This window comes from Allobosea sp. CRIB-10, from assembly GCF_900112185.1.
Taxonomy (GTDB): Bacteria; Pseudomonadota; Alphaproteobacteria; order Rhizobiales; family Beijerinckiaceae; genus Allobosea.
In genome coordinates, this window is record NZ_FOKP01000021.1 from 56515 (window position 1) to 111357 (window position 54843).

The window sequence follows — 54843 nt, forward strand, 5'->3', positions numbered from 1 at the left end:
ACCAGGCCGCGCAGATTGATCACGCCCAGCACATAGGGCGGGGTGTGCGGCATCCGCGTGGTCTGGGTCCATCCGCGAATCTCGCGGACGGAGCGGATGTCGATGCAGAATTCCTGGTCGGCGATCTCGAAGGAGATCAGCTCGATCAGCCCGTCAGATGGCGCGTCAAGCTCAGTCATGCTCAGAACTCCTCCCAACCGCCGTCGGAGGAGGCCGCCGCCGCGCGACCACCGCCCATGGCGGCGGCGACCTTGGCCCGCTGCTTCGCGACAGGATTGCGTGCGGGGGCATGCCGCCCCGGCTGCGCCAGTTCCGGGCGTGCGGCACGCGCGCCGCTGCTGCCCGTCTGGAACTGAGCCACCAGTTGCGCGAGCTCCTGCGACTCGGCTTTCAGATTGCTCGCCGCCGCCGTGGCTTGTTCCACCATGGCCGCGTTCTGCTGGGTCACCTGGTCCATCTGGTTGACGGCGGTGTTCACTTGGGCAAGGCCGGTGGCTTGTTCCTGCGAAGACAGGGCGATTTCAGAGATCAGCCCGTCGATCTCGGCGACCTTGCTGACGATGCCCACGAGCGCCTCACCGGTCTCGCCGACCAGCTTCACCCCGCGTTCGACCTGGGCGCTGGAGGTTGCGATCAGGGTCTTGATCTCCTTGGCCGCTTCCGCCGAGCGCTGGGCCAGGGCCCGGACTTCCGAGGCCACGACGGCGAAGCCCCTGCCGGCGTCGCCGGCCCGCGCGGCCTCCACGCCGGCGTTCAGGGCCAGCAGATTGGTCTGGAAGGCGATCTCGTCGATCACCCCGATGATCTGGGTGATCTGCTTCGATGAGCTCTCGATCTCACCCATGGCGGAGACCGCCTCGCGGACCACCTCGCCAGATTTCTGGGCGTCCGTCCGGGCGGTCGAAGCCGCGCCGGAGGCCTGCTTGGCCCCCTCGGCGCTACGCTTCACCGTGGCGGTGATCTCGTCCAGCGCCGCGGCGGTCTCCTCCAGACTCGCGGCCTGTTGTTCTGTGCGTCGTGACAGGTCGTCGGACGCCGTGGCGATCTCCTCGGCCCCGCCGCCGACGCTGTTGGTCGAGTTGGAGACCGCCGAGATGGTTTCGTCCATCATGCTCATGGCGGCGTTGAAGTCGTTGCGAACCTTCTCAAAGGTCGCGTCGATCGGCCCCTCGAGCCGATAGGTCAGATTGTTCTTCGCCAGTTGCTCCAGGCCACCCGCGACCTGCTCCACCGCATTGACGCGGCCGGTGACGTCGGTGGCGAACTTCACCACCTTGATGACGCGCTTCTTGTCGTCGAAAATCGGATTGTAGGAGGCCTGGATCCAGACCTCGCGGCCCCCTTTGCCGAGGCGTTTGAACTCCGCAGCCGCGAACTCGCCGCCATTCAACTTGCGCCAGAAGTCCTGGTACTCCCCGGAGCGGGCGTAGGTGGGCTCCACGAACATGCGGTGGTGCTGGCCCTTCACCTCGGCGAGGCTGTAGCCCAGGGTTTTCAGGAAATTCTCGTTGGCGGTCAGGATCTCGCCATCGGGCGTGAACTCGATCACCGCCTGGGACCGCGAGATGGCGTCCAGTTTGCCTGTGGAGTCGGCATTACGGAGCTTATCGGCGGTGGTCACCGTGGCGACCTTCACCACGCGGGTCACCACGCCCTTGGCGTTTCGCACCGGGTTATAGGAGGCCTGGATCCAGACCTCGACGCCGCCCTTGCCGATCCGCAGATATTCCTGGGTGTCGAACTCGCCGCGTCCAAGCTTGGCCCAAAAGGCGGCGTATTCGGGACTGCGGGCATAGGCCGGCTCCACGAACATGCTGTGATGCTGGCCTTTGATCTCAGCCAGGCTGTAGCCGATGGCGGCGCAGAAGTTCTCATTCGCCCCCAGGATCTTGCCGCTCTTATCGAACTCGATGATCGCCAGGGCCTGGCCAATCGCGGCGAGCGTGCATGACGCCTCCGATCCCGAGTTAAGTTGGATGCCGAACATCGCACGCTCCTGAGGTTGCGTAATCAATCTACCCAATTTGAGCTGTTCGCGAACCCTAAGCCACGAACACAGAACACTCGGGCAAAGCTATAATATATGGAAGGTGTTAACCAAGTATGCACTCGCCGGACACCTCAGAGTGCTAGACTTGCAACTAGGAATAGTCATCTCACGCCTTCAGTTCACTGCATCATAGACGCCAGCGACACGCCCTAATCGGCGAGCGCCAGCTCCGCGCAACCTATGGTACAACTTGATTCCGGGCTCCGAGATCGGCGCACCCTAAAGCTCTGACGGCGGCGCCACATAGCATCAAACCTACGCCTAACGGGGGAAACGACGCAGTGCGAAGGTGCTTGATCGTAGTGGTCAAATCCAAGCCGAACAGCCCACGGCAGCCGATGTGACGCTATTTTGAGACGACGAACTGAATTTGACGTCTTGCCGACCCCTGGCCAGCTGGGTCCTCAAACGACGCAGACCGCTTTGGCGCAGTTCCAGGGCATGAGCTCATCAATCCGGCTCTGCGGGTGGCCGCCGACGATGCGGGTCATGACGTCGTTGATGTAGGCCTGGGGATCGACGTCGTTGAGCTTGGCAGTCTCGATGAGCGAGGCGAGGGTGGCCCAGTGCTCGGCGCCGCCGTCGGAACCGGCGAACAGGGCGTTCTTGCGGGTGAGCGCCAGGGGCCGGATGGAGCGCTCGACGGTGTTGTTGTCGATCTCGACGCGGCCGTCGTCGAGGAAGAGGGTCAAGCCTTGCCAGCGCGAGAGCGCGTAGCGGATGGCTTCGGCTAGCTTGGTCTTCTGGCTTATGATCTCGAGCTTGGCGCGGAGCCAGGGTTCAAGGTCCTCGACGACCGGACTGCTTCGCTCCTGGCGGGCCGCAAGGCGGGCCTCGGGATCCTGCCCGCGGATCTCGGCCTCGATGGCGTAGAGTGCCTTGATCCGGTCCAGGGCTTCGTTGGCGATCGGAGCGGGGCCGACCGCGGCAAGTTCATAGAAGCGACGGCGCACATGGGCCCAGCAGAAGGCCAGACGTACGCCGGTCTTGTCGGCCAGCACCCGGTAGCCGCCATAGCCATCGACCTGCAGCACGCCGGCGAAGCCTTGCAGGTGGGCCATCGGCCGCTCAGCCTTGCGGTCGGGGGCATAGACATAGGCCACGCCCGGTGGGTCCAATCCGCCACAGGGTCGGTCGTCCCGAGCATAGGCCCAGAGCTGGCCGGTCTTGGTGCGGCCACGTCCGGGATCGAGCACCGGCGCCGTCGTCTCGTCGGCGAACAGCTTCCCCGATCGCTTCAACGTCTCCAGCAACCGCTCGTGGACCGGTCGGAGCAGAAAGGCCGCGCGGCCCACCCAGTCGGCCAAGGTCGAGCGATCGAGCCTGATCCCCTGGCGGGCGTAGATCTGGGCCTGGCGGTAGAGCGGCAGGTGATCGGCATACTTGCCCACCACCACATGGGCGACGGTGGCCTCGGTGGGGATGCCGCCCTCGATCAGCCGGGCTGGCGCCGGGGCCTGGACCACCACGTCCTCGCAGGCTCGGCAGGCGTACTTCGGCCGGCGCACCACCAGAACCCGAAGCTGGGCCGGCACGATGTCCAGCCGCTCGGCGCGGTCCTCGCCGATCAGGTGCAGAGCGCCCGAGCAGCAGGGGCAGGTCTTGTCCTCAATATCGACCAGCGTCTCAATCCTGGGCAGGTGATCCGGCAGCGAACCGCGGTTCGCCCGACGCCGGGTTGTCGTGGCGGCGAGACGTTCGGGATCGCCCTTCTCGACCTTGGCGGCTTCGTCCGCCTCAACCTGCTGGACGTCTTCCAGCCCCAACTCCAGCTGGTCCTGCGGCAGAGTCTCCGCCCGGCGGCCGAACCGATGGCGCTGCATCTCCTTGAGGATCTGGGCCAGCCGATCGGCCCGCGCCCGCTCGGCCAGGACCATCGCCTTCAGCGTGGCCAGGTCGTCCGGGAGGGTGTCGGCGAGCGACGTCATGGCCAGGATTACAGCACATCGAACGCCGCTTGAGGCGCCTCCGCGTGGCCCCTGAGTCACCTCGTCGCAGGGGTTCCGATCAGGCGATCGCCACCGGCGTCCGGGTCCGCCGGACCTCGTGGACGCGCCGCCAGTCGAGACCTTCCAGCAGGGCTCCGAGCTGGGCCGCGGTCAGCCGCATCACCCCGTCCTGGACCTTCGGCCAGCGGAACTCACCGTCCTCCAGCCGCTTGGCGTAGAGGACCAGCCCCGTGCCGTCCCAGAAGATCAGCTTGATCCGATCGGCCCGCTTGGCCCGGAACACATAGACCACCCCTGAAAACGGATCGGTGTGCATCTGCTCCCTGACCAGGGCCGCCAGGCCCTCGGCGCCCTTGCGGAAGTCCACCGGCCGGGTCGCAACCATCACCCGGACCGCGCCCGTCGGCCCGATCACCGGGTGGCCTTCAACGCCTTGATCACCGCCGCCACGGTCTTGGCCTCCGCGCCGCGGCGCACGCGCACCACCACGCCCTGAAACTCCAGTTCGATATCGCCGCGGCCCGTTCGGGCCGACCTCGGCCGTGACCGCTCGACCTTCTCAGAATTAACCGCCTCGACCAGCGCCGGCACGAAGCTCACCGCAGGTCCGGGATCCACGATCCGCATCTCGCGGCGCCAGCCGAACAGTTGCTGCGGGCGGATATCGTGTCGCCGCGCCACCTCCGACACCGTCGCGCCCGGCGCCAAGGTCTCCTCGACGATCCGCGCCTTGTCGTCCGCCGACCATCGCCGACGCCCACCCACGCCGGTCAGCACCTCCAGCCGGCGAACCACAACCGGCTTAGGGTCAAGCGTAGGGTCAAAACTAGACATGAAACGATCCGCCCAGAGGGATCGCCACCATCACCGCCAGCCTGGCTAAGGAGAAGGTGGGGTCGGGGCGACGCTTACTTTTCTCCTGAGTAGCGAGGGTGAAGAGGACCACGGTATGACTTGCTGTCTATGCTCCGCGCACATATAGATGTGTCAATGGATGAACCTCGAGATAGAAACATTTTTGGGGCGTTCGCACTTATGATCAGCGACGACATCGTTCGCGCTAGTTCATCGCGGGCGCCGGAAGCTGGACCCGCCGCATCAGCGCTAGCGTTGCTCGCGCACGAGCCCGGGCTCTCAATCCGTATGCTTGCTGTCGGGGTGAGCCTTTCACATGCAGGGACCGTTCGCCTGGTGGATCGACTGGTTACCGAGGGATTGATCGAGCGTAGGGAACATTCGACAGACGGGCGCACTCGTTCCCTGTATCTTACTCCAGCCGGGAAGGTCGCGAGCGACGAGGTCCTGGCCTCGCGCGATCAGGTCATTTCAGAGGGGCTATCGATCCTCAATCCTGACGAACTGAAAATCTTATCGGACATCGCTGAACGCGTTCTCCGAAATCGCTTGGAAAACCTCGAGCAGTCATACCGCATCTGCCGCCTGTGCTGCTACGAGGGTTGCACGAACTGCCCCATCGAAGACGAATTGCATGAACGAGGTTTAGACCGCTAGAAGAGCGAGTACGCGTAGGAGCCTCGCAGTCGCCGCCTGTAGCGACGTGTCGCGCTTTCGACTCCATCCGTCAGGTATTAAGACAGCATCGCCGACTTGCTCATTGACGTGATCTGTCCAAGCGCCAGGTCGGGCGCGCGAAGTGACAGCTAGCTGATCGGCTCACAGTCCGTTCGCCTTTCTCTTTATGCGCCAAGGTCAAGCGAGCCTCGTGGGATTCGTAGCCTGACTGGTGCATGAGAGCTCGGTCTGAACGTCCGAACCCCGGACAAGAGTTAAATCAACCGGACACCGATCGGCGATCTCGAGGATCCGAGCGTGCTGCTCATCACTCAGCGGGCCATCGAGGACGATGGTGCGGGTGAATCGGTCGGGCGGCGTCATGTCTGGCACCTTCTCGTGCTGCACGGTCGTGCTCGCCCGTTCCAGCGGAAAGCCCTTCCGGTTTGCATAGAGACGCATCGTCATCACCGTGCAGGCTGCCAGGCCGGCGGATACCAGTTCGTAAGGAGATAGTCCGGTTCCGAGACCACCGACCGATGCTGGCTCATCGGCGAACAGAGCGTGCTCGCCGCTGCGGACCTTGAGTTGGAACTTCCCCGCAAGAGTTTCGGTGGCGACGACGCCCTTGGCAACCTCGACCTGCGGAAGATCCGTCGTGAGCGGTGGGAGAAAGCGGCTCGCCCACGCAGCTACCATAGCCGAGGCGTAGTTCGCGTCTGCAACGTCGGTGAGGAGGTGATCCGCCGTGTCGAGCGAGATGAAGCTTTTAGGATGCCTGGACGCGACGAAGATGCGCGACGCGTGGTCGATGCCGACCACTTGATCCAGAGGAGAGTGCATGACCAGCACCGGACGTCGCATAGAGGCAATGGACTTCTCGACGTCGATCCCCTCGACCGCCTCAAGGAAGCTACGGCGAATGAGGAAGGGTCTGCCGGCGATCTCTACCGACGCCTCACCGGCGCTTGCGATGGTGTCCAAATCATTCGGTCCGAAGAGGCGTAAAATATGCTGAAGGTCGGCCGGCGCACCAATCGTCACGACCGCCGCAACGTCAGGCAAGTCGGCGGCGGCTACGATCGCAGCGGTGCCACCCAGGCTGTGCCCGACGACGAGGGAGGGTGACATACCCGCCGCCGCCATCGCCTTGGCGGCAGCACGGAGGTCCTCGACGTCTGACGCGAAGCTTACAGCCTCCCCCATCCCACCCCCGATCCCGGTTCCGGCGAAATCGAACCTCAAGACCCCGATGCCCGCACGCGAGAGCGCACGCGAGATGTAAACGGCGGCGCGACTGTCTTTCCCGCAGGTGAAGCAGTGGGCGAAGATCGCCCAGCCCCGCGGTGTCCCCTCTGGTCGTTCGAGGTGCCCGGAAAGCTGAGAGCCAGCCCCACTAGCAAACGCGAATGTCTTTTCTGCCATGTCTATCAAACCTCCAGCACGCCGGCTTGGCGATTACGCTCTCAGCACTTTCGACGGAGCTGGGCGGAGCGCGCCGCCCACCAGTAGTCGTCATCTCAGGGTATCATTTATATGCTTGGCGCATATAGACAAGCCCCTAGTCCATGATTATATGCGCCAAGCATACTTCTGCGGCCTGCTTCCCTAAGGCGGTCCTACGGAAGGGGCATCTGTCAGGCGTACGGGCCAAAGGACTATGGAACTCAATCAAGTCAGCTATTTCATCAACTTGGCCGAGACGCTGAATTTCACAGCAGCTGCTCGCTTGAGCGGTGTGTCACAGCCAAGTCTGACCCGCGCGATCCGCCGCTTGGAGGATGAGCTTGGTGGGCCACTGATCTATCGCGACGGGAAGAACAGCCGCCTGACTGGCCTTGGCCAAGACGTCGAGGCAGAATTCCGGCGCATGGTGGTCGCGATTAAGAGCGTCCGCAATCACTCCGAGAACTGGGCGATGGGGGGGCACCGCGTGCTGGATGTCGCCGTCGCGCTAACCGTCGGACCGAAGCAATTTACGGCCTTTTTCGAGAGCGCATTGGCGGAGATGCCATCTATCGAAATCAAGCTGCACTCGCTCCAGTCGAACGAGGACACATCGGAGGTCCTTTCAGGAAAATACCACGCGTGCATCCTGCCGCGAGAAACAAGAACGGAACGCAAGCTGGATGTGCGTCCTCTATTTTGGGAGCGCTTCGTGCTCGGCTGTTCTGCAAGCCATCCCTTGGCTGCCAGTGAGATCGTGCGCGGCGAAGACTTGCTCGAATTTCCCTTCGTCGATCGCCTGCAATGCGAGTTTCGCGATCGGATCCTCGATCACTTCGCGCGACGAGACTTGCTCATGCAACCCCGCTTTCGATCAGATCGCGAGGACTGGGTGCAACGGGTCGTCGCTGACGGCCACGCCATATGCATTCTTCCGGAGCGATCGACCACGGCGCACGGCCTCGTCACTCGACCGATCGACGGATTCGTCTTGGAGCGCGAAGTCGTGATCGCGACGGTATCCGGCTCCACGGCACCGGTCGAGATACGGAAGATCGCGCAGCTGGCAGCCCGGTACGAGTGGGACTGAATTACAACGTGAGGAGCTTCGGCGCTATGGAAACTATACGCACAGTGTATTGGATAAATCTAAGCCGCACTGCGATAGTTGAAGCAATGACCGACAAATTAACCGGTAGTTTGCATGGCCCTCTATATAATTATTGGAGACTATCATGAAGTTTGAAAAATCACAGACAGCAGTCGACCGCCTGACCCCCGAACAACGCCGGATTACCCAGGAGTCGGGCACCGAAAGGCCCTTCACGGGCAAGTATAACGACAACAAGGAGCCGGGCATCTACGTCGACATTGTGTCGGGAGAGCCGCTGTTCGCTTCGACGGACAAATTCGATTCGGGTTCTGGCTGGCCGAGCTTCACCAAACCGATCGTGCTAGCAAACGTGAACGAGGTTAGGGACAGCGCGCACGGCATGGTCCGGACGGAGGTCAGGTCGGTGCACGCCGACAGCCATCTCGGCCACGTGTTTCCCGACGGTCCTCCCGACCGCGGCGGTCTGCGCTACTGCATCAACTCAGCGTCCCTTCGCTTCATTCCTCGCGATGAGATGGAGGCCGAGGGATACGGCGAATATCTCAACCAGGTAGAGGAGGCCTAACATGCACCAGCGCGCAATTCTCGCAGGCGGATGTTTCTGGGGCATGCAGGATCTGATCCGCAAGCGACCCGGCATCGTCTCGACCCGTGTCGGCTACACCGGCGGGGATGTTCCGGACGCCACTTATCGCAATCACGGCACGCATGCCGAGGGGATTGAGATCGTCTTCGACCCGGCAGTGACGAGCTACCGGAACATCCTGGAGTATTTTTTCCAGATCCACGATCCTACGACGAAGGACCGCCAGGGCAATGATCGTGGGCTCTCCTACCGGTCGGGTATCTATTACGTCGACGAGGAGCAGAAGCGCGTCGCAGAGGACACGATCGCCGACGTGGATGCCTCCGGGCTGTGGGATGGCAAGGTCGTCACCGAGGTCGAGCCGGTCGGCGATTTCTGGGAGGCCGAACCGGAACATCAAGACTATCTGGAGAAGCGGCCCGGCGGCTATACCTGTCACTTCCCCCGTCCCGGCTGGGTGCTTCCACAGCGCCAAAAGGCTGGCGATGTGCAGCCTGCGGCCGACACCGCAGCGGAATAGTCTTCACTGACGTTGCCGCTGCGCCGCTCGGGTTCGCACTCTTCTTGACCGTGTCGTCAAACGACGCGGTCATCGGACCCCGCATTGATGAGGTGGTCATTTGAGTCAGCCGCCGTCGTAGCAACAGGATCGCAGAATTATGCCAGACCTCTCATCATTTCCGGTCACGCAGCGCTGGCCGGCCTCTCATACCGACCGCCTGCAACTGTACGCCGCGCCAACGCCCAATGGCGTCAAAGCCTCGATCATGCTGGAGGAGACTGGCCTAGCGTACGAGCCCCACCTGATCGACATCTCGAACAACGAGTCGAAGGACCCAGCGTTCGTCTCGTTAAACCCGAACGGCCGCATACCGGCGATCATCGATCCGGCGGGCCCGGACGGCAACCCCATTGCCGTTTGGGAATCCGGTGCGATCCTTATCTACCTGGCCGACAAGACGGGCCAGTTCATTCCGAGTTCACCCGCCCAACGTTACGAAACCTTGGCCTGGGTATTCTTCCAGGTGTCGGCCATCGGGCCGATCTTCGGTCAGCTTGGCTTTTTCCTGCGGTGGGGCGGTAAGGACTATGAGGACAAACGGCCTCGGCAGCGCTTTGTCGATGAATCCAAGCGTCTCCTCGGGATCCTGGATCGCCAACTGGAAGGCCGTGATTGGCTCGTCGACGACTATTCGATTGCGGACATCGCGACGCTCGGCTGGGTGAATGCGCTGGTTGAACTCTACGCTGCTGGCGACATCCTTAGCCTCAGCGACTATTCGAACATCCAGAAATGGCTCGGCCGTGGCTTGGCTCGACCGGCAGTGCAGCGTGGCCTGCAAATCCCTGCGAGGTCGGCATGAGCGTCATCGCCGCCTACTATTACAACGAAGGCAAGCGAATCCGGGAAATCGCGATCGACGAGCGCGTCCAACTCGACAAGGGTCGCTCGGGTTTCTGCTGGATCGCTCTTCTGGATCCCACCGCCGACGAACTTCACGCGCTTCAGGCGACGTATCACCTCCATCCGTTGGCAATCGATAACGCGATGCACCCGCTGTGCCCGCCCAGGCTCGACGTCTACAACGGCGAGCTATACATCGTCGCGCAGACTGCCGAACTGGTCGGCGACCGGATCAGCTACGGCAAGATGGCGATCTTCACCGGTCACAATCATCTCATCAGCGTGCGGCACGGCAACGCCGGAGCGCTAGGCAAACTTCGGGAGCAACTCGAGGCTTCGCCGGCGCTCTTCGGAAAGGGTGTCGACTACGTGCTGCACGCGATCTTGCACCGTATCGTCGACCAGTATCTGCCCATCTTCGAAATGATCGAGGATGACGTCCTCGCGATGGAGAAACGGTCGTTAGACGATTTTCTCGGACGGGCAGAAGTCGCCCGCATCTTCGGGCTGAGGGCCGAACTCACGCGCTTCCAACGCACGCTCGGCGCTATGGCCGAACTGGTCAGAAAACTCGTCCGCGGGCATTTCCCCTGCATCAGCGCCGAAGTGAGGCCGTACTTTAACGATGTCGCGGATCACGTCGATCGGGTGCAGTCAATGGTCGACGGCCTCCTTCAGGTCCTGTCTACAGTCTTTGAGGCCAGCAGCCTTTTGGAAGCACAAAGGATCGGGGTGATCACCCGTCAGCTTGCCGCTTGGGCGGCAATACTCGCAGTCCCGACGGCGATCGCTGGAATATACGGCATGAACTTCAAGCATATGCCGGAACTGGACACGGCCTACGGATACTTCGTCGTACTCGGGGTGATGGCGATATCCTGCCTTTTCCTGTTTGTGCGCTTCAAGATGGCCAAGTGGCTGTGAATACCGCGTCTCGCAAAACTCGCCGTCATCCGACCGGTCACAGCGCGCCCGACGCCGGGGCGGGCTCAATACGACACCAAGCATAGGTGCAGCCGTGACATCCCAAGTGACCGACGTTCTAGAAACAGTGCAGTCCTTCGTCGCCAAGGGCTACAACCGCGAGTACCGCGTCAAAGACGGCAATCTCGTCGATCTCGATCTCGGATCAACACTGGACCCTTGCGCCCTTCGCATCGACGCGGCGTTACGTCTCGAAAGCGGGAGTGACGCAGAAGACGCCTCCAACATCTACGCGATCACCGATCCAGCGACAGGGCACAAGGGCCTGTTGATCGACGCGTTCGACGTATTCGACGAAATGTGTCACCGCGACCTCTCTGAGCGCCTCGTAGCGCATCGGGAAACAGTCCCGGCAGGTGACCAGGATGTGCCGAGCAAGCACGGACTGCGCAAAGTCTACAAGAGCGAGTTTGACCGCGATCCCGAGCGTTACGTTGTGCGGCAGGGCTTTCCAGACTTCCCAGCATGCCCCTTCGGCGGAGCCTTCAGCATTCTCGGCTTCGATACCGCCGAGCGGTCATATGTCTGGCTCGTCACAAGCATCATCCGAGATTCACGGCTGATTAGAATTCCTTATCAGGGAGAGGACGTCATCAGCGATGAATAGCAGGATCAGCGAGCCCCTGTGGTCCCCTCCCGAAGAGGTCGCGGACCAGTCTACCGGATATTTGTATTATCGAAACATAACGAGGTGATTTATGGATTGGAATAAAGACCATATTCGGGAAACTATGCTTTCGATGGAAACTGCAGCCTTGCATAGCGCTCGCGACAATTATCTGGATTATGTCTCCACCGCTCGGCTCGATCGGAGCGAACCGATCGAAAACGACGAACTAGCTCAGGCCGAGGTCGCAAGCGACTTCGCCGAAGCGCTCGATGACACGCTCCATGACTATGCTGATAAACTCGAAAAACTCAGGACGATCGATTTCGGTCCCAAGTTGGCCGTCAACGAAGGCGCAGTCGTCAAGCTGTCTGGCCGCCACTTTGTGATCGCGGTGTCAACGAGCAAGTTCACCTGTCAGGGGCGTGAGCTCATGGGCATTTCCACGATGGCGCCGATCTTCGAAGCAATCGAGGGTGCCCGAGCCGGGGAGACCGTGCAGTTCAACGGACGGGATCTCACAGTAGAAGACGTAGAATAAGGCACCCCACCGCCGCCCACACTAATGCCGAACGTCCTGGGTCTTTCCTTGCATGCATATCATCGTATCGAGAGATCCCGTGATCATCGGCGTGCTCGGACAACGGGCGCCGGCCTTGGCCTGGTTTGGGGGACTCGGCTGCCTGCGTGTGACGGCCAGCACCGCCAGGATGATGAGCAACGCCGCCGCATAAAGGAACAAGCCGCCTGGACCTACGATAGCCATCGCCGCTCCCCCGATGAGGGGGCCCGCGGCTGTCCCGATCCCGTTGAGTAGCAGAAGCCCGCGCGCGGTGCCCAGTAGCCGACTGGCCGGAAGATCGTCGTTCGCGACCGCGAGGCACAACGAATAGATCGGTATGCCAAAGCCACCAAAAAGAGCACCCGCCGCGAGGAGCAGGGGCAGAGGTGCTTCCGCGGCCATCGCTACGCCGACGGCAGCCGCCGCGGACGCCAGTGCCGCACCGGCGATGACAAGATTTCGGGACACTCGATCCGAAAGCCAGCCGAGTGGCCACTGCAACGCCAGCGTTCCACCAAGAACCGCAGCCATGAAGGCGGATATGCCGCCCACATCGAGTCCGATCCTCTGGCCAAAGTTTGGGCCCATGCCCCAGAAACCGCCGATAGCCAGGCCGGCCAGGAACGCGCCAGCAGCAGCGAGGGGCGATGCGAGGACGAGGTCCCTGAATACGACCCGCTCCTGTTCGACCTGGGCCGGCGGATGACTGGGCAGCAAGGTGATCGGAACCACAGCCGCCGATATCAAGAGCGACACGATGAGGAACAGTGTCACGTCGGCGGGCGGTGCGATGTTGAGTAGCGCCTGCCCGATTGCCCATGAGCCCATCGAGACGACTCCGAATATCGACAGGAGTTGCCCGCGCGTGGATTGCACTGCGTGCGCGTTGAGCCAGCTCTCCGTTGCGAGGATCATGCCTGCATAGGCGAAGCCGGTAATCAGGCGAAGCGGCATCCAGGCGATCGGCTCCACGAACGCCACATGGAAAAGTGCGGTCATCGAAGCGATGGCCGCAAAGCCGGCGAAGGTTCTAACATGCCCTACGGAGACGATGATCCGCGGCAACACGAGCGCACCGATCGTGAAACCCGCGAAGTAGAAGGACATCATCGCGCTGATCGCGCCGGTCGAGAACCCCTCCTGGCCGGCTCTCACGATCAGGAGCGTGCCTAGCAGGCCGTTGCCCAGCAGCAAAGCGGCGACGCTCAGCAGCAGCGCCGCCACTGGCGCGAGAACTAGGCCGCGCTTACCTGCAGACCTCATGGTATCCATCGCCGGGCTCATTTTCGAGCCTGACTTGAGGGTTGATACTCTGCCGCACTGATGAACTGGTCGAATGCTTCGCACCAGACGACGACCGCGCTGTAGTCGCGAACATCGACGCCGACAGGCACCTCGACGATGAAGCCGTTGAACGTCTTCACGTCGCCCACGCGGAGCGATTCGCCCTTGATCTGGAGAAAGGCTTCCTTGGTGTCGACGAAACGTGGGGCAAGGTAGAGCTTGTAGTCGGGACCAGGGGCGAGCCGCCCAATGTGTGCGATCCGATTGCGCGAGACCCGGATTTCGCCTTCCCCCCAATGAAGCAGGTCGCTGCCTTTGAGATCGCGAGCCAGGCGCCCTGCGTAAAGCGTTTCAGTCGCGATCATCTGAAAGGCTGCCGTGTCCGGCGCGCGGGGCGCTGTGAGGATCGGCAGCGTATAGATGCCGCCAGCAAAGCCCATTGCGAGCACGACGAGATGGCTGGCAATCAGGATGAGCCAACGCCGCATTGGTTACGCGAGCTCCAGTTCCTTCACGAGTTGGTCCGCGTCGAGATGGAAGTCCGAGAAAGCGATGCGGCCGCCAGCGTCAATAACCGTGAACCAGGGCGTTCCCCGTGTGCGGTAGTCCTCCATGAACGTGGGAAGCGTCGCGCCGACTGGTGGCTCGTCATGACCGAAAGCGACAGGAAGCTCATACTTGAGCTGGTTCACGCGCAGCTTCTCGAAGGTGTTCTCATGCGCTCCTTCGAAAACGGTCTGGATCACTGCGAACCCCACGCCCTTGTAGCTCAATGCACCATGCAACACTCGTAGCGTCGGAAACCCATGCAGATGGCAGCCACGGCACCAGTGCTGAAATGCGAACAAGATCTTTGGGCCGGTGCCGAAATCCGCCAGTTTGAGCGGCGCGACCACGCTTCTTCCATCCTCGCCAATCCATTTTTGCACCCGCAACTCAGGCGCTTGTCGTTCGTCCACGCTCATCTGATCCTCCAACCCCGATGCAGAAGCCCGCCGGATGGTCGAGCGTCGCGACGGTATGCGAACTTCTGACCTTGATTGCACCCTGCATCCTGAAGTCTTGATCGATCATATCGACGTTTATTTCGGACTATACTTGGCCATTAAAGGTGTCGCGCGTCAGACTATGAAGGTATCCGCTGAGATTTTCCAATAGCGGCGCGACATAGTTTTTATACCTTACATCTGTCCAGCCACGGGGGCCGCGCCTACATAGCTCGGAGGCATAGCAGCTCGAGAATGGCAGTGACGGGCAGCCCACGCTTATATGCTATCCTTTGATAAGCGCGGACGATCGTAGCTGCTGCCGAATGCATGGGCTTGCCCTCATGTCGACCTCTCAGCGGTAGCGTTAGCAACGGCGATCTCGCCCCCCATCTACACCACCACTGGCAATCAACGGGGTCCGGTCGAAATCCGCCAACGGGGATACGCCTGTAATGCCACTGTGAAGGCTATCAAAACTATAGCGACAGGGTATTTGGAAATCATACTGAACTGACGCTATAGTGTACATAAAATAATCACGACTCAACGCGAGTACAACGCATTTCTATACTGATATAACATCCGGTATTCTGATTTTCAGTCAATTGGCCCGTTCGACGGATGTGCGTGCAAAGGTCTTGTACAGAATTCTGAATTGATGCCGGTTCAGGTCTGTCGTGACAAGCAAGGGGGTTTCGCTATGGTCACTAGAGGTTTCACCGGCCGCGGTTCAGGCGGCGACCAGTCCGATCGGATTCCGCCAGGTCAGCATCTCGTGGAGAATTTCCCTGTTCTGACGGCCGGGCCAACGCCGAGCGTGGAGCCCTCCGATTGGAAATTCACCGTCAAGATCGGTCCGAAGCCCGTCAAAGTGTGGAACTGGAGCGAGTTCAACGCCCTACCGAAGACCAAGATCACCCGAGACATTCACTGCGTCACGTCCTGGTCCAAGCTGGATACCGCGTGGGAGGGCGTACTCATCGAAGACATCCTTGCAGATGCAGGGCTCGATCGGCCCACCGATTTCGTCTTGGCGCACTGCTACGATAATTACTCGACAAACGTCCCGCTGGCGGATCTGCTCTCCGGGAAAGCGATGGTCGCCCTCAACTATGCGGGCAAGCCGCTTCCCCGCGATCATGGAGGGCCGGCGCGTCTTCTGGTTCCGCACCTTTACTTCTGGAAGTCCGCCAAATGGGTGAACGCGCTGCAATTCACAACGCGTGACGAGGCGGGCTTCTGGGAGCTGCGCGGCTATCACATCTACGGCGATCCGTGGCGCGAGCAACGCTACACCAATGACTGAGAACGGCGCGCAAATCGCGTGGCAGCCATGCGTAATCGACGAAATCGTCCAACAAACCCCGAGTATCAAAAGCTTCATCCTTCGGTTGAGCAAACCGTTCGCGCACATCGCAGGTCAGCACGTCGATGTCCGGCTGACCGCGCCTGACGGCTACAGTGCGATGCGTAGCTACTCGATCGCGTCGTCGGCAGTCTCGTCCCCGACCGTCGAGCTCGCTATCGAGCGCCTGCCGGATGGCGAAGTTTCGCCGTTCTTTCACGATGTCGCAGCGATCGGCGACGAAATCGAGCTTCGTGGTCCGCTCGGTGGCCATTTCCTATGGCCTGAACCTGCCATAGACCCGGTTCTGTTGATCGGGGCAGGCTCCGGCCTCGTGCCGTTGATGGCAATGATCCGGCAGCGCCGCGCACTGGCCCAGACCGTTCCGACAGCGCTGCTCCTGTCCGCACGAACCGCTGAGGACGTTCTCTTTTCAGAAGAGCTTCATTCCATCGAAATCGCCGATCCGGCGTTCGTCTTGGCGCTGGCGATCACGCGCGAGAGACCGATCCGCGCATCGGACTTTGCGCGACGAATCGACAGCTTGATGGTCCAGGAAATTCTGGCTCGGCTTCACGGAAAGCCGACACAAGTATTCGTTTGCGGGTCCAACGGTTTCGTCAACATCGCGACCGAGGGCGCGCTGCTGGCCGGCCTGGACCCCACCATTATCAAAACCGAGCGCTACGGTGGTTAGCGGCCCAAGCGACTGCGCGTTCCGCCGTCGCGGAAGTGCAGCCCAGAAATAGTTTGGAGATCATAATGAGCCGCTTTGCCGAACCCGTCTTCGTTGCAGCCGGCCTTCGGACCCCTTTCGGCCGCGGTGGAGGCGCGTTGGCGGCTTACGACGCCATCTCTCTGTCCGTGCCTGTCGTACAGGCGATGGCGACGCAGGCGGAGCCCGATCTCCTTGTCTGGGGAACCGTGATCCCGAATTTGGGCTGGAGCAATATTGCTCGCGAAACCTGGCTTGATGCCAAGCTCAATCCGACTGTTCCGGCGTTCTCCGTCGTCCTGGCATGCTCGACCAGCATGACGGCGACCTTCGCTGCGGCAGGGATGCTGGGCGGAGGAACCGACCTCACCATGGTCGGCGGGTCCGAAGTCATGAGCCGGCCGTCAATCGCCCTGACGGCCGATGCATCGAAGCGGCTCACCGACCTCTTTGCGCAGGATGCGACCGCCGCGCTTGCCGCCCTCCAGTCTCTGACTCCACGAGACTACGTGCTCCCCACAAAGGGCTGGGCCAACCGGATCACCGGAAGGACGATGGGTGATCATATGGAGGAGACCGCCCAGGCTTGGCGGGTCTCGCGCGTCGCGCAGGATGATTGGGCGCTCAAGAGCCACCAGCGGGCAGTCGCTGGTTGGGAACGTGGCTTCTTCGACGATCTCGTGATTTCGCTGCCTGAGCTGGCGCGCGATGCGAACCCGCGCGCCGATACGTCGCCCGAACGGCTGGCCGCACTCAAGCCCGCCTTCGATCGCGACAGCGGGAGGGGAACCCTGACCGCCGGTAACAGCTCACCGATTACGGATGGAGCCGCCGGGTGTTGGGTCGCTACCGAAGCCGGTGTGGCGAGACTCCCGGCGGGCACCCCCTACGCGCGGCTCGTCGACTACGAGATCTCTGCCGTCGATTTCCACATCGAGGGTCTGCTGATGGCGCCCTCCTATGGCATTCCGCGCCTGCTCGCGCGGCATAAACTCAGCTTCTCCGACATCGCGCTCTGGGAAATCCACGAAGCCTTCGCAGCCCAGGTCCTGGCGAACGTCGCGGCCATCACCGATCGGGAGTGGGTGCGCGCGACAGCCGGTGTCCAGGCGGCTATGGGCGATTTCGACTGGGACCGCGTCAATCCCAATGGAGGCTCGGTCGCCCTGGGTCATCCGTTCGGCGCTACAGGCGCGCGCGACCTCAGCCAGGCGGTGAAGGAACTTTGGGCCATGCCGCCCGGATCGCGCGCAATCGTCAGCATCTGCGCCGACGGCGGTCAAGGCACAGTCGCCCTCCTCGAACGCGGCTGACCGTAGATCAACGCCATGACAGCGATCCGCTTCCAACTGTCGGAGACGCGATATGACAACTGATGTGCTGCTGTACACCACGAACTGGTGCCCGTTCTGCCGCCGGGCGAAGACGCTCCTCAAGGAGAAGGGCGTGCAATGGAAGGAACTCGATATCGAGGCGGATCCGGTTCACCGGCAGGCCATGACGGAGGCGTCGGGTCGAAACACTGTGCCGCAGATCTTCATCAACGGCACGCATGTCGGTGGCTCCGACGAGCTTTTCGAGCTCGATGTCAGAGGCGAACTCGACAAACTCCTCGGGCGCACGCCGCGCGCCAACTGAGGGGATGCGGCCCGGGCAGACACCCCGTGACCCCGTGCCGGTTTTTGAACGGGAAAGGAGAGTCCGTTGGTCTCAGCTATCTGGAATGACGCCACCATCGCCACAAGCAACGAGACGGTCGTCGTCGAGGGAAACCACTACTTCCCACCGTCGGCGGTCGATTTTGGCCTGCTTGAGATGAGCCCGCACACGTCCGTCTGTCCGATCAAGGGCACCGCGCGCTACTTCCATGTTCGTGTGGGCGATGCGCTCAACGCGAACGCGGCCTGGACCTATCCCGATCCGACGCCGGAAGCCGAGGGCATTCGGGATCACGTCGCTTTCTGGAAGGGCGTGGACGTTGCATAGCAGACCGGTCAGGCGGCGGCTTCGCTGATGGCCCTGTGCAAGCGCCGGCATCTCAGATCGTCCGCCCATCCCGAAGCGGCTCGGCTGAAGGATACTGCCCCGGGCCGTTCGGCGCCAACAGCGTCGAATCCTTGCGGCTCTGCCGGATCAAGACGGGTGGATTGAGATGGAGCATGCCGGGTTCGATGCCGCTTTCGCCAAGCTTGCGGAGGGATACAGCGAAGGCGCCTACGAAGGCCGGCGTTTCGGCCTGACTGTCCGGCGATCCGCGGATGGGCGCCGCAACAGCCTGTTCGCCAGGGAGTTGGCCGGGACCGACATTGTCAGCTTCAACCTCTACCGCGTTGCGTCAGACAAAACCTTGCTGAAGCCGTGCGAGATGTCCGCCGAAAAGGTCGTGGCGTTCGTGCTGGATTTCCGACCGGACCCCTGACGGGCAGGTGGAGGTCCCGGCCGACCGGTCCGCCTGCGACGCCCGCCCCCTACGATTGCGCATGTCGCTCAAAGGTATCGAAACTATAGCCGCTGATCATTGGACTTCGTCTGGCGATGAATTCATCTTCTATACATCACCATCCGTGGGGGAATCGGTGCTGGCTCCCGTGTAAGCCAGATTGAGAAAGTCCAAGCGATGACGAACAACAATGCCGCCACCCTTCCGACGCCTTCTGATCTTGACGAATGCGCGGCGATGACCGTCGCCGAAGCTCTGAAGATTATTCTGGCGAACAGCTACGCGATCTACCTGAAGACAAAAAATTTCCACTGGCACGTCTCCGGACCCTACTTCAGGGACTATCACCTGCTTCTTGATGAGCAGGCCGCACAGATCCTCGCCGCCGCCGATGCGATCGCCGAGCGCGCCCGAAAGACTGGCAACACCACCATACGATCGATCGGCGATATCGCGCGCCACCAGACCATCAAGGACAATGATGCTGAGTTCGTGACGCCGCAGGACATGCTGGGCGAGCTCCGCGCCGACAATCTCCACATGGTCGAGTCGTTTCGCCGCGCAAAGGACGTCGCGGACAAGGCGAAGGATAATGCGACGTCCGGCCTGATCGATGCCTGGACGGACGAGGCTGAGCGCCGTGCGTGGTTCCTCTTCGAAATCAGCCGCTAGCGCTTCGCCGGGCAAACCTACGTCAGGAATGACGCCTGGGCGTGGAGGTGATGATGGCGAAGGCCGGCTTTGGAGGGGGGTGCCATTGGTGCACAGAAGGAGTGTTCCAGGCGTTGCGCGGCGTCGCCCAGGTCGACCAGGGCTTTGTTCAGTCGGACGCGCCGGCGGATACCTGGTCAGAAGGCGTGATCGTTACCTTCGATCCATCGGTTATTCCGTTGGCGACGCTTTCCGAGGTCCATCTCAGAACGCATTCCGCTGCCAGGGCCCGTTCACCTCGCAGCAAATACCGTAGCGCGATCTACATCTTTGAAGAGAGCCAGCGGCCTGAGGCCGAACAGGCGATCGTCCGCTTCGCCGGCGCGTCTGCCAAGGCGGTGCACACCCTGGTCCTCCCGTTTAAAGGTTTCAGAGCGTCGGACGAGCGTTACCAAAACTACTATCGAACCGACCCGAGCAGGCCCTTCTGCCGCCGCTACATCGATCCCAAGCTGGATCATATCCGACGGCACTTTTCGGAACTGGCGCTCCCTGAAGCGAACCCGACTGTCCGGCAAGTCATCGATAGCGGTGATGGCTCGTGGTTCTAATGCGGCTCCGTGCTGAAGCATTCGACGAGTTCGCGCGTAATGAGACCTTGATTGCCATGCCCCATACGGCGTTCCCCGGAATCGGCCATGTCCGCCGCAACCCTGTCGGATACGCATGGGTTGCTCTCAACTACACCAACCGCGACCCCAACTGATCATCGACAGCGCGGTGCGCCTATTCGGCCCATCTTCGGACTGACGGCCGGCAGCGTTCCGGTTAAGCGGCTCGCCGTGGAACAGCGCGGTAACGCCCGTAGCCAACCTTGATCAACAGTCCTTCCTCGCACATCCTTGTTAAGTAGCACCGAGGAATGCCGACCTCCGTCAAATCACGGGTGCGGACTTCGCCTAGCTTCTCCGCCAACATCACTGCGCGCTCTCGGAGATTCGGCATCGGCCCGCCGGCGGCGACAATCCTTTCTGCTCTCAGTCGATCACGCTTGCGCATCTTGACGGCGGGCCTTTGGATATGATTGAGGGGAATCGGCAGATCGAAGTTCGCATTTTCACCGACTCCGGCGAGCCGGGTGAGATTCGAACTTTTTGGCCGTCGGTTTACCTTGAGATTAAAGGTGGTGCGGGTGGTCGGAATCGAACCGACACTCCTCTCGGAACCGGATTTTGAAGGGAGTCGCGTCTTCCCCCCCCCCGCCTGCAACCGCCCCGCAGTGACCTCGAAAAACGCCTCATTCGTCGACGTAGCGACACCTATGCCGCACCTGACCGCTGCCGCGGTCACCTGGCAGAGAGCGCAACCCCGCCGATGTGGCGTCGCCTGTATCCATTTTCCCGACACTCACCTGAAAGCGCTTTTGCGGAAGAAAATTGCACAGCATTGATGTCGGTGCAGAAGCGTGAGCGCCCGGGCCTGGGTGATGAAAGTGGTGATCCGGAGGGACGGCCTTCGGCCTCATCGCCTACACGCGATCGTCAACCTAGAATCGGCGACACGACCTCAGTCGTTGCGGCGGACGGAGGCAGAAATGGCAGAAAGCAAATTCCTTACTCCGGAAGAGGTGGCGGAGCGCTACCGCGGTGGCATCTCCGTTGGGACCCTCCGAAATTGGCGCGCCATGCGTCATGGTCCTTCGTTCGTCAAAGTTGGCAAGGCGGTGCTCTATCCAGTTGACGAGCTTGATGAGTGGGACGAAAAGAATAAAGTGCAGTGCCGTGCATCCAAACGACTTGTCGAACACACGGGTGATCAGGCGTGATTATCACGGTCGGGCACGAACAACCGATCCCAATGCGCGGCACCATCATCTCCAAACTTCCAGAATAATACTGCAAAATCAGCAGGTTGGAAATCTCGTTGGCGTGGTGCATAATCACCCCTCCGGCGACCCGACCCCGTCCGGCGCCGACATGCGCATGACCCGCGAGCTCGTAGACATCGCCAAGCCGCTCGGCATCGCCATCCACGACCACATCATCGTCGGCCGTGACGGCCATGCCAGCTTCAAGGGCCTGGGGCTGATCTGAGAGCAGCCTGAGTGACAGGCCCCGTCATGCTCGCTCTTCTGCGAGCATCCGCATCTTGCACACGGCCCTCGTCAAAAGAAGACGTGGATGGTCGGGACGAGCCCGACCATGACGAGAGACACTCACACCTCGCGCAGCGCGATGCCGAATTCGGCCAGCCGCCGGACCAGATGCCTCGTCTCGACCAGCGTCTCTGGCAGATGCAATCCGCTCGTCGGCCGGCCCTTGCCCGCAAGTCCGAACAGGCCCTCGATCACGACCGCTATGCCCTTGGCGCTCAGAGCGGCGTAACCGTCCGGATCGACCAGCTCCCAGCGGAAGCGCCCTTCCCGGCCGTCCTTGCGCAATCCTGTGATCTCGATGATCACCTCATGCGAAGGTCCCTCGCCGCGCAGGGTGCTCGCCGTCCGCCCCTCGGCGAAATCGACGCGCACGCTCCTGGCCTCGCTCGCCGACAGGCTGAAGACGTCGACCAAGCCGACGGTCGCGCCGTCATGCACGCGTCCGTCGACGCCGGTAAAGCTGCGTTGCGTCTGCGGCGCGCCGATCCAGCGCCAAAGCCCCTCCGACCTGACCAGCGGCGCTGGGCCGATCGCGCCGATGCGATCCATGTCCTTCTGCGAGGCGAGCCCGAGCGGGTCGGCCGGATCGAAGACGAGACCGACCTCGATCGCATCGACGCGCTCGAAATCGGAGGCGGCGTGCAGCGCCGCGAGCGCCGGCACCGCGCCCATGCTGTGGCCGAGGAGGACGACCGGCGCAGCATGCGGCTGGCGGATGAAACCGGCGATGGCGGGGCCAACCTCGAAGACGCCATCCGACAGCGCGACATAGGCCGCGCCTTGGGCTGCCGCCCAGCGCTGCGTGCGCAGCGAGAGATCACGTACCGCCATCAGCACCACCGCCGGCTTGAGATCGGCCGGAAGGCCGAGATCGTCGTGTTCGAGATCGAGCGGGGCGCTGGTTGCGTGCCCGAGTTCCGCCGCCAGCGCCTTGGCCTTCGCAGTATCGCGTCCGGCAATCACCAGCGGCAGGTCGGGATGAAGCTGGCGCAGGGCGCGGGCCGTGCGCGAGCCGACGCTGCCATAGCCGCCCAGAATCAGGACAGGACCGAAAACAGGATCAGCCATTGGCGTTGGCCTCCGTGAAGACCGTGCCGAACTCCCTCATCCGGGCGACATAGTAGGCCGGGTCGATGACGCTGTCGGGGAAGTAGAGGCCGGGCTTCAACGCCTCGCCGCCGGCAAGCCCAAGGGCCCGCTCGGTCGCCAGCGCGACGCCGAGCGCGGTCAGCGGCGCCTGCCCCCGCGGGTGCACAACCTCATACGTCCGCGTGACGGGCTCGCCCGAATGCAGCATGCCCTCGATCGTGATCACGCCCTCGGTCGAGAACGGCTCGCCGCGCCTACGGCTGGCCGAGACGTCGAAGGCGAGATCGAAGCGGATGTTCCTGGCATCGGTCGCGGTGGCGAGGCTGAGGATGTCGAGGGGGCCGTAGGCGGCAGCGGGCAACGCGGTACCATCGACGCTGCGATAATGCGCCTTCGCCTCCTCCCCCGAAATCCAGGCGAAGCGACCATCCTTCACCGCCAATGCCGCCGAGCCCGACTGCGTGATGCGCTCATAGTCGGCCGAAGCGGCTTTCCCGCCCATGTCCTGCTCGTCGAGCAACACGCCGACATGGATCCGGTCGATCGAGCGGAAGGCCTTGGCATACTCCAGCGTCGGAAACAGGGTCGCGCCCGCGAGCCACTGGCTGGCGAGCACGACCGGCGCGGCCTGTGGCGCATGGATGAAGCGCGCGGCCTCGATGCCGATCTCGAAGGCGCCGCTGGAGACGCTGAGATGGGGGATGCCATGGCGCTGGGCGAAGCGCAGCGCTGTGCTCCAGTCATCCTTGACGAAGACGATCACGGCGCTGAAGCGCGCGGTCTCGGGCAAGCCGAGATCGGGCTTCGACAGGTCGGCGGCGAGCGCCTCGACACCGAGCTTGCCCGCGACGGCCTGTGCCTTGGCGAGGTCGCGACCGGCGATCGTCACAGGCAGGTTCGGATGCAGGCGCCGGATCGCTGCGGCAGCCTGCGCGCCGACGACGCCGGAGCCGCCGATGACGAGGACGGGGTGCTGTATGCTGGACATCTGATGGTCTCCATGACGGAGCCAGCCGCGAGAGGCTTGGCATTACTACTAAAGGTAACTTACTATAAGTAGGAATGTGATTTCCCTCTTGTCAAGCGGGCCTTCGCCGGGATTCTTGAATCGCCATGCCACAGACCTTCGCCGTCGCCTCAAGCCGCAAGCTGCCGAAGCAGGAACGCCGTGAGCAGTTGCTCGCCTGCGCGCAGGAGATGGTCCGCGAAGAGGGCACGGAAGCGCTGACCCTGGCGCGCGTCGCCGAACGCGCCGGCGTCACCAAGCCGGTGGCCTACGATCATTTCGGCACCCGCGAGACGCTGATGGTCGAGCTTTTCCGGCGCATCGACGACCGGCAGACGGCTTTGCTCGTCGACACATTGAAGACCACGGCGGGCCGGATCGACGCCATCGCCGCGACGATCGCGGCGGCCTATATGAGCTGCGCCCGCGAGGTCGGCACCGAATGGTACGCGCTCTCGGCCGCGCTGAAGGGCAGCGAGGCGATGGAGGCGGTGCAGCGCGAGCTCGTCGCCCGCTATGTCGGCATCTGGCAGGATGCCTTCGCGCCGCATGCGAGCCATCTGACAGCCGAGGAGTTGAACCTGCGCTGCATCGGCATCCTCGGCGCAGGCGAGGCGATCTCGCTCGAATTGCTGCGCGGCCATGTCGACGAGGGGCTGGCTGCGACAACGCTGGCAACCCTGGTCACGGCGACGATCGGCGCACCGGCTGCGGCGAGCTAACCTCTGCTCAAGAAGTGGGCAAGCCTAGCCAAAGTGCTTGGCAAAGAACCCCTTCCCCAACTGGAGCGAATGCGCATAGGCTACCCGAAACAGGGGAAGACGGCTGCATGGTCGCATTCGACGAGATGACAGGGGGAGAAGGTGGCCTGCGGGCGGCCTATGGCGAACTGGATCGCTGGCTGAAGGAGGCGCCGCCCGAGATGCTGGCGCTGCGCCGGTCGCAGGCCGAGCTGTTCTTTCGCCGGATCGGCATCACCTTTGCCGTCTATGGCGACGAGGAATCGACCGAGCGCCTGATCCCCTTCGACATCATTCCACGCGTCCTGACCAAGCCGGAATGGACCAAGCTGGAGAAGGGCCTGCGCCAGCGCGTCACCGCGCTCAACATGTTCCTGGCCGACGTCTACGGCAAGAAGGAGTGCCTGAAGGCCGGGATCATCCCGCCCGAGCTGGTCTATCGCAACGCCTGCTACCAGCTCGAGATGGTCGATTTCCAGGTGCCGCACGGCATCTACTGCCATATCGCCGGCATCGACATCGTCCGCGTCGACGCCGACACCTTCTATGTGCTCGAAGACAATGCCCGCACGCCCTCCGGCGTCTCCTACATGATGGAGAACCGCGAGGTGATGCTGCGGCTCTTCCCTGAGCTCTTCGCCACGCATCGCGTCGCGCCGGTCGACAACTATCCCGACCAGCTGCTGGCGACCTTGCGCTCGGTCGCGCCGCGCACGGCCTCCTCCGACCCGACGATCTGCCTGCTGACGCCCGGCCAGTACAATTCGGCCTTCTACGAGCACTCTTTCCTGGCCGACAAGCTCGGCGTCGAGCTAGTTGAGGGCTCGGACCTGCTGGTCAAGGACGACGTCGTCTACATGCGCACGACGCAAGGGCCCAAACGCGTCGACGTGATCTACCGCCGCATCGACGACGACTTCATCGACCCGCTGGTGTTCCGCAGTGACTCGGTGCTGGGGGTGCCCGGCATCATCGGCGCCTACAAGGCCGGCAACGTCACCCTCGCCAATGCGGTCGGCACCGGCGTCGCCGACGACAAGGCGGTCTACAGCTACATGCCGGAGATCGTGAAGTTCTTCACCGGCGAGGAGCCGATCCTGAAGAACGTGCCGACCTATCGCTGCCGCGAGCCCGAGGCCAACGCCTATGTGCTCGACAATCTCGAAAAGCTCGTCGTCAAGGAGGTCAACGGCTCCGGCGGCTACGGCATGCTGGTCGGCCCGCATGCCAGCAAGCAGCAGATCGAGACCTTCCGCAAGAAGCTGAAGAACCAGCCCGAGGGCTTCATCGCCCAGCCGACGCTGGCGCTCTCGACCTGCCCGACCTTCGTCGCCTCGGGCGTGGCGCCGCGCCATGTCGACCTCAGGCCCTATGTGCTTTCAGGCGCCAACGGCATCTCCTGCGTGCCGGGCGGGCTGACCCGCGTCGCGCTCAAGGAAGGCTCGCTCGTGGTCAATTCGAGCCAGGGCGGCGGCACCAAGGACACCTGGGTGCTCGACGCATGACGAAGCCCGTTCCCGCCTTCGATAGCTTCACCCCGGAATCCCGGATCTGAGCATGCTTTCCCGTACCGCCGACAGCCTCTACTGGGTCTCGCGCTATGTTGAGCGGGCCGAGTATCTCGCCCGCATCCTCGACGCCACCACCCGCCTGACCAACCTGCCCTCCGCCTACGGCGGCGCCGGCACCGAATGGCAGAGCGCCGTCGCCACCGCCGGCTGCGAGGAGACCTTCGCCAAGGCCTATGGCGAGGCGAACGAGCGCAATGTCTGCGACTTCCTCAGCTTCAATCCGGACAATCCCTCCTCGATCCGCAACTGCTTCGCCCTCGCCCGCTCGAACGCCCGCGCCGTGCGCACCGCATTGACCTCGGAGATGTGGGACGCGCTCAACGGCGCCTGGCTCGAACTGCAGCGCTTCGAGCGCCAGCGCATGGACCGCGAGGAGTTCGCCCGCTTCCTCGACTGGGTGAAGAACGTCTCGCTCGCCTTCGACGGCTCGGCCTACCGGACCATGCTGCGCGATGATGGCTACTGGTTCTCGCGCCTCGGCGTCAATGTCGAGCGGGCCGACAACACCGCCCGCATCCTCGACGTGAAGTATCATGTCCTTCTGCCCGAGACCGAGCAGGTCGGCGGCTCGCTCGACTATTTCCAGTGGACCACGATGCTGCGCGAGGTCTCGGCGCTGACCGCCTATCACTGGGTCTATCGCCAGGCGGTGAAGCCGGTGCTGATCGCCGACCTGCTGATCCTCAACCGGCGCATGCCGCGCTCGCTGGCGAGCTGCTATGAGAACATCTCGCGCTTCCTCGACCAGATCGGCGACGCCTACAACCGGCATGGGCCGGCCCAGCGCCAGGCCCGCAAGACCCTGACCGGCCTTGCCAATACGCCGATCGAGGCGGTGCTCCAGCGCGGGCTGCACGAGTTCATCGAGGACTTCATCACCGAGAACAACCGCCTCGGGAACGTCATCGTCGAACAATACCTGCAATAAGAGCTTCCCTTCCGCGCTCGAATTTGGATTCCTCACCGCATGCGGATCCGGATCTCCCACAGCATCGCCTATTCCTATGCCGAGCCGGCGCGCCAGCTCAGGCAGGTCCTGCGGCTGACGCCGCGCGACCATGACGGCCAGCATGTCATGTCATGGCGGATCGCGCCCGATATCGACGGGCGCCTGCACGCCGGTCAGGACCCGTTCGGCAACATCACCCACGACTTCTCGGCCGAAGGGGCGATCGAGGGCTACACGATCGAGATCAACGGCCTGGTCGAGACAATCGACCTTGCCGGCGCGGTCCGTGGGGTGACCGAAAAGGTGCCGCCGGACGTGTTCATGCGCGACACCCGCCTGACGCAGGGCAACGAAGCCTTGCGGGCGCTCGCCGACAAGGCGGCCAGCCGCGGCGGCAGCGACCTCTCCAGGCTGCATACGCTGATGGAGACGATCAAAGCCGAGCTCCGCTGCGTGCCGACGGCCGATCATCTCGGCATCGGGGCGGCCGCCTGCGCCGAGGCCGGCGAAGGCATCCCGCAGGATGTCGCCCATGTCTTCGTGGCCTGCGCACGCCTGCTCGGCGCCCCGGCACGCTATGTCTCCGGCTATGTCGCGGCCTCGGAGACCCTGCCCCATGCCGACGGCGCCCATGCCTGGGCCGAGGCCTATCTGCCGGAGTATGGCTGGATCGGTTTCGATGCCGCCAACGGGCTCTGCCCGATCGACACCCATGTGCGCGTCGCCGCCGGGCTCGACTTCGCCGACGCAGCCCCGGTCCGCGGCGCCCGCACCGGCGGCCAGGGCGAGAGCCTCCTGGTCGAGGTCAGGGCCCAGGCGGCCAAGCCGCGCTTCCAGGGGCAATAGCGGCGCAGGACACCCGCGCCGGCTTTCCATCATCCTCCCCCGTCATTCCGGCCGCAGCGAAGCGGGGCGCCGGAATGACGGAGCCACTCGGCCGCGCACCAACTTTCAGCGGATCATGCGCGCGGCGCTGTCGGCCATGCTCACCATCATATTGTAGCTGGAGACGATGCGGTTGGCATCGTTGGCTGCACCCTTGCGGACATCCCCCTTCGACTTGCCGAGCTTCTCGCGGAAATCGCGCAGATTGCCGAGCCAGGAACTGGCGGAGGAATCGATCATCGGCACGCCGGACGGGTTGCTGTCCTTGAAGCGGTCCATCTCCTTGATCGCACCGGAATAACCGGCGAGCGCCGTGTCGAAGGCGGCAAGATCGACAATCGGCTTCTCGTTGCTCGGCATCACGTCCATCACCGCGCGCGCATTGATCATGATGTTGCGCAGCTGCCAGCGGGCCTGGCGGCCCTCGCTCGCCTCGATCGCCGCCAGCTCGCGCGCATCGATGCCCTTCTTGTAGCCGTTGAGCTGGGCGCTGAAGGCGTTGCGCTCGCGCAGGAAGGCCTCCGCCGCCGGCACCATCTTGGCGTGCAGCTCGCGGCCCTCGGCGGCGTTGTCGTCGCGATAGTCCTTGCGCTCGTAATAGCGCTCGGCCCGGGTGATCAGCGGCGCCAGCTCCTGGTAGGCGGCGATGTAGCGCTTCACGGCGGCGTCGAGCTCGGGCTGCGCCGGCGGCTGGCCGGCGGCGGCTTCGGCCTTGGCGATCTCGTCCTTGACGTCATAGAGGCTGTAGAGCCCGTAGGAGATGTAGCGCTCCTTGCCGGTCGGGCCCTTCTTCATGTCGACCCAGCTCTTGTAGCGATCCCAGGATTCGATCGCCCGGATCGTCCGGTTGGAGAGCGAGGTATAGGCATTCGACTTGGCGATCGCCGCCTGCAGCTCGGGATCCTGCGCCGGCTTTTTCGCTGCGGTCTGCGGGGCGGCCTGCGCAAAGGCGGGCGGCGTCGCGGACACGGAGCAAAGCAGGGCTGCGAGGGAGAGGCTCAGCAGGCGGGAGGCCTTCATAGGGCACCTTTGGTCGACCACGGCCGGGCTTGAGGCCGCGCCACGTTATCGACGCTGGCGCAGCTGACCGCAACCAAAAGGCGACCTGAGGGAGCGCCTCAGCGCTCGACAGGCTCCCCCCGCATTGCCCAATCCTTGAAGCCGCCGAGATAGTGGCTGTCGATGTCGAGCCCCGCAGCCTGCGCGAATTCGAGCGCCCGCAGCGAGCGCACCCCGGCAGCGCAGGAGAGCACGATGCGCTTGCCCGGCTCGTTCGGCAGGTCGGCCGGATCGAACTGCGAGAGTGGCCGCGACACCGCGCCAGGAATGCGCCCGGCAGCGAATTCATGCGGCTCGCGCACATCGACGATGAGGATCGAGCCGTCGGCGAGGCCCGCCTTGATGGCGTCGATGTCGAGGTCGTGTACGATCATGCTGCAGCTCTCGTGGCGCTCAATTCAGGAGCTTCACCAGATAGAGTGTGAGCGCCGGAAATGCCACGCAGATGCCGAGCCTGATCACGTCGGCGCCGACGAAGGGCAGCACGCCGCGATAGATGCGCGTCACCGGCACGTCGCGCGCCAGCGAGGCGACGACGAAGACGTTGAGCCCGATCGGCGGGCAGGTCATGCCGATGCCGACCACGATCAGCACGAGGATGCCGAACCAGATCGCGATGTCGTCGGTCGGCATGCCGAAATCGAGCGCGGTCACGATCGGGAAGAACACCGGCAGCGTCAGCAGGATCATGGCGAGCTCGTCCATCACGCCGCCGAGCACGATGTAGAACAAGAGCAGACCGACCAGCACCGTATAGGGCGCCCAGCCGGAGGCCGCGATCATCTCCGCCGCCGCGGTCGGCACCTGCGTCAGCGCCAGGAAGGCGTTGAACACCTCCGCGCCGAGCAGGATGGCGAAGATCATCGCCGAGGTCTCGGCCGTCTGCAGGATCGCCTGCTTGATCTCGCCGGGGCCGAGCGTGCGCCGGAACAGCCCGATCAGGAGCATGATGAAGGCGCCGACCGAAGCGCCTTCGGTCGGCGTGAAGACGCCGCCATAGATGCCGCCGACAACGATGACGGCAACCGTCAACGCCGGGATGACGCCGATCAGCAGCGGCCAGCGCTCGCGCCAGGGCGTGCGCTCATGGGCCGGCGCGAGCGTGCCGTCGATGCGCGACATGATCCAGATGGTGATGCAGTAGAACGTCGCCGCCATCAGCCCGGGGATCAGCGCCGCCTGGAACAGCTTGGCGATGTTCTGCTCGGTCGAGATCGCATAGACGACCAGGATCACCGAGGGCGGGATCAGGATGCCGAGCGTGCCGCCGACCGCGGTGACGCCGCAGGCAAAGCCGGGATCGTAGCGATAGCTGCGCAATTGCGGCAGCGCGGCCCGGGCGAAGGTCGCGGTGGTCGCGACCGAGGAGCCGCAGATCGCGCCGAAGCCGGTGCAGGCGCCGATCATCGCCATGCCGAGCCCGCCGCGGCGATGGCCGATGAAGGCCGAGGCCGCCTTGAACAGGTCGCCCGCCAGTCCTGAACGCTCGGCGAAGGCGCCCATCAGCACGAAGAGCGGGATCACCGACAGCGTATAATTGGCGAAGATCTGGTAGGGCGTGGTGCGGATATAGTTGAGGAAGGGCTCGAGCCCGTTGAGCTGGATATAGCCGGCGCTGCCGACGACCAGCATGGCGAGGCCGATCGGCAGGCGCAGCGCCATCAGCGCCAGCATGACGGCAAAGCCGGTCACGGCCAGGGACGCGCCGCTCATCGGGGCTGCCTCATGAGGCGGCTGGCGCTGACGAAGGCGGCGAGCGAAACGAAGCCGGCGAGCACCGCGCAGAGCGCGATCGGCAGATAGCTCGGCAGCTGCAGCACCATGGTGTTCTCGCCGCTGGCGAGCGCCGAGCGCGCACCGACGCCGAGCCGCCAGGCGATCAGCGCCATGGCGAGGCCGTAGACCATGTCCCAGAGCGCATCGATGCCGTCGCGCCAGCGCTGCGGCAGCTTGAGAGTGAAGGTGTCGACGAAGATGTTGCCGCGCCGGAGCTGGCAGAACGGCAGGAAACAGAAGGCTGCGACCGCCGTCGCCATCTGCACCAGCTCGAAGTCGCCGGGCACGCCGGCCGCGCCGACGAGATCGCTGCGCAAGGTCACGCTGACCACGACCATGGTCGCGAGCGCGATCAGTAGCACGCCGCCGATGAGCGCGACCGCCTCCGCCACCGCGTCGATGCGCGATGGCGGCCTTTCCACCACCCTGTCTGTCATTGCGCGCTCAGGCGGCGTTCTGATGCTTGGTCAGCGCAGCCCGGGCAGCCGCAAGCAGCTTGTCGCCGTCGAGCCCCTTGTCCTTGGCGGTCTTGAGCCAGCCCTCGATCACCGGCGCGGTCGTCTTCTGCCACCGCTCGGCCTCGGCCTGCTCGATGGTGACGATGCTGTTGCCGCGCTTCTTCACCATCTCGGAGACGACGACGGCCTGCTCATCCCAGACCTTGCCGGCCATCGCCGAGGCGGCGGCGCCGGAGTTCTTGTCGATGATCGCCTTGAGATCGGGTGCGAGGCCCTCGTATTTCGCCTTGTTCATGGCGAGCACGAAGGTCGCGACATAGAAGGTCGGCGAGCCCGGGATCTCGGTGTGGTTCTTGACCAGTTCCTGCACCTTGATCGAGGGCACGACCTCCCAGGGCACGACGCAGCCGTCGATCACCCGCTGCGCCAGCGATTCCGGCACCTGCGGGATCGGCATGCCGATGGCGTTGGCGCCGAGCGCGCGCAGCGCCTCGCCCGCGAGCCGGGTCGGGAAGCGCAGCTTGAGGCCCTTCAGGTCCTCCATCGTCTTGACCGGCTTGTTGGCGTGGATCAGTCCGTGATCATGCGCCCAGAAGCAGATCGGATGGATGTCCTTGAATTCGTCCTTGAGGTGCTCCTTGGCATAGTCGGTCAGCGCCAGCGAGTTCACCAGCGCGCGCTTGTTGGCGACGAAAGGCAGCTCGAACGCCTCGATGCCGGTGAAGCGGCCGGGCGTGTTGCCGGGCAGCGTCCAGACGATGTCGACCACGCCGTCGCGGGCCTGGTCGAAGAGCTGCGGCGGGGTGCCGCCGAGCTGCATCGACGGAAAGATGTCGATCTTGATCCGGCCGTTCGATTCAGCGCCGACCTTGTCGGCCCAGGGCTTCAGGAACTTGGAATGCCCGTTCGCCACCGGCGGCAGGAAGTGGTGCATGCGCAGCGTCACTTCCTGGGCATTGGCACGCGTGGCGCGCAGCACGGCCGGCGCAGCTACGGCCGAGCCGGCGAGCGTCAGGAATCTGCGACGATCGAAAGTCATGAGGTCCCCTCCCGGGAATTCTGGATTGTTTCGTTCACCCCTGCCGCATTTTTTTGCGCGGCTAAGATCGCCTAGTGCATCGCACCAAAAAGTGGAACTCACTTTTCGGTTCGATGCTTGGACAAAAAAACGAGCCCCCGATCTCGCATTTCAGCCGACACATCGTGATTTGGCTCATCGCAACGGTGCAAGATCGAGAATGAAGCCAGCCGTAATACAACTCGGGCGCCACGGAGGATGGCGCCCAGGTCACAATAGTTTCATTCGCAACCAATTGGCAAGTGCCGGCGGCAGGACTGTTTGCCCCACCGCCAGGGCGATGCCATGTCAGGCCAGCGGCGGGATGCGCAGCACCCAGCCCGGCTGGATCAGGTCGGGGTCCTTCACCGGCGGCGTGTTGGCCTTGACGATCTCGGTGTATTTGGCGCCCTTGCCCTTGCCGTAATGCTCCTCGGCGATCTTCCAGAGGGTGTCACCCTTCTTCACCGTATAGAACACGGCGGCGGCGGCCTCCTTGTTGACGATCAGCTCCGATTCGACCGAACCCACGCCGGCGGTGTTGCCGATCGCCAGGATGATCTTCTCGGCCTCCTCGGTGGTCATCGCCTTGCCGGAGACCTTCACCTTGTCGCCGGACACGTCGATCTTGACGTCCGAGGGCAGGCCATGGCCCGCCAGTTCCTTCTGCAACTCGTCAGCCGTTGCCGCATTGGCCGAGCTCGACCCGAAGATCTTGGCGCCGGCATCCTTGATGAAACTGAACAGACCCATAGCGTGTTCTCCTCATGCGCTGGCCGCCCCGCCAGGATTGGCCGGACGATCGGGCCCCGCGCAACTCGACAGCCTTGGCGCATGTTCTGGTCGCAAAAGTGGCGATCACCTTGCGGAACACACTCCTAGGCAGGCCAGCCATGAAGCCTGCTCGGAACGACAACTGCAAGACGAAAGGTGAGCTCTGCCCTTCCCTCGCGTCGCCGGCACTGGCAGAACGGGGTAGAACGATGCCGACACTTGCGAAAGGCCCCCGATGATCGCTCTCACCCTCGCCCAGGCCAGCCTGATCGTCGACGGCGCGCTGAAATATGCGCATGAGAACGGCCTGAAGCCGCTCGCCATCGCCGTGCTCGACGCGCGCGGCGCGCAGAAGTTCTTCCTCGCCCAGGACGGCACCAGCCTGAAGCGCGGCGAGATCGCGCTCGGCAAGGCCAATGGTGCGATCGCGCTCGGTGTCGGCCCGCGCACGCTCAACAAGATGGCGCTGGAGCGCCCGCACTTCATCAACGGCGTCGCCGCCTCGGTCGGTGGGCCGGTCGTGCCGGTCCCCGGTGGTGCGCTCGTTCGCGATGCCGATGGCCACCTGATCGGCGTCGTCGGCATCTCCGGCGATACCTCGGACAATGACGAGGCAGCTGCGGTCGCCGGCATCGCGGCAGCCGGACTCACCGCCGAAACCGGCGGCTGAATTCTGGTATCCTCGCATGCGGCCCGGCCCGCCCGGCCTTGCGCCATGTCGCATTGCAAGGCCGGCGGATTTCCGGCATCGGGAGGTCACCGGCGGCCCTTGAAGCCGTCTTCAGGAACCACAACGATGAATATCGCCGCCGCCATCGAGGGCGAGACCGTCCAGACCGACGCGCTGATCATCGGCGCCGGCCCGTGCGGCCTGTTCGCCGTGTTCGAGCTCGGCCTGCTCGACATCAAGGCCCATCTCGTCGACATCCTGCCCAAGGTCGGCGGCCAATGCGCCGAGCTCTATCCGGAAAAGCCGATCTACGACATTCCCGGCTTCCCGCTCGTCACCGGCCAGGGGCTGGTCGACAATCTGATGGAGCAGATCAAGCCCTTCGGCGCGACCTTCCATCTCAACCAGATGATCGAGAAGGTCGAGGTGCTCGGCACCGCCGAGGCGCCGCGCTTTCGCCTGCGGACCGATGCCGGCACAGTGTTCGAGGCCAAGTCGGTGCTGATCGCCGCCGGCGGCGGCTCGTTCCTGCCGAAGAAGCCGCCGATCCCAAGCATCGAGGCCTATGAGGGCCGCGCCGACGGCGGCGGCGTGCACTATGCGGTGCGCAAGATGGAGGCCTTCCGCGACCGCGAGATCCTGATCGTCGGCGGCGGCGATTCGGCGCTCGACTGGACGCTGAACCTGCAGCCGATCGCCAAGCGCGTGACACTGATGCACCGCCGCGACGATTTCCGCGCCGCCCCCCATTCGGTCGAGCAGATGCGCGCCCTGGTCGCCTCCGGCGCGATGGACCTTAAGCTCGGCCAGGTGATGGGTCTCAAGGGCGAGGGCAACGAGCTGCACGGCGCGATCTGCCGCGACAATGCCGGCGCCGAGTTCGAGATCGCCTGCGGGACCATGCTGCCCTTCTTCGGGCTGACGATGAAGCTCGGCCCGATCGCCGACTGGGGCCTGAACCTCCACGAGAACCTGATCCCGGTCGACACCGAGAAGTTCGAGACCAACGTGCCCGGCATCTTCGCCGTCGGCGACATCAACACCTATCCGGGCAAGCTCAAGCTGATCCTGTCGGGCTTCCACGAGGCGGCACTCGCCGCCCAGAAGGTCCACCGCTACGTCTATCCGGAGAAGCGGCTGACCTTCCAGTACACGACCTCGTCGAGCGCCCTGCAGAAGAAGCTCGGCGTGGCCTGAGGCTTAGCGTCTCAACGCTGTCATCCCGGACAAGCCGCGAAGCGGCAAGCCCGGAACCCATGAACATGACATTGTTCCAGTTCGTCATGCTCGCCCTTGTGGCGAGCATCCACGTCTTGAACACGCCCCTCGACCAACGAAGACGGGGATGGTCGGGACAAGCCCGACCATGACGAAAAGCCAGTGTTCATGAATTCCGGGCTTAGGCCTACGGCCTGCCACCGGAACGACAGAGCGCGGGGCCTACCGCACAGCCGACATCGCTGACGACGGCGGCAGCATGTCATGCGCAGCCATGTCGTGCGCCGGGCGCGCGACCGGCTCGGCCGGCACCGGCTGGATCCGCGTCGCCGGCGAGCCCGACGGACCGCTATGGGCCGGCGCCTCCGCGACCACGCCCTCCTCCTCCGGCGGCGTCACGCGGTCGCGCAATTCGGCGATCGCGCCGTCGAGCGGGTGGAAGCTGAAGCGGATCTTGTGTGTACCGGCCGGGACCTGCACGGCGCGGAACAGGACATTCGCCCTGAGGATATCGACCTCCTGCCCGTCGAGCTCGGCCTTCCACCAGGGGTGCCAGATGTCGTTGAGCACGACGAAGCCAGGCTGGGCGGTCGTGACTTCGATCTCGACCACCGTGTTGCGGTAGCGCTTCAGCTTGACCTCGGCATTGCTCGCGACCGGTCCCTCGGGCACGCCGGGCTCCGGCTCCTGGTCGAGCAGGACGACGCGCTGCGGATCGGCCTCCGGCCACTTGCCGGCAGACTTCATCCCCTCGAAATCTGCGAGCTGCCAGCCGCCGACGAACATCACGCGCGGCAGCGCCCGCGGGTTTTCGTAGATGTAGCCGTCCTTGGTGTAGGCGACGAGCTTGAGGTCGCCGGCGCGCAGGGAGCGATCGACCTGGCCGATCGGCACCCGCGTCGCGATGTAACGCAGGCCGAGAAAATCGGCGAGGCGACAGCGATAGGATGGGAACAGCGGCGTGAACACGCGCTGGTCGGGGCCTGCGATCGTGTCGCGCGTGCCCACGGCGTCCGAGAAATCCGCCAGCCGCAGCGGGTTGTAGCCGAGCGTATGGTCGAAGCCGTGGATCATGCCGGCATTCGGCCATTCGAAGCCCATGCCGAGGAGTTCGACCCGGTCGCGCCGGGCCGAATCCGGCGGCTGCGCCGTGAGCTTCTTCAGCACCGCGACGGTCTCGTTCTTGGTCTCCGGCCGCAGCACATCATAGAGCTCCGGCGCCAGCGCCGTCGATTCGTTCGGGCCGTTGTTCGCGGCGAGATCGGCGGCGACGACGCCCGTGACGATCAGGCTCGCCGCCAGCGGCGCCGCAACGCCGCGCCAGCGCGTCAATGCCACGAGGAGCGCCATCGCCGTGACAAACCAGGCCAGCGCGCTGGCGCCCGGCAGGACGGCGTCGCCGAGATGCCCCTCCTGCCGCGACACCAGCAGCGCCACGACGAGAAGACCTGCCAGCGCCGCCGCGCCGATCCCAAGTTCGCGCCAGAGCAGCCGGCGCTGCTCCTCGCGCAGGATGCGGTGCAGCAGATAGCCCGACAGAACGGCGGCGAGCCCGCCGATCAGGAAGGTCGCGTCGGCCGGGCGGCGGAACGCCTTCACGCCCGGCAGGTAGTCATAGGCCAGGTGGAAGAACGGCGTGTAGCGCCCGAGCGCGAACAGCACCATCAGCACGAACAGGATGGTGTAGGGCCGGATCGCCTTGTCCCAGAGCCAGCCTCGCGTCAGACCCGGCACGATCAACAGCAGGAAAGGCAGCGCGCCGACATAGACCTGCCCCATGTTCTGCGACAGGAAGAGCTCCTTGGCATTCCATTGCGGACTGTACGGACCCCAGAAGTCGATGGCCGGATCGCGCGCGCCGAACAGGTCGCCGACGAAGGCGGTCAGCAGGGAGGCCGGGTGCAGCGAGCCCCTGCCCGCCTCGACGAGATCGATGGCCGGCCGCGTCGTCGCCTCGGCGAAGAGCCAGGTCCAGAGCAGCGGCACGGCGATGGTGACGAGGCCGGCAAAGCACGCGGCCGCGATCGGCGCCATGCTCTCGCGGACGCCCGCCCAGCCCTCCGAGAGCCAATGGGCGACGACCATGCCGATCAGGATATAGGCGCCGAGCAGCGCGACCTGGTCGGGCTCAAGCACCATCATGCCGGCGGAAAAGCCGGCAAGCAGCCCATAGCGCAGCGAGGCGCGCTGCAGCATCCGCGCCGTCAGCCAGAACGACAGCCCGAAGAAGGCGAAGCTGGCGATCTGCCCGACATGCTGGACGCGCCAGGCGGCGGAGGCGCCGAAGGCGAAGACCAGCGCCGCGAGCAGCGCGCCGGCCGGATGCCAGTTGCGGTCGCGGAAGAACATCAGCATGGCGAGCCCGCCGACCAGCAGATGCGCCAGCACATAGGCATCGACCGCACGGAAGCTCGGCGAGGGATTGAAAAGCGCCAGCAGGATGGCCGGCGAGAAGATCAGCGATTGCGGATCGGCGACCTGCGGCGAGCCGGCGAAGACGTTGTGCGTCCAGAACGGCGACTGGCCCGAGTGCAGCGCCTGCGCCAGGAACTGGATTTGCGCCTGGAAATGCGCCTTGGCGTCGAACGGAATCGTCACAGCCCCCGAAAGCCAGGGCCAGCACAGCGCCACCCAGGCGCAACAGAACAGCACGGCCGCCAGCCAATAGCTGGAGCCCGATCTCCACACGGCTTTCAACTGGACCCCCAAGGCCCCCGGCGCGCCCGGCGCGCATGATCACGCGCCGATCACGCCGATGTGATCAGGATCGACGATGAAGGTTCCGCGATGAACCGAAACTGAATGAAACTGAACGCTGTCGATCGGGCGCGCGGCTGTGGCGCGACAGCGTCACCATGCCGCTGCTGCCGGCACGCCGTCTCAGCGCTTCTGCGCCACCCAGGCCGCGAGGACGCGCCGCTCATCCGCGGTCATGCCCGAGAGGTTGTTCGGCGGCATGGCGTGGGTCAGCACCGCCTGTACGCCGATGGCGCGGCGCTGGCGGGCGATCAATTCTGGCTCGTGCAGGAAGACGCCCTTGGGCGCGATGCCGATGCCGGGCCAGGACGGCTCGGGCGCATGGCACATGGCGCAGCGCCCGGTGACGATGTTGGCGACCTCCGGCGACGGCGCGACGAGGCCGGCGAGCATCACCGGCTTCACCGAATCGAGCGGCTTCAGGCCGAGACGCTCGCGCCCGCCGGGCGAGGACGCCATCGCCACCCAGAAGGCGAGCCACAGCGCCAGCGCCGCCACCGCCCAGGTCCACCAGGGGGATTTGGCATGGTCGGCATGGCGGACATTGTAGAAGTGGCGGATCAGCGCGCCGGCGACGATGATCAGCGCGACCAGGACCGGAATCACCGCCGAATTGGCGTAGGTCACCGGGTAGTGGTTCGCCAGCATCAGGAACAGCACCGGCAAGGTGATGTAGTTGTTGTGCAGCGAGCGCTGCTTGGCCTGCTTGCCGTATTTCGGATCGGGCACCTCGCCGGCGACCATCGCGGCGATGGTCTTGCGCTGGCCCGGCATGATCACGAAGAAGACGTTGGCCGACATGATCGTCGCCATCAGCGCGCCGGTATGGATCAGCGCGCCGCGCCCGGAGAAGACCGAGGCGAAGGCCCAGCTGGCGGTAACCACATAGCCGAAGCCGAGCAGGCCGAGCACGACGTCGTTCTTCCCCAGCGGCGACTTGCAGAGCAGGTCGTAGAACAGCCAGCCGCCGGCCAATGCCGCGATCCCGATCGCGCCGGCCGCGAAGGGCGACAGCGCCATCACCGCCGGGTCGATCAGATAGAGTTCCGACTGGGCGTAATAGACCCAGACCAAGAGGAAGAAGCCGGAGATCCAGGTCCAGTAGGCCTGCCATTTGTGCCAGGTCAGCTCCTTCGGCAGCACCTCCGGCGCGACCAGATATTTGCGCATCGCATAGAAGCCGCCGCCATGGACCTGCCAGGCGAGGAACTGCGTCGGCTGGCCGGCTTCGGTCTTAGGCGCATCGGGCGCGGCCCTGAGCGACGCGTCGAGATGGATGAAGAAGAAGGACGAGCCGATCCAGGCGATCGCCGCGATCACATGCAGCCAGCGCAGGAGCTGACTGCCCCACTCCATCAAATAGGCCTCAAGCACGGACGGACTCCGATCGGGGCCGCGTGCGCGCGAATTGACAGGGCGGAATCCGGGAGGGAACTTGCATCGGATTCCAGACTAGGTTCGCAGCCTTGGAAGGCAAGCGGCATTGCGCCGGGCGAACACAGCAAACGGGGAAAGGATCAGGCATGGGGCGTCTGTCGACGCATGTGCTCGACACGGTCAATGGCAAGCCGGCCGCGGGTGTCGCGATCGCGCTCGACGCGCTGCTGCCGGACGGCAGCCGCAGCCGCATCGTCGACGTGGTGACCAATGCCGATGGCCGCACCGACCATCCCCTGCTCAGCGGCACGCTGCTGGTCGGCAGCTATGAGCTGACCTTCGCCATCGGCGACTATTTCCGCCATCTCGGCACGACACTGCCCGAGCCCGCCTTCCTCGACCTGGTGCCGATCCGCTTCGCCATCGCCGAGCCGGAGGGGCACTACCACGTGCCCCTGCTCGCCTCGCCCTGGAGCTATTCCACCTATCGCGGCAGCTAAAAAACGAATCTGTCGCCAACGGCTTGCAAGCCGCACTTGAATCACCGTGACATGGACTTCGATTTGCCTATGAGCGCCTCCCCCTATCCCCGCGACCTCGTCGGCTATGGTCGCACCCCGCCGCATCCGCATTGGCCGGGCGAAGCGCGGATCGCCGTGCAGTTCGTGGTCAACTACGAGGAGGGCGGCGAGAACAACATCCTGCATGGCGACGCCGCCTCGGAGGCCTTCCTCTCCGAGATCGTCGGCGCCGCGCCCTGGCCCGGCCAGCGCCATATGAACATGGAGTCGATCTACGAATACGGCTCGCGCGCCGGCTATTGGCGGCTGTGGCGGATGTTCACGCAGCGCAACATGCCGGTCACGGTCTTTGCCGTCGCCTCGGCCCTGCAGCGCTATCCGCAGATCGTCTCGTCGATGCAGGAGGCCGGCTGGGAGATCGCGACCCACGGCCTGAAATGGATCGACTACCGCGACGCCCCCGTCGAGATCGAGCGCGCCCATATCCTCGAGGCGATCCGGATCCAGACCGAGCTCGCCGGGGAGCGCCCGCTCGGCTGCTATCAGGGGCGCAGCTCGGTCAACACCATCCCGCTGACCATGGCGGAAGGCGGCTTCCTCTACACCGCCGACGTCTATGCCGACGAACTGCCCTACTGGCTGAAGGGGCCGCACGGCCCGCAGCTCGCCGTGCCCTATACGCTCGACACCAACGACATGCGCTTCGCCACGCCGCAGGGCTTCAACAGCGGCGATCAGTTCTTCGCCTATCTCAAGGACTCGTTCGACACGCTCTATGCCGAGGGCGAGACCGCCCCGAAGATGATGTCGGTCGGCCTGCATTGCCGCCTCGTCGGCCGGCCCGGCCGCGCCGCGGCGCTCGCCCGCTTCCTCGACTATGTCCAGAGCCATGACCGGGTCTGGGTCGCGACGCGGCTCGACATCGCCCGCCATTGGGTCAGGACGCATCCGCCGGAAGGCGGCTACCAGCCCTCGCGGCTGCCGCGGGCCTTGTTCACCGAGATCTATGGCCGCGTATGGGAGCATTCGCCCTGGATCGCCGAGCAGACCCATGCCGCCGGGCTCTCGCCGGCGCAGGACAACGCTGAAGGCCTGCACGCCGCGATGGTCGCGGTGATGCGCAAGGCGCCGCGCGAACGCCAGAAGACGCTGCTCGACGCCCATCCCGACCTCGCCGGCAAGATCGCCGCAGCCGGCGAGCTGACGCCGGAATCGGCGAGCGAGCAGGGCTCGGCCGGGCTCGACCGGCTGACCTCGGACGAGCGCGCCCGCTTCACCGCGCTGAACGAGGCCTACAAAGCCCGCTTCGGCATCCCCTTCATCCTGGCGGTCAAGGGGCTGAGCAAGGCAGACATCCTCGCCTCCTTCGAGCAGCGACTGACCAGCACACCGGAGCAGGAATTCGCGACGGCGCTCGCGCAAGTCGAGAAGATCGCGCTCATCAGGCTGAAAGAACTGCTGCCCGCAGCCTAGAGCGCGTTCGTCTTCTTTCGCCCCGCCGGATCGACCATCCGCGCCAGCCACCACGTCGTCCCGGCGGGGTCCTTGACCCCGCCGCGGCGATCGCCGTCGCCCTTCTCCTCCGGCGCCTGGATCAGCGTGCCGCCGGCCGCCACCGCCTTCGCGATCAGGGCGTCGGGATCTTCGACATAGACATGAACATGGGATTCCGGCCCTCCCGGAGCTTCGCCCAGCATCACGATCGAATCGTCGATCCTGAGCTCGGCATGCATGATCCCGCCATCCTCGCGCCTTGCGATGAAGCTGGGATCGGCCCCGAACACCGCCTTGGCGAAGGCGAGCGCCTTCTCGGCATCGGCGACCATGAGATAGGGCGAGACGGCGTTGTGCCCTTCGGGCTTGTGCATGGCGTCCTCCTGTTTCCGTGAAGGCAACTTGGCGAAGCGTCGGCTGTTCCGGCCGGCTAGAGCCCGCTGACCAAATGCCCGCCATCGACCGCGACCACCGCGCCGGTCATGTAGCGCCCGGCATCCGAGCAGAGCAGCAGCAGCGGCCCGTCGAGATCGTCGAGCTCCCCGGCCCGGCGCATCGGGATGCGCTTCTTCAGCGCCTCGCCGGCGTCGCCGGCGAAGAATTCGCGGTTGATGTCGGTGACGATGTAGCCCGGCGCCAGCGCATTGACCCTGATGGCGTGCCGCGCCCATTCCAGCGCCAGCGCCTTCGTCATCTGGATCAGCCCCGCCTTGGAGATCGCATAGGGCGCGACCCGGCCGGCGACGCGCTCGCCGAGGATCGAGGCGATGTTGACGACCGCACCGCCGCCACCCTGCCCGGCCATGACCTTAGCCGCCGCCTGCGCCGCGAAGAAGCAGCCCTTCAGGTTGACGTCGAGCTGCGCATCCCATTGCGCCTCGCTGACCGAAAGCGCAGCTTCCGTCTCGCCGACGCCGGCATTGTTGACGAGCACGTCGAGCCCGCCGAGCAGGCTGGCGGCCTCGGAGACGCCTGCCTCGATCGCCGCGACCGAGCTGACATCGAGCGCAAGCGGCAAGACCTTGCCCGGCAAACCCTCGCACTCACGCGCCAGGTCCTGCAGCCGCTCGGTTCGCCGTGCCGCGGCGGCGACCAGCGCGCCCTTTCCTGCCAACAGTCGGGCGAAATGCGCGCCGAGTCCCGAGGACGCACCTGTCACCAACACCCCCTTGCCCTTGAGATCCTCGAACATCGGCCCGCCTCTTCCAAACGCGGCGGCAGCGGACACTGCGCGCCAGCCCCGGTCAAGCCGCTCTCGGCAGGCGCAAGCCTGGCGCGAGGCTGCCGACATGCTTGAGATCGGCGATGAAGCGCCTCGTCTCGCTCTCCTTCGCCTCCTCGTCCGGCAGCCGCAGCAGATAGGACGGATGGACGGTAGCCAGCAGCGGCGTCCCGTCCGGCAGGACAAGCTCGCGCCCCCGCGCCGCCGCCAGCGGGCCGGCATGGCCGGTCAGTGCCTTGAGCGCAGTCGCGCCCAGCGCCACCACCAGTTGCGGCTTGACGAAGCCGAGCTCGATATCGAGCCAGAAGCGGCAGGCCTTGACCTCGCCGGCATTCGGTTTCTCGTGGATGCGCCGCTTGCCGCGAAGCTGGAATTTGAAGTGCTTCACCGCATTGGTGACATAGGCTTGGGCGCGGTCGAGCCCGGCATCGGCCATGGCGCGGTCGAAGACCTTGCCGGCCGGGCCGATAAAGGGCTTGCCGGCGAGATCCTCGTGATCGCCCGGCTGCTCGCCGACGAAAATCACCGGCGCATTGCGCGGGCCTTCGCCGAAGACCGTCTGCGTCGCGTCGCACCAGAGATCGCAGCGCCGGCAGGAGCGCGCAGCCACGGCGGCGTCCTCCCAACTCTCGATCGCGGAAAAATCGGAGGTGGCCGGTTCGGAAGTCGCCGTAGCCCTGCGCTTCTGCGGTGAGGTCGGAGCGCTCATGATCATCTCCTGCGTTCGCCTGGTGGCATCGGCGATCAGGGGAGAAATCAGTTCGGCCTCCGGCAGGTTCCGCCAGTATTTCACCGGCATCTCCGCCTTCATCGCCTTCGGTTTCAAGCGGGCCGGGTTGAAGATGCTGGCGTAATAGGTCCGCCACCATTCCTCCATCGCGTCGCTGGTTGGCGCCTGTGCCCGCGTCGCCGCCTCGCCGAGCTTGAGTTCGCGCCCGTCCCAGAGCAGCGTCCCGCGCGGCGTCAGGATCGTCCAGCGCATGGTGGTGAACCGCTCGACGAAGAAGGGCGCGACTTTCTCCAGGATGTGGTGCTCGGGCTCGAACCAGGCGACGAAAGCCTCGCCACCCTCCCCGTCATCGACCTCGCGGAAGCGCACGAAGGCGGTCATCTTGTGCATGTCGCGCCGGACCGAGCGCGCCAGAGCCTCGGCGCGGTGGACATCATGGTCGGAGGCGATCTGGAGCAGCTCACGCTCCTCCTGCAGGCGCCAGAGCAGGCGATAGAGCAGGTCGAAGCGCGCGGGATCGCTGTGGCAGATCACCTCCTGCGCCAGCCCGACGAAGGCGCGCGGCACGCTCAGCGCCCTGTCCTCGCCGCCCTCGACCACGTCCTCGCCGAACAGGCCGGTATCATGATCGCCGACGCGCCAGTCGATCGCCGAGGGCGCCACCAGCGCTTGCGCGAAGCGCCGGGCGAAGCCTCGCCAGCCTTCGAAATCGGCAGGATGGGACAGACGCGCGACGAACATCAGAGCAGCGCCAGTTGCTGCGGCTTCGGCGCCAATTGCGCTTTCAGCCGCTCGCCGTCGAGCGCCGCGCCCGGCCGCCAGTCGCTGGTGACGATAAACTGCCGGAGCACGCGCAGCGAGCGCACTAGTCGCCCGACATCCTCCAGCCGCAGGCGCCGGAAGCGGCGCATGGCGAGGATACGGTCGACGCTGCGCGTGCCGAGCCCGGGAATGCGCAGCAGCAGTTCGCGATCGGCTCGGTTGACGTCGACCGGAAAGCGGCCGCGATGGCGCAGGGCCCAGGCGAGCTTGGGATCGACGGCAAGGTCGAGCATGCCCCCCGGCGCCGCAGCCATGATCTCGTCGACCTCGAAGCCGTAAAAGCGCGTCAGCCAGTCGGCCTGGTAGAGCCGGTGCTCGCGCATCAGCGGCGGCTCCGACAGCGGCAACTGCTTCGACGAGTCCGGAATCGGGCTGAAGGCGGAATAGTAGACCCGGCGCAGGCCATAGGCGCCGTAGAGCTGGGCGCTGCGCTGGAGGATGGTGGCGTCGCTGGCATCGTCGGCGCCGACGATCATCTGCGTGCTCTGCCCGGCCGGCGAGAAGGCCGGCGCCCGCTTCGAGCGTTCGCGCTCGGCGGCGGCCTCGTCGATCCTGAGCTTGAGGCCCCCCATTGCGCTGCGGATGTCGAGCGGTTGCTTCTCCGGCGCGAAGCGCTTGAGCGAAGTCTCGCTCGGCAGTTCGACATTGATCGAGACCCGGTCGGCGAAGAGCGCGGCGCGGTCGATCAGATCCTGGCTCGCGCTCGGGATCAGCTTGAGATGGATATAGCCGCGGAAATCATGCTCAAGCCGCAGGCTCTCGGCGACTCGCACCAGCTCGCCCATGGTGTAGTCGGGCGAGCGGATGATGCCGGAGGAGAGGAACAGCCCCTCGATATAGTTGCGCTTGTAGAAGTTGAGCGTCAGTGCCACGACCTCCTCGACCGAGAAGCGCGCGCGCCGCACATTGCTCGAACTGCGGTTGATGCAGAAGACGCAGTCGTAGGAGCAGAAATTGGTCAGCAGTATCTTCAGCAGCGAGATGCAGCGCCCGTCCGGCGCATAGGAATGGCAGATGCCCGAGCCCGTGGTCGAGCCGACGCCCTTGCCGCCGACCGAATTGCGCCCGGCCGTGCCTGACGATGCGCAGGAGGCATCATACTTCGCAGCGTCGCTGAGGATCTCCAGCTTCTGAAGCGTGGTGAGCTGTGCCAAGCTCGCCTCCTTGTTCATGATATGTTCTATACTGGACCAAACGCCTCTAGGCCGCCAGAGGTTCCAGGTTGCATGATCGTCGCACCCCACGCAGCGCGACGGATCGGAACCTGCCTCCCGCCGCCGCGTTCTCTGCCCCAGAACCAATCTGACGGGGGATTTCCCATGTTTCGCATTCTCTTGGTGATCGCGGTCATCGCGATCGGCTACGACGCCATCGTCCATCAGGGCGCCTATTCGCGCGACCTCTGGTACAAGGCGGTCGGCGCGAGCGAGCGCGTCGTCGACGAGGCCAAACGCGTCGGCCAGCGTGCGCCGGACGAGCCGCCGCGATCGCAGATGAATTGAGTGAGACCGTCATGCTCGCCCTTGTGGCGAGCATCCACGTCTTGAACACCGCATGTGATCAGGGGAGCAAAGACGTAGATGGTCGGGACGAGCCCGACCATGACGAAAAAGGGCAGTGTTTAAGCCGCCTCCCTCGCTAGCGCCGCCCGCTCGACCTCCCCGGCAATGGCGTCGAGCAGCGCCGTCTCGTCGCCGGCCAGGCCCTCCATCGCCGCCATGCGGGCGAGCACGGTCGCGGCGACCTTCTCTTCCACCGTATCCTCGGCATAGGCGTAGAAGATCGTCGCGTGCTGGCCGTCGCGATGGCAACGGCCCTCGATCTGCTGCAACTGGATCGCGCTGTGGCGGAGGTCATGGACGACCAGCGCCCGCTCGCGTTCGCCGCCTGGCATCTCGGCCCGGTGCAGCGAGATCGACTCGGTCACGGTGAAGACTACGGCGTCGAGGTGGCCGGTCTGGAAGGCGATCCGCGTCGCCTCGTTGGCTTCGCCCGAATGCTCGCCGGTGATCGAGCCGACGCGCCAGCCCTTGCCCGACAGCTTCTCGGCCAGCATCGCCGCGGTTTCGAGGAAGGCGACGGAGATCGCGACCTGCTCGTCATTCTCCAGCAGGTCCTGGCAGAACTCGGCCGTACCGGCGGTGCGCAGGAGACTTGCCTTCTGGCGAAAGCGCAGATCGGCGGCCCAGCCGGCCGGCTTGCGGGTCGAACCGCCGGCGAGACCGAGCTCACGCCGGAATTCGCGCCAGGTCGCGTCGTACAGCTTGCGTTCGCTTGCATCGAGCGCGACCGGAGCGAGCTCGCGCTGCACCTCGGGCCAGCCGGCGATTTCCTCCGGCCGGCGGCGCAGGCCGATGGCGTTGGCGCCGCGATAGAGCAGGTCCGCCATCACCTTGCGGTCGCTCTCGTTCGGCTCCCAGCTCCAGTTCTTCCAGCGTCCCTTGGCCCTACCCATCTTCAAGCGCTTCATCAGCGCCCGGAAGCCGTCGAGGTCGCCGCCGGGTGTGCCCGTCGCCTCGCTGAGCAATCTCGCCAGATATGAGAGTTCGTGCGGCGCCTGCCCGGCCGTCGCGCTCATATAGATCGTGAACTGCGCAGCGGCCGCCATCTGCCGGCAGACCAGCCCCTGCTGCGAGTTCGGATTGCGGATGCGATGGGCCTCGTCGATCACCACCAGCGGCCAAACCCGCTTCGGCGTGCCATGCTTGGCGAGCTCATTGTTCTTCGCCCGGGTCGAACGCTTGTTCGAGGCCGGCGGTGGCGCGAGCAGCGACTTGGTCCGCTCAAAATTCATCAGGGTGAGCTTCTTCGCCGGCAATCCGGCATGGGCGATGGTGCGCCGCCATTGCGGGATCGCGCCCTTCGGGCAGATCACCAGCACCTCCTGCTCCGGCATCGCCGAGATGGCGAGCCAGGCCGAGAGCGTCTTGCCGAGCCCGGTGAGGTCGCCGAGAAGGAAGCCGGGCTTACCGGCAGCACGCGCTGCCAGGATCGCGTCACGTGCCACGAGCTGGTGCGGATGCGGCACCATGATCTCGGGCGCATCGCCCTTCGCCGCTGCACTCATGCCTGCCGGGCCTCCGGAACCACAGCCCGCTCGGTCGCCATGGTCGCGAGCACATCGGCCTGCTGCAGTTCCTCGATCAGCGCCCCCATGAAATTGGTCACCACCTTGGGCAGCGCCCGGCCCGACATGCTCTGGATCTGCAGGCTGCGCGGCGGCAGGTCGCCATCCCTCAGCGGCAGGGCGACCACCGACCCGTCACGGATCGAGGCGCCGAAGGATATCGAGCTGGCGAACATCACGGCCCCGCCGAGTTTGCAGAAATGGCGCAGGCTCGCGACATTGGTCGAGGTCAGCACCGCATCGACGGTCAGCCCGCGGGCGGAAAAGTAGATGTCGACGATCTTGCGCACCGTCGCCTCGCTGTCGAGCACCGCAACCGGGTGGACGAAGATGTCCTCGATCCTGACCGCCTCCTTGCCCGCGAGCGGATGATGCGGCGCGACGAAGGCATAGGTCCGCGCCGCGCATTGCCAGTTGATGGTGACGCCGCGCTCCTGCTGCAGCACGAAGGTCAGCCCGAGATCGATCGTGCCGGTGCGGACATGCTCGGTGACGACCTGCGGCGACATCACCTTGACGTCGAAGGCGACGTCCGGGTGCTGCTGGCGGAAGGCGAAAATCACCTCGGGGATGAAGCTGACGGCGAAGCCCTCGGTGACGCCGAGCCTGATCAGGCCCTTGCTGGCGCCGCGCAACTCCCGGATCTCGCTGACGACCTGCTCGCTCTCCAGCTCGAGCCGCTGGGCATAGGCCGCGAGCGTCTGGCCGGCCTGGGTCAAGATCATGCCGTGCGACCGCCGCTCGAACAGCGCGGCATCCAGTTCCTTTTCGAGATTGGCGATCTGGCGGCTGACGGCTGAGCCGGCAACGCGCAGGCGCTGCGCCGCGGCGCTGATCGAGCCGGTCCGCACCACCGCCAGGAAATACCGCAAGGCCGGAGTCTGCATGCGCGTGCAGTAGCGGCCCCTTGCCGTCTCGGCAACGATCCGTTCGATTCATTCTTATGGCGGCAAGCACGAAGCTGTGCAGAGTTTGTGTCGCCGGCGTGACGGTGGCCCATGGCTGCCCGCCGACCGAGACAAGCGACAACGCTGCGAGGGGACAACATGCGCTTCTTCGACAAGGCCTCAACGGCCCTGGCCGCAACCATTCTGGCTGCGACCGCCTTTACGACGCCCGCCTTGGCCCAGAAGGCCGCCAACACCGTCCGCTTCGCCTATGATCAGGCGCCGGAAAGCGTCGATCCGTTCTTCAACAATGTCCGCATCGGCGTGATCATCGGCGCCAATGTCTGGGACACGCTGATCTACCGCGACCCCGCCACCAACGAGTACAAGGGCCAGCTCGCCAAGAGCTGGAAGCAGGTCGATGACAAGACCATCGAGTTCGAGCTGCGCGAGGGCGTGAAGTTCCACAATGGCGAGGAGTTCGACGCCGACGACGTCGTCTACACGCTGAACTTCATCTCCAAGCCCGAGAACAAGGTCGTCACCCAGGGCAATGTCAACTGGATCGCCAAGGCTGAGAAGCTCGACAAGTACAAGGTCCGGCTGACCACCAAGGAGATCTTCCCGGCCGCGATCGAGTATCTCGCCGGCCCGGTCGTGATCCATCCGAACGAGTATTACGAGAAGGTCGGCCCCAAGGGCCAGAACGAGAAGCCGGTCGGCTCGGGCCCCTACAAGGTCTCGAACTATGTGCCGGGCAAGTCGATCACGCTCGAGCTCAACAAGGACTACTTCAAGGATTCGCCGAAGCCGCAGCCCAAGGTCGGCAAGATCGACATTCGTTTCATCCCGGATCGCCAGACCCAGATGGCCGAGATCCTCTCGGGCGGCGCCGACCTGATCATGCACGTGCCGAAGGATCAGGCAGACCAGCTCCAGACGGTCCCGACGCTGCAGGTCGTCTCCGGCGAGACGATGCGCATCGTCTTCATGCAGATGAACATCCTCGACGGCACGCCGGCCCCCGCCCTCAAGGACGAGCGCGTGCGCAAGGCGATCATCCACGCCATCGACCGCGAGGCGATGGTCAAGAACATCGTCGGCACCGGCTCGCGGGTGATCAATACGATCTGCTTCCCCTCGCAGTTCGGCTGCACCGACGAGGGCGCGGCGCGCTACCCCTATGATCCGGCCAAGGCCAAGGCGCTGCTGGCGGAAGCCGGCCATCCCAGCCTGACCATGGACATCGTCGCCTATCGCGAGCGCAACCAGACCGAGGCGCTGATCGGCTATCTCCAGGCCGTCGGCATCAAGACCAATCTGCGCTTCCTGCAATACGCCGCGATGCGCGAGCAGATCGCCACCAACAAGGCGATGCTGACGCACCAGACCTGGGGCTCGTTCTCGGTAAACGACGTCTCGGCCGCGACGCCGAACTACTTCGCCTTCCGCAGCGAGGACATCACCCGCGACGCGGCCGTGCGTGACCTGCTGGAGAAGGGTAACAACTCGGTCGATCCGGCGGTGCGCAAGGAGGCCTACAAGGCCGGCCTGAAGATCATCGCTGACAAGGCCTATGCCGTGCCGCTCTATTCGCTGCCGGTCTACTACGTCGCCAACAAGGACCTGAACTTCAAGGCCTATCCGGACGAGCTCGTCCGCTTCTGGGAGATGGGCTGGAAGTGACGCGCAGGCGCGTTCCCCTCCCCCTTGCGGGGAGGGGCTAGGGGTGGGGGGCGGCAAGCCGGAGCGCGACATACGCACGTCGTACCGAAGCCGATGCCAGCCACCCGAACTTCCAATCACTCGCCCCCCACCCCTGCCCCTCCCCGCAAGGGGGAGGGGTTCGCGTCGCAGTTCCACACTCGACGAACGGACCGCTGGAAGCTCCGCATCATGATCAGCCCCGGACGCACCCCATGCTAGGCTTCATCGTCAAACGGCTCGGCCTGGCGCTGCTCGTCGCGCTCGCGGTCTCGGCCATCGCCTTCTTCCTGCTGCGCCTGTCCGGCGACATCGCGGTCGCGATCGCCGGCGAGGGCGCGCAGCAGGCCGATCTGGACGTCATCCGCAAGACCTACGGGCTCGATCGGCCGCTGCTCGTCCAGTATCTCGACTGGCTGCTCAAGACGCTCTCCGGCGATTTCGGCACCTCTATCTATTTCAAGACCGACGTCGCCACGCTGGTCTTCGCCAAATTGCCGGTGACGCTGATCCTCGGCCTCTCCTCGCTCGCCTTCGCCTTGGCGATCTCGATCCCGCTCGGCGTGCTCGCGGCGATCTACGCCAATAGCTGGATCGACCGGCTGGCGCTCGCCATCGCCGTCTTCGGCCAGGCGATGCCGAACTTCTTCTTCGCGCTGATCCTGGTCATGCTGTTCTCGATCACGCTGCGCTGGCTGCCGGTCTCCGGCTCGGGAACCTGGCTGCATTATGTCATGCCGACGATCGCGCTCGGCTACTACACCGCGCCGGCCTTCATGCGCCTGATCCGCGCCGGCATGATCGAGGTGCTTTCGGCTGATTACATCCGCACCGCCCGCGCCAAGGGGCTCTCGCCCTATTCCGTCGTCATCACCCACGCGCTGCGCAACGCCGCGGTGCCGGTCGTGGCGCTGACGGCGGTGCAGCTCGGCTTCCTGCTCGGCGGCTCGGTGGTGATCGAAACGATCTTCGCGCTCGATGGCCTCGGCTACCTCGCCTATCAGAGCATCACCTACAAGGATTTCCCGGTCATGCAGGTCATCGTCCTGCTGCTCTCGGTCGTCTACGTCCTGCTGACGCTGCTGGCCGACATCGCCAATGCCTGGCTCGATCCGCGCATCCGGGTGTCCTGAGATGAGCGACGCGACCTCCCTCCCCCTCGCGGCCAGCGACGTCACCGGCGGGCGCCGCCTGCTGCGCCGGGCGCTGGCCCAGAAATCCTTCCTGTTCGGCTTCGGCCTGCTGGTGGTGTTCATCGTGCTGGCGCTGCTCGCCCCCGTGCTGGCGCCGCACGATCCCTATCTGCAGAACCTGACGGCCCGGAACGTCCCGCCGTTCTGGTACGAGAAGGGTAACTGGATTCATCCTCTGGGAACCGACCCGCTCGGGCGCGACTATCTCTCGCGCCTGCTCTACGGCGCCCGCATCTCGCTGATCATCGGCGTCAGCGTCGTCGCCATAGCCGGCTTGATCGGCACGACGATGGGCCTGCTCGCCGGCTATTTCGGCGGCCGCATCGACATGGCCGTGACCTTCATGGTCACCACTCGCCTCGCCATGCCGGTGATCCTGGTGGCGCTCGCCGTCGTCGCCATCATCGGCTCCTCGCTCTGGATCGTCATCCTGGTGCTCGGCCTGCTGAAATGGGACCGCTTCGCCGTGGTGATGCGCAGCGCGACCCAGCAGGTCCGCTCGCTCGACTACATCACGGCGGCGCAGGCCTCCGGCGCCAGCACGACCCGCATCATCCTGCGCGAGGTCCTGCCCAACATCGCCCCGCACCTGATCGTGGTCGCTACGCTGGAAGCGGCGAGCGCCATCCTGCTCGAAGCCGCGCTCTCCTTCCTCGGCCTCGGCGTGCAGCCGCCGCTGCCGTCCTGGGGCCTGATGGTCTCCGAGGCCAAGGCCTACATGTTCTTCTCGTTCTGGCTGATCGCCCTGCCCGGCACGGCGCTCGCCCTGCTGATCTTCGCGATCAACCTCGCCGGCGACGGCCTGCGCGACGTGATCTCGCCCGACAAGCGCAACTGATATCTGACGGAGTGACCATTATGACCCGCGCCAAGGCGATCGCCCATGCGCTCGACTATTTCGACTCCGGCAGCTTCAAGAGCGACCTGTCGCGCCTGATCGCCATGCCGACCGAGAGCCAGAATCCGGATCGGGCGCCGGTCCTTGCCGAGTACCTCGACAAGGAGATGCAGCCGCTGCTGGAGAGCCTCGGCTTCACCTGCACGATCCTCAACCATCCCAAGGCCAAGGGTCCCTTCCTCTTCGCGCAGCGCATCGAGGCCGAAGGCCTGCCGACCATCTTCGGCTACGGCCATGGCGACGTCATCCGCGGCCTCGACGCGCAATGGGCCGAAGGCCTCTCGCCCTGGACCCTGACCGAGCGCGGCGACCGCTGGTATGGCCGCGGCGTCGTCGACAACAAGGGCCAGCACCTGATCAACATCAGCGCGCTGAAATCCGTGCTCGAGACGCGCGGCGGCACGCTCGGCTTTAACGTGAAGTACCTGATCGAGATGGGCGAGGAATGCGGCTCGCCCGGCCTGCGCGAGCTCTGCACAGAGCAGAAGGAGCTGTTCAAGTCGGACGTGCTGATCGCTTCCGACGGGCCGCGCCTCAATGCCGAGCGCCCGACCATCTTCCTGGGCGCTCGCGGCGGCGTCACCTTCGACCTCACCATCAACGCCCGCGAGGGCGGCCACCACTCCGGCAACTGGGGCGGCATCCTCTCCGACCCGGCGATCCAGCTCGCCCATGCCATCGCCTCGATCACCTCGCCCACGGGGCAGATCCGCATCCATGAATGGGTGCCGAAGGAATTGCCGGCAGCCGTGCGCAAGGCGCTGGCCGATTGCGAGATCGACGGCGGCCCCGATGGCCCGACCATCGATCCCGAATGGGGCGAGCCCGGCCTGTCGCCGGCCGAGCAGGTCTTCGGCTGGTGCTCCTTCGACGTGCTGGCGATGAAGTCGGGCGTCCCGGAGACCCCGGTCAACGCCGTGCCGCCGAGCGCCTGGGCCCGCTGCGCACTGCGCTTCGTTGTCGGTATCGATCCGGACGACGTCATGCCGGCCCTGCGCCGCCATTTCGATCGCCATGGCTTCGGCATGGTCGAGGTCACCAAGGCGCGCGATGCGGTCTTCAACGCGACGCGGCTCGATCCCGATGATCCGTGGGTGGAATGGGCTCTGGCCTCGCTGCAGAAGAGCACCAACAAGAAGCCGGCTTTGCTGCCCAATCTCGGCGGCGGCCTGCCCAACGACATCTTCGCGGATATCGTCGGCATGCGCACGATCTGGGTGCCGCACTCCTATCCCGGCTGCTCGCAGCACGCCCCGAACGAGCACGTCCCGGTCGCGATCCCGCGCGAGGCGCTCGGCCTGATGGCCGGGCTCTACTGGGACCTCGGCGAGAGCGACCGCCCGGCGCTCTGAGCAGGGTTCAGCGCGCGGGCTCCTGCGGCTCGCGCGGATCGCGGGCCGGCGGCAGATCGATCGGCGACGCCGGCGGCCCCTCGGGCGGCGCGTTCGGCGGCAACTCCGGCGGCGGGTCGTTCGGGATGCCGTTCGGCTCGTTGTCGGGCGGGTTCTCGATCGGCGGCGCCGGCGAGACCTCGCCCGGGTTCATCGGTGGCAGTTCCGGGGGCGGCGTCGGGCTGGTCGGGGCGCCGCCGGCATTACGGGTCATGGTCATGAAGCACTCCTGAGCATTGGTCTTTAAACGCTCGCGCCTCGCGAAGGTTCGCGGAACAATGCCGCGGCTCGCAGCTTGGTTCGGCAGGCCCCAGGCAACGGAGCGAAGCCATGCCGCAGGATGGAAAGCCACGCGAGAATCCCGCCCTGCTCGACGAGCGCATCGAGAACGATCCGGTCCGGCCCGAGGATGCTTCGGTTCGGCCCGACCAAGATGCGCCGATCAGCGATCGTCGCCGCGCCAGCGACCAGAGCAATGTCCACGACGCTGGCAGCGACGCCAATGACACCCTGGACGGTCTGACCGAGCAGGAAGAGGCCGTCCGCCAGGCGGCCGAGGACATCCCGACCGGCCAAGACCCGGCCGGCAGGACCGAGGCGACACCCGTCTTCGATCGGGGTTCAAAGCCGCCCAAGGTCTGACGCGGGCGGCGTGATCGGTCGCGCGCCATCGTCGGCAGGGGGAGCCGCATGAAGAGATTGTCTCTGCTATGGCGACTGGCGACGATCACGCTCGTCGCCTTCGTCGGGCCGGCTTGGGCGCAGACCCCCGACCTCCTCGCTTGCAGCGGCCCCTTCGCCCGCGAGGCCGACGAAGCCTCCCTGATCAAGGCGTTCGGTGCCGGAAACGTCCAGCGCGCCCGCATCGAGATCGGCGAAGGCGAGAAGGCCGCCGGCGCCATTCTCTTTCCCAAGGACAGGAAGCGCCGGCTCGAACTGAGCTGGCGCGACGGCAAGAAGCGCCGCGGGCCAGGCACCATCTATGTCCGCGAAGGTTCGGCCTGGGCCGTGGCCGGGCCGGCGGGCGAGCGCCTCGCCATCGGCAGCGCACTCACCGCGGTCGAAGCCGCCAACGGCAAGCCATTCAGCATCCTCGGCTTCAACTGGGACTATTCCGGCACCGCCGCCGACTGGCAGGGTGGCAAGCTCGAAAAAGCTTTCGGCGGCTGCAGGCTGACGATCCGCTTCGGCTACCCTGAGGCCGCCGACGCCAAGGCGCTCGACCGGCTCTCCGGCGACAAGGAATTCTCGTCGGCCGATCCGGACATGCGCCTCGTCAAGCCGACGGCCTACGAGATTCTGCTGTCCTGGCCGGACTGAGCTGTCGTCTCAAGCTGGAGCGTGGCCCCACATGCTCCGTCATTCCGGCTGAAGCGAAGCGGAACGCCGGAATCCATCGTAGGGAACTGCGCTCTACGATGGATTCCAGAGCTACGCCGCTGCGCGGCTTGTCCGGAATGACGGTGAATTTGATCGAGAGGTGAATTACTCCTCGTCTTCCCTTGCGCGCCCTGTCTCGACGAGGATTTCGCGTTTTCCTGCGTGGTTGGCCGGTCCGACGATGCCCTCGTTCTCCATCCGCTCCATGATCGAGGCGGCGCGGTTGTAGCCGATCTGCAGGCGGCGCTGGATATAAGAAGTCGAGGCCTTCTTGTCGCGCAGCACGACCGCGAC

Annotated in this window: 61 protein-coding genes (1 of these 61 only partly in view); 33 read left to right on the forward strand and 28 right to left on the reverse strand. The window is 64.8% G+C overall.

Annotated features, from left to right (window positions below; translation table 11 throughout):
* From BMZ69_RS22565 to BMZ69_RS22585, 5 genes are all read right to left on the reverse strand, one after another.
* Window positions 1–179, reverse strand: the 5' portion of a protein-coding gene (locus BMZ69_RS22565; protein ID WP_092161011.1) for a chemotaxis protein CheW. Its footprint begins 286 nt before the window's first position; 179 of the gene's 465 nt are visible here — the first part of the coding sequence; it begins with the start codon at window positions 177–179; its stop codon lies beyond the left edge, outside the window.
* A 2-nt stretch (window positions 180–181) separates the two neighbouring features.
* Complete coding sequence (locus BMZ69_RS22570; protein WP_092161014.1) at window positions 182–1987, reverse strand: methyl-accepting chemotaxis protein; 1806 nt, start codon at window positions 1985–1987, stop codon at window positions 182–184.
* A gap of 467 nt (window positions 1988–2454) precedes the next feature.
* Window positions 2455–3978 carry an IS66 family transposase gene (locus BMZ69_RS22575; protein WP_092161017.1) on the reverse strand — a complete coding sequence of 508 codons (1524 nt, stop codon included), beginning with the start codon at window positions 3976–3978 and terminating at the stop codon, window positions 2455–2457.
* 79 nt (window positions 3979–4057) lie between these two features.
* Window positions 4058–4414 carry an IS66 family insertion sequence element accessory protein TnpB gene (gene tnpB / locus BMZ69_RS22580; RefSeq protein WP_092161027.1) on the reverse strand — a complete coding sequence of 119 codons (357 nt, stop codon included), beginning with the start codon at window positions 4412–4414 and terminating at the stop codon, window positions 4058–4060.
* Window positions 4411–4833, reverse strand: coding sequence for an IS66-like element accessory protein TnpA (locus BMZ69_RS22585; protein WP_092161030.1), 423 nt, complete (start codon window positions 4831–4833; stop codon window positions 4411–4413). The genes tnpB and BMZ69_RS22585 overlap by 4 nt, the downstream gene beginning before the upstream one ends.
* A 201-nt stretch (window positions 4834–5034) precedes the next feature.
* Here BMZ69_RS22585 and BMZ69_RS22590 point away from each other — a divergent pair, with 201 nt between their 5' ends.
* Complete coding sequence (locus tag BMZ69_RS22590; protein ID WP_210188072.1) at window positions 5035–5511, forward strand: MarR family winged helix-turn-helix transcriptional regulator; 477 nt, start codon at window positions 5035–5037, stop codon at window positions 5509–5511.
* A gap of 198 nt (window positions 5512–5709) precedes the next feature.
* Here the strand turns inward: BMZ69_RS22590 and BMZ69_RS22595 are convergent, their stop codons facing one another.
* Complete coding sequence (locus BMZ69_RS22595) at window positions 5710–6942, reverse strand: alpha/beta fold hydrolase (RefSeq protein ID WP_092161145.1); 1233 nt, start codon at window positions 6940–6942, stop codon at window positions 5710–5712.
* A gap of 229 nt (window positions 6943–7171) precedes the next feature.
* Here BMZ69_RS22595 and BMZ69_RS22600 point away from each other — a divergent pair, with 229 nt between their 5' ends.
* The 7 genes from BMZ69_RS22600 (at window position 7172) to BMZ69_RS22630 (ending at window position 12194) form a co-directional block, all read left to right on the forward strand.
* Window positions 7172–8047, forward strand: coding sequence for a LysR family transcriptional regulator (locus BMZ69_RS22600; protein ID WP_092161035.1), 876 nt, complete (start codon window positions 7172–7174; stop codon window positions 8045–8047).
* A gap of 145 nt (window positions 8048–8192) precedes the next feature.
* Entirely contained in the window at window positions 8193–8636 is a 444-nt protein-coding gene (gene msrB, locus BMZ69_RS22605; protein ID WP_092161037.1) for a peptide-methionine (R)-S-oxide reductase MsrB, read from the forward strand.
* 1 nt (window position 8637) lies between these two features.
* Window positions 8638–9177: a peptide-methionine (S)-S-oxide reductase MsrA gene (gene msrA / locus BMZ69_RS22610; protein ID WP_028720651.1), complete on the forward strand. Its 540-nt coding sequence runs from the start codon at window positions 8638–8640 to the stop codon at window positions 9175–9177.
* A gap of 139 nt (window positions 9178–9316) precedes the next feature.
* Complete coding sequence (locus BMZ69_RS22615) at window positions 9317–10021, forward strand: glutathione S-transferase N-terminal domain-containing protein (protein ID WP_028720650.1); 705 nt, start codon at window positions 9317–9319, stop codon at window positions 10019–10021.
* Window positions 10018–10986, forward strand: coding sequence for a magnesium and cobalt transport protein CorA (locus BMZ69_RS22620; protein ID WP_028720649.1), 969 nt, complete (start codon window positions 10018–10020; stop codon window positions 10984–10986). Before BMZ69_RS22615 ends, BMZ69_RS22620 begins: the two co-directional genes overlap by 4 nt.
* A 106-nt stretch (window positions 10987–11092) precedes the next feature.
* Window positions 11093–11653 carry a hypothetical protein gene (locus BMZ69_RS22625; protein WP_244543487.1) on the forward strand — a complete coding sequence of 187 codons (561 nt, stop codon included), beginning with the start codon at window positions 11093–11095 and terminating at the stop codon, window positions 11651–11653.
* Window positions 11654–11744: 91 nt separating this feature from the next.
* A complete protein-coding gene (locus BMZ69_RS22630) occupies window positions 11745–12194 on the forward strand; it encodes a hypothetical protein (protein WP_092161041.1) in 450 nt (149 codons plus the stop codon).
* 21 nt (window positions 12195–12215) lie between these two features.
* Here BMZ69_RS22630 and BMZ69_RS22635 read toward each other — a convergent pair whose 3' ends face one another.
* From BMZ69_RS22635 to BMZ69_RS32180, 3 genes are read right to left on the reverse strand one after another with little or no spacing between them, the layout of a single operon-like run.
* Window positions 12216–13487 (reverse strand): MFS transporter, encoded by a 1272-nt coding sequence (locus BMZ69_RS22635; protein WP_092161043.1) that lies wholly within the window; start codon window positions 13485–13487, stop codon window positions 12216–12218.
* A gap of 8 nt (window positions 13488–13495) precedes the next feature.
* Window positions 13496–13987 (reverse strand): DM13 domain-containing protein, encoded by a 492-nt coding sequence (locus BMZ69_RS22640; RefSeq protein ID WP_092161046.1) that lies wholly within the window; start codon window positions 13985–13987, stop codon window positions 13496–13498.
* A gap of 3 nt (window positions 13988–13990) precedes the next feature.
* Window positions 13991–14464, reverse strand: coding sequence for a TlpA family protein disulfide reductase (locus BMZ69_RS32180; RefSeq protein WP_092161048.1), 474 nt, complete (start codon window positions 14462–14464; stop codon window positions 13991–13993).
* A gap of 724 nt (window positions 14465–15188) precedes the next feature.
* Between BMZ69_RS32180 and BMZ69_RS22650 the strand changes: the two genes are divergently transcribed.
* From BMZ69_RS22650 to BMZ69_RS22685, 8 genes are all read left to right on the forward strand, one after another.
* Window positions 15189–15794, forward strand: coding sequence for a sulfite oxidase-like oxidoreductase (locus BMZ69_RS22650; RefSeq protein ID WP_092161050.1), 606 nt, complete (start codon window positions 15189–15191; stop codon window positions 15792–15794).
* The gene (locus BMZ69_RS22655) at window positions 15787–16530 is read left to right on the forward strand and encodes a ferredoxin reductase (RefSeq protein ID WP_092161052.1); all 744 of its coding nucleotides are present in this window, start codon (window positions 15787–15789) and stop codon (window positions 16528–16530) included. Before BMZ69_RS22650 ends, BMZ69_RS22655 begins: the two co-directional genes overlap by 8 nt.
* 65 nt (window positions 16531–16595) lie before the next feature.
* Window positions 16596–17861 carry a thiolase family protein gene (locus tag BMZ69_RS22660; RefSeq protein ID WP_092161054.1) on the forward strand — a complete coding sequence of 422 codons (1266 nt, stop codon included), beginning with the start codon at window positions 16596–16598 and terminating at the stop codon, window positions 17859–17861.
* Between the two features lie 52 nt (window positions 17862–17913).
* A complete protein-coding gene (gene grxC / locus BMZ69_RS22665) occupies window positions 17914–18186 on the forward strand; it encodes a glutaredoxin 3 (RefSeq protein ID WP_092161056.1) in 273 nt (90 codons plus the stop codon).
* Window positions 18187–18252: 66 nt separating this feature from the next.
* Complete coding sequence (locus BMZ69_RS22670; protein ID WP_052818854.1) at window positions 18253–18534, forward strand: DUF427 domain-containing protein; 282 nt, start codon at window positions 18253–18255, stop codon at window positions 18532–18534.
* A 166-nt stretch (window positions 18535–18700) separates the two neighbouring features.
* Window positions 18701–18967 carry a hypothetical protein gene (locus BMZ69_RS22675; protein WP_092161058.1) on the forward strand — a complete coding sequence of 89 codons (267 nt, stop codon included), beginning with the start codon at window positions 18701–18703 and terminating at the stop codon, window positions 18965–18967.
* Between the two features lie 198 nt (window positions 18968–19165).
* Window positions 19166–19660 (forward strand): Dps family protein, encoded by a 495-nt coding sequence (locus BMZ69_RS22680; protein WP_092161060.1) that lies wholly within the window; start codon window positions 19166–19168, stop codon window positions 19658–19660.
* Between the two features lie 53 nt (window positions 19661–19713).
* On the forward strand, window positions 19714–20250 hold the full coding sequence (locus BMZ69_RS22685; protein ID WP_244543488.1) for a peptide-methionine (S)-S-oxide reductase: 537 nt from the start codon (window positions 19714–19716) through the stop codon (window positions 20248–20250).
* 217 nt (window positions 20251–20467) lie between these two features.
* On the opposite strand, the gene BMZ69_RS32470 is transcribed toward BMZ69_RS22685, so the two are convergent.
* Window positions 20468–20698, reverse strand: coding sequence for a type IV toxin-antitoxin system AbiEi family antitoxin domain-containing protein (locus tag BMZ69_RS32470; protein WP_018429642.1), 231 nt, complete (start codon window positions 20696–20698; stop codon window positions 20468–20470).
* 535 nt (window positions 20699–21233) lie between these two features.
* Between BMZ69_RS32470 and BMZ69_RS22695 the strand changes: the two genes are divergently transcribed.
* Entirely contained in the window at window positions 21234–21464 is a 231-nt protein-coding gene (locus BMZ69_RS22695) for a helix-turn-helix transcriptional regulator (RefSeq protein WP_092161062.1), read from the forward strand.
* A complete protein-coding gene (locus BMZ69_RS22700) occupies window positions 21388–21732 on the forward strand; it encodes a JAB domain-containing protein (protein ID WP_092161064.1) in 345 nt (114 codons plus the stop codon). Before BMZ69_RS22695 ends, BMZ69_RS22700 begins: the two co-directional genes overlap by 77 nt.
* Before the next feature lie 122 nt (window positions 21733–21854).
* Here the strand turns inward: BMZ69_RS22700 and BMZ69_RS22705 are convergent, their stop codons facing one another.
* Both BMZ69_RS22705 and BMZ69_RS22710 read right to left on the reverse strand, forming a co-directional pair.
* Complete coding sequence (locus tag BMZ69_RS22705) at window positions 21855–22862, reverse strand: saccharopine dehydrogenase NADP-binding domain-containing protein (protein WP_092161066.1); 1008 nt, start codon at window positions 22860–22862, stop codon at window positions 21855–21857.
* Window positions 22855–23871 (reverse strand): saccharopine dehydrogenase family protein, encoded by a 1017-nt coding sequence (locus tag BMZ69_RS22710; protein WP_175506930.1) that lies wholly within the window; start codon window positions 23869–23871, stop codon window positions 22855–22857. The genes BMZ69_RS22705 and BMZ69_RS22710 overlap by 8 nt, the downstream gene beginning before the upstream one ends.
* Before the next feature lie 125 nt (window positions 23872–23996).
* Here BMZ69_RS22710 and BMZ69_RS22715 point away from each other — a divergent pair, with 125 nt between their 5' ends.
* The 4 genes from BMZ69_RS22715 (at window position 23997) to BMZ69_RS22730 (ending at window position 27995) form a co-directional block, all read left to right on the forward strand.
* Window positions 23997–24611, forward strand: coding sequence for a TetR/AcrR family transcriptional regulator (locus BMZ69_RS22715; protein ID WP_092161068.1), 615 nt, complete (start codon window positions 23997–23999; stop codon window positions 24609–24611).
* Between the two features lie 107 nt (window positions 24612–24718).
* The gene (locus tag BMZ69_RS22720; RefSeq protein ID WP_092161070.1) at window positions 24719–26134 is read left to right on the forward strand and encodes a circularly permuted type 2 ATP-grasp protein; all 1416 of its coding nucleotides are present in this window, start codon (window positions 24719–24721) and stop codon (window positions 26132–26134) included.
* 52 nt (window positions 26135–26186) lie between these two features.
* Window positions 26187–27128, forward strand: coding sequence for an alpha-E domain-containing protein (locus BMZ69_RS22725; RefSeq protein ID WP_092161072.1), 942 nt, complete (start codon window positions 26187–26189; stop codon window positions 27126–27128).
* A 39-nt stretch (window positions 27129–27167) separates the two neighbouring features.
* Window positions 27168–27995, forward strand: a complete 828-nt coding sequence (locus BMZ69_RS22730) for a transglutaminase family protein (protein ID WP_092161074.1) — start codon at window positions 27168–27170, stop codon at window positions 27993–27995.
* A 105-nt stretch (window positions 27996–28100) separates the two neighbouring features.
* Here BMZ69_RS22730 and BMZ69_RS22735 read toward each other — a convergent pair whose 3' ends face one another.
* From BMZ69_RS22735 to lysM, 6 genes are all read right to left on the reverse strand, one after another.
* Window positions 28101–29054 (reverse strand): YiiG family protein, encoded by a 954-nt coding sequence (locus BMZ69_RS22735; RefSeq protein WP_092161077.1) that lies wholly within the window; start codon window positions 29052–29054, stop codon window positions 28101–28103.
* A 98-nt stretch (window positions 29055–29152) separates the two neighbouring features.
* A complete protein-coding gene (locus BMZ69_RS22740; RefSeq protein ID WP_092161079.1) occupies window positions 29153–29467 on the reverse strand; it encodes a rhodanese-like domain-containing protein in 315 nt (104 codons plus the stop codon).
* Between the two features lie 19 nt (window positions 29468–29486).
* Window positions 29487–30806, reverse strand: coding sequence for a TRAP transporter large permease (locus tag BMZ69_RS22745; protein WP_092161081.1), 1320 nt, complete (start codon window positions 30804–30806; stop codon window positions 29487–29489).
* A complete protein-coding gene (locus BMZ69_RS22750; protein ID WP_092161083.1) occupies window positions 30803–31306 on the reverse strand; it encodes a TRAP transporter small permease in 504 nt (167 codons plus the stop codon). The genes BMZ69_RS22745 and BMZ69_RS22750 overlap by 4 nt, the downstream gene beginning before the upstream one ends.
* 7 nt (window positions 31307–31313) lie before the next feature.
* Window positions 31314–32366, reverse strand: coding sequence for a TRAP transporter substrate-binding protein (locus tag BMZ69_RS22755; protein ID WP_092161084.1), 1053 nt, complete (start codon window positions 32364–32366; stop codon window positions 31314–31316).
* Between the two features lie 327 nt (window positions 32367–32693).
* Window positions 32694–33137: a peptidoglycan-binding protein LysM gene (lysM, locus tag BMZ69_RS22760; protein ID WP_092161086.1), complete on the reverse strand. Its 444-nt coding sequence runs from the start codon at window positions 33135–33137 to the stop codon at window positions 32694–32696.
* Between the two features lie 256 nt (window positions 33138–33393).
* On the opposite strand from lysM, the gene BMZ69_RS22765 reads away from it, so the two are divergent.
* Window positions 33394–33828, forward strand: coding sequence for a GlcG/HbpS family heme-binding protein (locus tag BMZ69_RS22765; protein WP_092161088.1), 435 nt, complete (start codon window positions 33394–33396; stop codon window positions 33826–33828).
* Window positions 33829–33954: 126 nt separating this feature from the next.
* On the forward strand, window positions 33955–35025 hold the full coding sequence (locus BMZ69_RS22770) for an NAD(P)/FAD-dependent oxidoreductase (protein WP_092161090.1): 1071 nt from the start codon (window positions 33955–33957) through the stop codon (window positions 35023–35025).
* A 243-nt stretch (window positions 35026–35268) separates the two neighbouring features.
* Here the strand turns inward: BMZ69_RS22770 and BMZ69_RS22775 are convergent, their stop codons facing one another.
* Together BMZ69_RS22775 and BMZ69_RS22780 are read right to left on the reverse strand one after the other, a co-directional pair.
* Window positions 35269–37743 (reverse strand): glycosyltransferase family protein, encoded by a 2475-nt coding sequence (locus BMZ69_RS22775; protein WP_139219150.1) that lies wholly within the window; start codon window positions 37741–37743, stop codon window positions 35269–35271.
* Between the two features lie 183 nt (window positions 37744–37926).
* Window positions 37927–39159: a urate hydroxylase PuuD gene (locus BMZ69_RS22780; RefSeq protein ID WP_092161094.1), complete on the reverse strand. Its 1233-nt coding sequence runs from the start codon at window positions 39157–39159 to the stop codon at window positions 37927–37929.
* Window positions 39160–39326: 167 nt separating this feature from the next.
* Here BMZ69_RS22780 and uraH point away from each other — a divergent pair, with 167 nt between their 5' ends.
* Both uraH and puuE read left to right on the forward strand, forming a co-directional pair.
* Window positions 39327–39680: a hydroxyisourate hydrolase gene (gene uraH, locus BMZ69_RS22785; RefSeq protein WP_092161096.1), complete on the forward strand. Its 354-nt coding sequence runs from the start codon at window positions 39327–39329 to the stop codon at window positions 39678–39680.
* A 69-nt stretch (window positions 39681–39749) separates the two neighbouring features.
* Complete coding sequence (gene puuE / locus BMZ69_RS22790) at window positions 39750–41174, forward strand: allantoinase PuuE (protein ID WP_092161153.1); 1425 nt, start codon at window positions 39750–39752, stop codon at window positions 41172–41174.
* On the opposite strand, the gene BMZ69_RS22795 is transcribed toward puuE, so the two are convergent.
* The 4 genes from BMZ69_RS22795 to BMZ69_RS22810 are packed head-to-tail and all read right to left on the reverse strand — an operon-like array spanning window position 41171 to window position 45141.
* Complete coding sequence (locus BMZ69_RS22795; protein ID WP_092161109.1) at window positions 41171–41569, reverse strand: VOC family protein; 399 nt, start codon at window positions 41567–41569, stop codon at window positions 41171–41173. The two genes, puuE and BMZ69_RS22795, sit on opposite strands and share 4 nt — an antisense overlap.
* 56 nt (window positions 41570–41625) lie before the next feature.
* Window positions 41626–42387: an SDR family NAD(P)-dependent oxidoreductase gene (locus BMZ69_RS22800; protein ID WP_092161111.1), complete on the reverse strand. Its 762-nt coding sequence runs from the start codon at window positions 42385–42387 to the stop codon at window positions 41626–41628.
* Window positions 42388–42439: 52 nt separating this feature from the next.
* On the reverse strand, window positions 42440–43888 hold the full coding sequence (locus tag BMZ69_RS22805) for a UdgX family uracil-DNA binding protein (RefSeq protein ID WP_092161113.1): 1449 nt from the start codon (window positions 43886–43888) through the stop codon (window positions 42440–42442).
* Window positions 43888–45141 (reverse strand): putative DNA modification/repair radical SAM protein, encoded by a 1254-nt coding sequence (locus BMZ69_RS22810; RefSeq protein WP_092161115.1) that lies wholly within the window; start codon window positions 45139–45141, stop codon window positions 43888–43890. Before BMZ69_RS22810 ends, BMZ69_RS22805 begins: the two co-directional genes overlap by 1 nt.
* Window positions 45142–45288: 147 nt before the next feature.
* On the opposite strand from BMZ69_RS22810, the gene BMZ69_RS22815 reads away from it, so the two are divergent.
* Window positions 45289–45471 (forward strand): hypothetical protein, encoded by a 183-nt coding sequence (locus BMZ69_RS22815; RefSeq protein WP_092161117.1) that lies wholly within the window; start codon window positions 45289–45291, stop codon window positions 45469–45471.
* A gap of 119 nt (window positions 45472–45590) precedes the next feature.
* Here the strand turns inward: BMZ69_RS22815 and BMZ69_RS22820 are convergent, their stop codons facing one another.
* Window positions 45591–47036: an SNF2-related protein gene (locus tag BMZ69_RS22820; protein ID WP_244543489.1), complete on the reverse strand. Its 1446-nt coding sequence runs from the start codon at window positions 47034–47036 to the stop codon at window positions 45591–45593.
* Window positions 47033–47983, reverse strand: a complete 951-nt coding sequence (locus BMZ69_RS22825) for a LysR family transcriptional regulator (protein ID WP_092161119.1) — start codon at window positions 47981–47983, stop codon at window positions 47033–47035. The genes BMZ69_RS22820 and BMZ69_RS22825 overlap by 4 nt, the downstream gene beginning before the upstream one ends.
* 159 nt (window positions 47984–48142) lie before the next feature.
* On the opposite strand from BMZ69_RS22825, the gene BMZ69_RS22830 reads away from it, so the two are divergent.
* The 4 genes from BMZ69_RS22830 to BMZ69_RS22845 all read left to right on the forward strand — a co-directional run bounded on the left by BMZ69_RS22830 (window position 48143) and on the right by BMZ69_RS22845 (window position 53130).
* Window positions 48143–49669: an ABC transporter substrate-binding protein gene (locus tag BMZ69_RS22830; RefSeq protein WP_092161121.1), complete on the forward strand. Its 1527-nt coding sequence runs from the start codon at window positions 48143–48145 to the stop codon at window positions 49667–49669.
* 233 nt (window positions 49670–49902) lie between these two features.
* Window positions 49903–50820, forward strand: a complete 918-nt coding sequence (locus BMZ69_RS22835) for an ABC transporter permease (protein ID WP_092161123.1) — start codon at window positions 49903–49905, stop codon at window positions 50818–50820.
* Window position 50821: 1 nt separating this feature from the next.
* A complete protein-coding gene (locus BMZ69_RS22840) occupies window positions 50822–51718 on the forward strand; it encodes an ABC transporter permease (protein ID WP_175506931.1) in 897 nt (298 codons plus the stop codon).
* Between the two features lie 20 nt (window positions 51719–51738).
* On the forward strand, window positions 51739–53130 hold the full coding sequence (locus tag BMZ69_RS22845) for a M20 family metallopeptidase (protein ID WP_092161127.1): 1392 nt from the start codon (window positions 51739–51741) through the stop codon (window positions 53128–53130).
* A 7-nt stretch (window positions 53131–53137) separates the two neighbouring features.
* Here BMZ69_RS22845 and BMZ69_RS31730 read toward each other — a convergent pair whose 3' ends face one another.
* A complete protein-coding gene (locus tag BMZ69_RS31730; RefSeq protein ID WP_092161129.1) occupies window positions 53138–53389 on the reverse strand; it encodes a hypothetical protein in 252 nt (83 codons plus the stop codon).
* 110 nt (window positions 53390–53499) lie between these two features.
* Between BMZ69_RS31730 and BMZ69_RS22855 the strand changes: the two genes are divergently transcribed.
* Together BMZ69_RS22855 and BMZ69_RS22860 are read left to right on the forward strand one after the other, a co-directional pair.
* A complete protein-coding gene (locus BMZ69_RS22855) occupies window positions 53500–53811 on the forward strand; it encodes a hypothetical protein (RefSeq protein WP_092161131.1) in 312 nt (103 codons plus the stop codon).
* Window positions 53812–53859: 48 nt separating this feature from the next.
* Window positions 53860–54489, forward strand: coding sequence for a hypothetical protein (locus tag BMZ69_RS22860; RefSeq protein WP_092161134.1), 630 nt, complete (start codon window positions 53860–53862; stop codon window positions 54487–54489).
* A 165-nt stretch (window positions 54490–54654) separates the two neighbouring features.
* Here the strand turns inward: BMZ69_RS22860 and BMZ69_RS22865 are convergent.
* Window positions 54655–54843, reverse strand: a 189-nt coding sequence (locus BMZ69_RS22865) for a DNA translocase FtsK (protein WP_139219152.1), incomplete at its 5' end; no start/stop codon positions are given.

Coding starts and splice junctions, on each gene's coding strand:
- BMZ69_RS22570 (WP_092161014.1), bottom strand. CDS start 1,987: ATGTTCGGCATCCAACTTAACTCGGGATCGGAGGCGTCATGCACGCTC.
- BMZ69_RS22575 (WP_092161017.1), bottom strand. CDS start 3,978: ATGACGTCGCTCGCCGACACCCTCCCGGACGACCTGGCCACGCTGAAG.
- BMZ69_RS22585 (WP_092161030.1), bottom strand. CDS start 4,833: ATGTCTAGTTTTGACCCTACGCTTGACCCTAAGCCGGTTGTGGTTCGC.
- BMZ69_RS22590 (WP_210188072.1), top strand. CDS start 5,035: ATGATCAGCGACGACATCGTTCGCGCTAGTTCATCGCGGGCGCCGGAA.
- BMZ69_RS22600 (WP_092161035.1), top strand. CDS start 7,172: ATGGAACTCAATCAAGTCAGCTATTTCATCAACTTGGCCGAGACGCTG.
- msrB (WP_092161037.1), top strand. CDS start 8,193: ATGAAGTTTGAAAAATCACAGACAGCAGTCGACCGCCTGACCCCCGAA.
- msrA (WP_028720651.1), top strand. CDS start 8,638: ATGCACCAGCGCGCAATTCTCGCAGGCGGATGTTTCTGGGGCATGCAG.
- BMZ69_RS22615 (WP_028720650.1), top strand. CDS start 9,317: ATGCCAGACCTCTCATCATTTCCGGTCACGCAGCGCTGGCCGGCCTCT.
- BMZ69_RS22620 (WP_028720649.1), top strand. CDS start 10,018: ATGAGCGTCATCGCCGCCTACTATTACAACGAAGGCAAGCGAATCCGG.
- BMZ69_RS22630 (WP_092161041.1), top strand. CDS start 11,745: ATGGATTGGAATAAAGACCATATTCGGGAAACTATGCTTTCGATGGAA.
- BMZ69_RS22635 (WP_092161043.1), bottom strand. CDS start 13,487: ATGGATACCATGAGGTCTGCAGGTAAGCGCGGCCTAGTTCTCGCGCCA.
- BMZ69_RS22640 (WP_092161046.1), bottom strand. CDS start 13,987: ATGCGGCGTTGGCTCATCCTGATTGCCAGCCATCTCGTCGTGCTCGCA.
- BMZ69_RS32180 (WP_092161048.1), bottom strand. CDS start 14,464: ATGAGCGTGGACGAACGACAAGCGCCTGAGTTGCGGGTGCAAAAATGG.
- BMZ69_RS22650 (WP_092161050.1), top strand. CDS start 15,189: ATGGTCACTAGAGGTTTCACCGGCCGCGGTTCAGGCGGCGACCAGTCC.
- BMZ69_RS22655 (WP_092161052.1), top strand. CDS start 15,787: ATGACTGAGAACGGCGCGCAAATCGCGTGGCAGCCATGCGTAATCGAC.
- BMZ69_RS22660 (WP_092161054.1), top strand. CDS start 16,596: ATGAGCCGCTTTGCCGAACCCGTCTTCGTTGCAGCCGGCCTTCGGACC.
- grxC (WP_092161056.1), top strand. CDS start 17,914: ATGACAACTGATGTGCTGCTGTACACCACGAACTGGTGCCCGTTCTGC.
- BMZ69_RS22675 (WP_092161058.1), top strand. CDS start 18,701: ATGGAGCATGCCGGGTTCGATGCCGCTTTCGCCAAGCTTGCGGAGGGA.
- BMZ69_RS22680 (WP_092161060.1), top strand. CDS start 19,166: ATGACGAACAACAATGCCGCCACCCTTCCGACGCCTTCTGATCTTGAC.
- BMZ69_RS22685 (WP_244543488.1), top strand. CDS start 19,714: ATGGCGAAGGCCGGCTTTGGAGGGGGGTGCCATTGGTGCACAGAAGGA.
- BMZ69_RS32470 (WP_018429642.1), bottom strand. CDS start 20,698: ATGCGCAAGCGTGATCGACTGAGAGCAGAAAGGATTGTCGCCGCCGGC.
- BMZ69_RS22695 (WP_092161062.1), top strand. CDS start 21,234: ATGGCAGAAAGCAAATTCCTTACTCCGGAAGAGGTGGCGGAGCGCTAC.
- BMZ69_RS22700 (WP_092161064.1), top strand. CDS start 21,388: ATGAGTGGGACGAAAAGAATAAAGTGCAGTGCCGTGCATCCAAACGAC.
- BMZ69_RS22705 (WP_092161066.1), bottom strand. CDS start 22,862: ATGGCTGATCCTGTTTTCGGTCCTGTCCTGATTCTGGGCGGCTATGGC.
- BMZ69_RS22710 (WP_175506930.1), bottom strand. CDS start 23,871: ATGTCCAGCATACAGCACCCCGTCCTCGTCATCGGCGGCTCCGGCGTC.
- BMZ69_RS22715 (WP_092161068.1), top strand. CDS start 23,997: ATGCCACAGACCTTCGCCGTCGCCTCAAGCCGCAAGCTGCCGAAGCAG.
- BMZ69_RS22720 (WP_092161070.1), top strand. CDS start 24,719: ATGGTCGCATTCGACGAGATGACAGGGGGAGAAGGTGGCCTGCGGGCG.
- BMZ69_RS22725 (WP_092161072.1), top strand. CDS start 26,187: ATGCTTTCCCGTACCGCCGACAGCCTCTACTGGGTCTCGCGCTATGTT.
- BMZ69_RS22730 (WP_092161074.1), top strand. CDS start 27,168: ATGCGGATCCGGATCTCCCACAGCATCGCCTATTCCTATGCCGAGCCG.
- BMZ69_RS22735 (WP_092161077.1), bottom strand. CDS start 29,054: ATGAAGGCCTCCCGCCTGCTGAGCCTCTCCCTCGCAGCCCTGCTTTGC.
- BMZ69_RS22740 (WP_092161079.1), bottom strand. CDS start 29,467: ATGATCGTACACGACCTCGACATCGACGCCATCAAGGCGGGCCTCGCC.
- BMZ69_RS22745 (WP_092161081.1), bottom strand. CDS start 30,806: ATGAGCGGCGCGTCCCTGGCCGTGACCGGCTTTGCCGTCATGCTGGCG.
- BMZ69_RS22750 (WP_092161083.1), bottom strand. CDS start 31,306: ATGACAGACAGGGTGGTGGAAAGGCCGCCATCGCGCATCGACGCGGTG.
- BMZ69_RS22755 (WP_092161084.1), bottom strand. CDS start 32,366: ATGACTTTCGATCGTCGCAGATTCCTGACGCTCGCCGGCTCGGCCGTA.
- lysM (WP_092161086.1), bottom strand. CDS start 33,137: ATGGGTCTGTTCAGTTTCATCAAGGATGCCGGCGCCAAGATCTTCGGG.
- BMZ69_RS22765 (WP_092161088.1), top strand. CDS start 33,394: ATGATCGCTCTCACCCTCGCCCAGGCCAGCCTGATCGTCGACGGCGCG.
- BMZ69_RS22770 (WP_092161090.1), top strand. CDS start 33,955: ATGAATATCGCCGCCGCCATCGAGGGCGAGACCGTCCAGACCGACGCG.
- BMZ69_RS22780 (WP_092161094.1), bottom strand. CDS start 39,159: ATGGAGTGGGGCAGTCAGCTCCTGCGCTGGCTGCATGTGATCGCGGCG.
- uraH (WP_092161096.1), top strand. CDS start 39,327: ATGGGGCGTCTGTCGACGCATGTGCTCGACACGGTCAATGGCAAGCCG.
- puuE (WP_092161153.1), top strand. CDS start 39,750: ATGAGCGCCTCCCCCTATCCCCGCGACCTCGTCGGCTATGGTCGCACC.
- BMZ69_RS22795 (WP_092161109.1), bottom strand. CDS start 41,569: ATGCACAAGCCCGAAGGGCACAACGCCGTCTCGCCCTATCTCATGGTC.
- BMZ69_RS22800 (WP_092161111.1), bottom strand. CDS start 42,387: ATGTTCGAGGATCTCAAGGGCAAGGGGGTGTTGGTGACAGGTGCGTCC.
- BMZ69_RS22805 (WP_092161113.1), bottom strand. CDS start 43,888: ATGTTCGTCGCGCGTCTGTCCCATCCTGCCGATTTCGAAGGCTGGCGA.
- BMZ69_RS22810 (WP_092161115.1), bottom strand. CDS start 45,141: ATGAACAAGGAGGCGAGCTTGGCACAGCTCACCACGCTTCAGAAGCTG.
- BMZ69_RS22815 (WP_092161117.1), top strand. CDS start 45,289: ATGTTTCGCATTCTCTTGGTGATCGCGGTCATCGCGATCGGCTACGAC.
- BMZ69_RS22820 (WP_244543489.1), bottom strand. CDS start 47,036: ATGAGTGCAGCGGCGAAGGGCGATGCGCCCGAGATCATGGTGCCGCAT.
- BMZ69_RS22825 (WP_092161119.1), bottom strand. CDS start 47,983: ATGCAGACTCCGGCCTTGCGGTATTTCCTGGCGGTGGTGCGGACCGGC.
- BMZ69_RS22830 (WP_092161121.1), top strand. CDS start 48,143: ATGCGCTTCTTCGACAAGGCCTCAACGGCCCTGGCCGCAACCATTCTG.
- BMZ69_RS22835 (WP_092161123.1), top strand. CDS start 49,903: ATGCTAGGCTTCATCGTCAAACGGCTCGGCCTGGCGCTGCTCGTCGCG.
- BMZ69_RS22840 (WP_175506931.1), top strand. CDS start 50,822: ATGAGCGACGCGACCTCCCTCCCCCTCGCGGCCAGCGACGTCACCGGC.
- BMZ69_RS22845 (WP_092161127.1), top strand. CDS start 51,739: ATGACCCGCGCCAAGGCGATCGCCCATGCGCTCGACTATTTCGACTCC.
- BMZ69_RS31730 (WP_092161129.1), bottom strand. CDS start 53,389: ATGACCATGACCCGTAATGCCGGCGGCGCCCCGACCAGCCCGACGCCG.
- BMZ69_RS22855 (WP_092161131.1), top strand. CDS start 53,500: ATGCCGCAGGATGGAAAGCCACGCGAGAATCCCGCCCTGCTCGACGAG.
- BMZ69_RS22860 (WP_092161134.1), top strand. CDS start 53,860: ATGAAGAGATTGTCTCTGCTATGGCGACTGGCGACGATCACGCTCGTC.